Annotated in this window: 48 protein-coding genes and 1 other RNA gene (1 of these 49 running past the window's edge); 29 read left to right on the top strand and 20 right to left on the bottom strand. The window is 32.1% G+C overall.

Annotation, left to right across the window (positions count from 1 at the left end; genetic code table 11):
• Window positions 1–370: 370 nt before the first annotated feature.
• From KLA_RS04580 to KLA_RS04590, 3 genes are all read left to right on the top strand, one after another.
• Window positions 371–2,353, top strand: a complete 1,983-nt coding sequence (locus tag KLA_RS04580) for a cytochrome c biogenesis protein CcdA (protein WP_410492505.1) — start codon at window positions 371–373, stop codon at window positions 2,351–2,353.
• Window positions 2,354–2,399: 46 nt separating this feature from the next.
• Window positions 2,400–2,849: a protein-disulfide reductase DsbD domain-containing protein gene (locus KLA_RS04585; protein WP_034644350.1), complete on the top strand. Its 450-nt coding sequence runs from the start codon at window positions 2,400–2,402 to the stop codon at window positions 2,847–2,849.
• 156 nt (window positions 2,850–3,005) lie between these two features.
• On the top strand, window positions 3,006–3,719 hold the full coding sequence (locus tag KLA_RS04590) for a YebC/PmpR family DNA-binding transcriptional regulator (protein ID WP_013622143.1): 714 nt from the start codon (window positions 3,006–3,008) through the stop codon (window positions 3,717–3,719).
• Window positions 3,720–3,795: 76 nt separating this feature from the next.
• Here KLA_RS04590 and KLA_RS04595 read toward each other — a convergent pair whose 3' ends face one another.
• The 7 genes from KLA_RS04595 to KLA_RS04625 form a co-directional block, all read right to left on the bottom strand.
• Window positions 3,796–4,332 (bottom strand): 1-acyl-sn-glycerol-3-phosphate acyltransferase, encoded by a 537-nt coding sequence (locus KLA_RS04595; RefSeq protein WP_034644485.1) that lies wholly within the window; start codon window positions 4,330–4,332, stop codon window positions 3,796–3,798.
• Window positions 4,333–4,382: 50 nt separating this feature from the next.
• Entirely contained in the window at window positions 4,383–5,516 is a 1,134-nt protein-coding gene (locus tag KLA_RS04600) for an FAD-dependent monooxygenase (RefSeq protein ID WP_034644353.1), read from the bottom strand.
• Between the two features lie 92 nt (window positions 5,517–5,608).
• Window positions 5,609–6,688, bottom strand: coding sequence for an iron-containing alcohol dehydrogenase family protein (locus KLA_RS04605; RefSeq protein WP_051456040.1), 1,080 nt, complete (start codon window positions 6,686–6,688; stop codon window positions 5,609–5,611).
• Window positions 6,689–6,768: 80 nt separating this feature from the next.
• On the bottom strand, window positions 6,769–7,473 hold the full coding sequence (locus KLA_RS04610) for an HAD family hydrolase (protein WP_034644355.1): 705 nt from the start codon (window positions 7,471–7,473) through the stop codon (window positions 6,769–6,771).
• Complete coding sequence (gene kdsB / locus KLA_RS04615; protein ID WP_034644357.1) at window positions 7,464–8,192, bottom strand: 3-deoxy-manno-octulosonate cytidylyltransferase; 729 nt, start codon at window positions 8,190–8,192, stop codon at window positions 7,464–7,466. The genes KLA_RS04610 and kdsB overlap by 10 nt, the downstream gene beginning before the upstream one ends.
• A 12-nt stretch (window positions 8,193–8,204) precedes the next feature.
• Window positions 8,205–8,774, bottom strand: a complete 570-nt coding sequence (locus KLA_RS04620; protein ID WP_013622137.1) for a DUF4126 domain-containing protein — start codon at window positions 8,772–8,774, stop codon at window positions 8,205–8,207.
• 82 nt (window positions 8,775–8,856) lie between these two features.
• Window positions 8,857–10,296: an ATP-dependent RecD-like DNA helicase gene (locus tag KLA_RS04625; protein WP_034644359.1), complete on the bottom strand. Its 1,440-nt coding sequence runs from the start codon at window positions 10,294–10,296 to the stop codon at window positions 8,857–8,859.
• 103 nt (window positions 10,297–10,399) lie between these two features.
• On the opposite strand from KLA_RS04625, the gene KLA_RS04630 reads away from it, so the two are divergent.
• The 3 genes from KLA_RS04630 to KLA_RS04640 are packed head-to-tail and all read left to right on the top strand — an operon-like array spanning window position 10,400 to window position 12,409.
• Entirely contained in the window at window positions 10,400–11,053 is a 654-nt protein-coding gene (locus KLA_RS04630; RefSeq protein WP_013622135.1) for a hypothetical protein, read from the top strand.
• On the top strand, window positions 11,031–11,858 hold the full coding sequence (locus KLA_RS04635; RefSeq protein WP_034644360.1) for a DUF3822 family protein: 828 nt from the start codon (window positions 11,031–11,033) through the stop codon (window positions 11,856–11,858). Before KLA_RS04630 ends, KLA_RS04635 begins: the two co-directional genes overlap by 23 nt.
• Window positions 11,858–12,409 carry an RsmD family RNA methyltransferase gene (locus KLA_RS04640; RefSeq protein WP_013622133.1) on the top strand — a complete coding sequence of 184 codons (552 nt, stop codon included), beginning with the start codon at window positions 11,858–11,860 and terminating at the stop codon, window positions 12,407–12,409. The genes KLA_RS04635 and KLA_RS04640 overlap by 1 nt, the downstream gene beginning before the upstream one ends.
• Here KLA_RS04640 and rnpB read toward each other — a convergent pair.
• An RNA gene (gene rnpB / locus KLA_RS17510) (RNase P RNA component class A) lies at window positions 12,409–12,721 on the bottom strand. The genes KLA_RS04640 and rnpB overlap by 1 nt on opposite strands.
• 120 nt (window positions 12,722–12,841) lie before the next feature.
• Here rnpB and KLA_RS04645 point away from each other — a divergent pair.
• Both KLA_RS04645 and KLA_RS04650 read left to right on the top strand, forming a co-directional pair.
• On the top strand, window positions 12,842–14,641 hold the full coding sequence (locus tag KLA_RS04645) for a DNA polymerase III subunit gamma/tau (RefSeq protein ID WP_034644363.1): 1,800 nt from the start codon (window positions 12,842–12,844) through the stop codon (window positions 14,639–14,641).
• 190 nt (window positions 14,642–14,831) lie between these two features.
• Window positions 14,832–16,223 (top strand): hypothetical protein, encoded by a 1,392-nt coding sequence (locus KLA_RS04650; protein WP_034644364.1) that lies wholly within the window; start codon window positions 14,832–14,834, stop codon window positions 16,221–16,223.
• A 64-nt stretch (window positions 16,224–16,287) separates the two neighbouring features.
• Here KLA_RS04650 and KLA_RS04655 read toward each other — a convergent pair whose 3' ends face one another.
• Window positions 16,288–17,013, bottom strand: a complete 726-nt coding sequence (locus KLA_RS04655; protein WP_013622130.1) for a ThuA domain-containing protein — start codon at window positions 17,011–17,013, stop codon at window positions 16,288–16,290.
• A gap of 453 nt (window positions 17,014–17,466) precedes the next feature.
• On the opposite strand from KLA_RS04655, the gene KLA_RS04660 reads away from it, so the two are divergent.
• Window positions 17,467–18,048 carry a tRNA-(ms[2]io[6]A)-hydroxylase gene (locus KLA_RS04660; protein ID WP_013622129.1) on the top strand — a complete coding sequence of 194 codons (582 nt, stop codon included), beginning with the start codon at window positions 17,467–17,469 and terminating at the stop codon, window positions 18,046–18,048.
• Between the two features lie 3 nt (window positions 18,049–18,051).
• On the opposite strand, the gene KLA_RS04665 is transcribed toward KLA_RS04660, so the two are convergent.
• From KLA_RS04665 to KLA_RS04685, 5 genes are all read right to left on the bottom strand, one after another.
• A complete protein-coding gene (locus KLA_RS04665) occupies window positions 18,052–18,948 on the bottom strand; it encodes a Ppx/GppA phosphatase family protein (RefSeq protein WP_013622128.1) in 897 nt (298 codons plus the stop codon).
• 10 nt (window positions 18,949–18,958) lie between these two features.
• Complete coding sequence (ppk1, locus tag KLA_RS04670) at window positions 18,959–21,034, bottom strand: polyphosphate kinase 1 (protein ID WP_013622127.1); 2,076 nt, start codon at window positions 21,032–21,034, stop codon at window positions 18,959–18,961.
• Window positions 21,027–21,512 carry a SixA phosphatase family protein gene (locus KLA_RS04675; protein ID WP_013622126.1) on the bottom strand — a complete coding sequence of 162 codons (486 nt, stop codon included), beginning with the start codon at window positions 21,510–21,512 and terminating at the stop codon, window positions 21,027–21,029. Before KLA_RS04675 ends, ppk1 begins: the two co-directional genes overlap by 8 nt.
• A gap of 95 nt (window positions 21,513–21,607) precedes the next feature.
• Complete coding sequence (locus KLA_RS04680) at window positions 21,608–22,783, bottom strand: GlmU family protein (RefSeq protein ID WP_034644367.1); 1,176 nt, start codon at window positions 22,781–22,783, stop codon at window positions 21,608–21,610.
• An 89-nt stretch (window positions 22,784–22,872) separates the two neighbouring features.
• Window positions 22,873–23,124: a type B 50S ribosomal protein L31 gene (locus KLA_RS04685; RefSeq protein WP_013622124.1), complete on the bottom strand. Its 252-nt coding sequence runs from the start codon at window positions 23,122–23,124 to the stop codon at window positions 22,873–22,875.
• Window positions 23,125–23,295: 171 nt separating this feature from the next.
• Between KLA_RS04685 and KLA_RS04690 the strand changes: the two genes are divergently transcribed.
• The 7 genes from KLA_RS04690 to KLA_RS04720 are packed head-to-tail and all read left to right on the top strand — an operon-like array spanning window position 23,296 to window position 29,963.
• Window positions 23,296–23,814 carry a DUF4199 domain-containing protein gene (locus tag KLA_RS04690; RefSeq protein ID WP_013622123.1) on the top strand — a complete coding sequence of 173 codons (519 nt, stop codon included), beginning with the start codon at window positions 23,296–23,298 and terminating at the stop codon, window positions 23,812–23,814.
• A 37-nt stretch (window positions 23,815–23,851) separates the two neighbouring features.
• The gene (locus KLA_RS04695; RefSeq protein ID WP_034644368.1) at window positions 23,852–24,802 is read left to right on the top strand and encodes a glycosyltransferase family 2 protein; all 951 of its coding nucleotides are present in this window, start codon (window positions 23,852–23,854) and stop codon (window positions 24,800–24,802) included.
• 30 nt (window positions 24,803–24,832) lie between these two features.
• Entirely contained in the window at window positions 24,833–26,542 is a 1,710-nt protein-coding gene (locus tag KLA_RS04700) for a phospho-sugar mutase (RefSeq protein WP_034644369.1), read from the top strand.
• On the top strand, window positions 26,542–28,371 hold the full coding sequence (locus tag KLA_RS04705; RefSeq protein ID WP_034644370.1) for an ABC transporter ATP-binding protein: 1,830 nt from the start codon (window positions 26,542–26,544) through the stop codon (window positions 28,369–28,371). The genes KLA_RS04700 and KLA_RS04705 overlap by 1 nt, the downstream gene beginning before the upstream one ends.
• A 52-nt stretch (window positions 28,372–28,423) precedes the next feature.
• Window positions 28,424–28,963, top strand: coding sequence for an RNA polymerase sigma factor (locus KLA_RS04710; RefSeq protein ID WP_034644372.1), 540 nt, complete (start codon window positions 28,424–28,426; stop codon window positions 28,961–28,963).
• A gap of 33 nt (window positions 28,964–28,996) precedes the next feature.
• Window positions 28,997–29,524: a hypothetical protein gene (locus KLA_RS04715; protein ID WP_034644374.1), complete on the top strand. Its 528-nt coding sequence runs from the start codon at window positions 28,997–28,999 to the stop codon at window positions 29,522–29,524.
• Window positions 29,514–29,963 (top strand): hypothetical protein, encoded by a 450-nt coding sequence (locus tag KLA_RS04720; RefSeq protein ID WP_051456041.1) that lies wholly within the window; start codon window positions 29,514–29,516, stop codon window positions 29,961–29,963. The genes KLA_RS04715 and KLA_RS04720 overlap by 11 nt, the downstream gene beginning before the upstream one ends.
• A 14-nt stretch (window positions 29,964–29,977) precedes the next feature.
• Here the strand turns inward: KLA_RS04720 and KLA_RS04725 are convergent, their stop codons facing one another.
• On the bottom strand, window positions 29,978–31,006 hold the full coding sequence (locus KLA_RS04725; RefSeq protein ID WP_034644376.1) for a WD40/YVTN/BNR-like repeat-containing protein: 1,029 nt from the start codon (window positions 31,004–31,006) through the stop codon (window positions 29,978–29,980).
• A 281-nt stretch (window positions 31,007–31,287) separates the two neighbouring features.
• On the opposite strand from KLA_RS04725, the gene KLA_RS04730 reads away from it, so the two are divergent.
• Window positions 31,288–32,499 (top strand): RsmB/NOP family class I SAM-dependent RNA methyltransferase, encoded by a 1,212-nt coding sequence (locus tag KLA_RS04730; protein ID WP_034644377.1) that lies wholly within the window; start codon window positions 31,288–31,290, stop codon window positions 32,497–32,499.
• 75 nt (window positions 32,500–32,574) lie between these two features.
• On the opposite strand, the gene KLA_RS04735 is transcribed toward KLA_RS04730, so the two are convergent.
• Window positions 32,575–33,009 (bottom strand): hypothetical protein, encoded by a 435-nt coding sequence (locus tag KLA_RS04735; RefSeq protein ID WP_034644379.1) that lies wholly within the window; start codon window positions 33,007–33,009, stop codon window positions 32,575–32,577.
• Window positions 33,010–33,463: 454 nt separating this feature from the next.
• Here KLA_RS04735 and purL point away from each other — a divergent pair, with 454 nt between their 5' ends.
• A complete protein-coding gene (gene purL, locus KLA_RS04740; protein ID WP_034644488.1) occupies window positions 33,464–37,123 on the top strand; it encodes a phosphoribosylformylglycinamidine synthase in 3,660 nt (1,219 codons plus the stop codon).
• Window positions 37,124–37,229: 106 nt separating this feature from the next.
• Window positions 37,230–37,712 (top strand): CIA30 family protein, encoded by a 483-nt coding sequence (locus KLA_RS04745; RefSeq protein ID WP_034644381.1) that lies wholly within the window; start codon window positions 37,230–37,232, stop codon window positions 37,710–37,712.
• Window positions 37,713–37,717: 5 nt separating this feature from the next.
• On the opposite strand, the gene KLA_RS04750 is transcribed toward KLA_RS04745, so the two are convergent.
• Complete coding sequence (locus KLA_RS04750; protein ID WP_034644382.1) at window positions 37,718–38,170, bottom strand: hypothetical protein; 453 nt, start codon at window positions 38,168–38,170, stop codon at window positions 37,718–37,720.
• On the bottom strand, window positions 38,167–38,724 hold the full coding sequence (locus KLA_RS04755; RefSeq protein WP_013622110.1) for a hypothetical protein: 558 nt from the start codon (window positions 38,722–38,724) through the stop codon (window positions 38,167–38,169). Before KLA_RS04755 ends, KLA_RS04750 begins: the two co-directional genes overlap by 4 nt.
• 130 nt (window positions 38,725–38,854) lie before the next feature.
• Between KLA_RS04755 and KLA_RS04760 the strand changes: the two genes are divergently transcribed.
• On the top strand, window positions 38,855–39,505 hold the full coding sequence (locus KLA_RS04760) for a DinB family protein (protein WP_034644383.1): 651 nt from the start codon (window positions 38,855–38,857) through the stop codon (window positions 39,503–39,505).
• Window positions 39,506–39,570: 65 nt separating this feature from the next.
• Here KLA_RS04760 and KLA_RS04765 read toward each other — a convergent pair whose 3' ends face one another.
• Window positions 39,571–42,162 (bottom strand): DUF6923 family protein, encoded by a 2,592-nt coding sequence (locus KLA_RS04765; protein WP_034644385.1) that lies wholly within the window; start codon window positions 42,160–42,162, stop codon window positions 39,571–39,573.
• Between the two features lie 428 nt (window positions 42,163–42,590).
• Between KLA_RS04765 and KLA_RS04770 the strand changes: the two genes are divergently transcribed.
• The 6 genes from KLA_RS04770 to KLA_RS04795 all read left to right on the top strand — a co-directional run bounded on the left by KLA_RS04770 (window position 42,591) and on the right by KLA_RS04795 (window position 52,193).
• Entirely contained in the window at window positions 42,591–44,360 is a 1,770-nt protein-coding gene (locus KLA_RS04770) for an AMP-dependent synthetase/ligase (RefSeq protein WP_034644386.1), read from the top strand.
• 167 nt (window positions 44,361–44,527) lie between these two features.
• A complete protein-coding gene (locus KLA_RS04775) occupies window positions 44,528–44,962 on the top strand; it encodes a MarR family winged helix-turn-helix transcriptional regulator (protein WP_013622106.1) in 435 nt (144 codons plus the stop codon).
• 28 nt (window positions 44,963–44,990) lie between these two features.
• Window positions 44,991–47,396: a 3-hydroxyacyl-CoA dehydrogenase/enoyl-CoA hydratase family protein gene (locus tag KLA_RS04780; RefSeq protein ID WP_034644387.1), complete on the top strand. Its 2,406-nt coding sequence runs from the start codon at window positions 44,991–44,993 to the stop codon at window positions 47,394–47,396.
• 79 nt (window positions 47,397–47,475) lie between these two features.
• Window positions 47,476–48,666: an acetyl-CoA C-acyltransferase gene (locus KLA_RS04785; RefSeq protein WP_034644388.1), complete on the top strand. Its 1,191-nt coding sequence runs from the start codon at window positions 47,476–47,478 to the stop codon at window positions 48,664–48,666.
• Window positions 48,667–48,791: 125 nt separating this feature from the next.
• Window positions 48,792–50,600: an acyl-CoA dehydrogenase family protein gene (locus tag KLA_RS04790; RefSeq protein ID WP_013622103.1), complete on the top strand. Its 1,809-nt coding sequence runs from the start codon at window positions 48,792–48,794 to the stop codon at window positions 50,598–50,600.
• A 177-nt stretch (window positions 50,601–50,777) separates the two neighbouring features.
• Window positions 50,778–52,193: a pyridoxal phosphate-dependent decarboxylase family protein gene (locus KLA_RS04795; RefSeq protein ID WP_084470678.1), complete on the top strand. Its 1,416-nt coding sequence runs from the start codon at window positions 50,778–50,780 to the stop codon at window positions 52,191–52,193.
• 58 nt (window positions 52,194–52,251) lie between these two features.
• On the opposite strand, the gene KLA_RS04800 is transcribed toward KLA_RS04795, so the two are convergent.
• Complete coding sequence (locus KLA_RS04800; protein ID WP_013622101.1) at window positions 52,252–54,054, bottom strand: glycoside hydrolase family 15 protein; 1,803 nt, start codon at window positions 54,052–54,054, stop codon at window positions 52,252–52,254.
• Window positions 54,055–54,156: 102 nt separating this feature from the next.
• Here KLA_RS04800 and KLA_RS04805 point away from each other — a divergent pair, with 102 nt between their 5' ends.
• The 3 genes in view from KLA_RS04805 to KLA_RS04815 are tightly spaced (at most 59 nt apart) and all read left to right on the top strand, a layout consistent with a single transcriptional unit that may run on beyond the window.
• Window positions 54,157–56,364 carry a bifunctional alpha,alpha-trehalose-phosphate synthase (UDP-forming)/trehalose-phosphatase gene (locus KLA_RS04805; protein WP_013622100.1) on the top strand — a complete coding sequence of 736 codons (2,208 nt, stop codon included), beginning with the start codon at window positions 54,157–54,159 and terminating at the stop codon, window positions 56,362–56,364.
• Window positions 56,365–56,423: 59 nt separating this feature from the next.
• Window positions 56,424–57,593: an MFS transporter gene (locus KLA_RS04810; RefSeq protein WP_034644391.1), complete on the top strand. Its 1,170-nt coding sequence runs from the start codon at window positions 56,424–56,426 to the stop codon at window positions 57,591–57,593.
• 21 nt (window positions 57,594–57,614) lie between these two features.
• Window positions 57,615–57,671, top strand: the beginning of a protein-coding gene (locus tag KLA_RS04815; RefSeq protein ID WP_034644393.1) for a M28 family peptidase. Its footprint extends 1,281 nt past the window's final position; only the first 57 of its 1,338 coding nucleotides appear in the window; it begins with the start codon at window positions 57,615–57,617; the stop codon falls past the right edge of the window.

The raw sequence follows: 57,671 nt of genomic DNA on the forward strand, positions 1-57,671 counted from the left end.
TGAATCTGATTTTATACAAGACTATGTTATAAAAGGTATTCCGCATTTTATTTTAATAAATCCCGACGGTAATATTGTAAATGCAAAGGCTCCTAAACCATCTGACCCTAAGTTAAAAGAGGTTTTAAATAGCCTGTTGTAATACAGAAAACTATACACTTTAAAGAATAAAAATCATCTTGGTAATTTATCAAGATGATTTTTTTTACTCAATATTTTTATTTTTTTGTCACCCAAACCACTTATAATCTACTCATATATTAAGAAAGCGTAAACTTAACTTTAAAATATTAACCAATTTTAACAACATTAAAGTAAGGGTTCTTTGTTATTTTTACGTCTTATATTATATATCCATAAATATTATATTTTGAATAAACGTACTTTTTATTTCCTACTAGTTATTTTTACTACTGCTTTTAGCAGTACAGTAAAAGCACAGATCTTAGACCCAGTAAGTTGGTCTACATCTGTAGAAAAAATTTCTGATACAGAATACGATTTAGTCATGAAAGCAACTATAGATGCTTCATGGCATTTATATTCTCAGCATTTAGAAGAAGGCGGACCAGTTGCTACTGAATTTACTTTTGTTGAAAGTGAGGACTATACATTAGTAGACTCACCATCTGAAGAAGAAGGACATTCTGCTCCAGAACCTGCTTTTGATAATATGATGGTTAAATATTTTGAAAACTCTGCAACATTTAAACAACGTATAAAACTTGTAAACAAAGAGTTATCTGTAGTTAAAGGAGAAGTAAACTATATGGTTTGTAATGACTCGCAATGCTTACCTCCTACTTACAAAGACATCGTATTTAATATAAAAGCAGAAAAAGCCCCTGCAACAACAGAAGCTAAAAAAGACGAAGCTAATACTAGCAAAGAATCTAAAGAAAAAGAAGGTTCTGAAAAAGGGTTATTCTCTATCTTCTTTATTGCATTTTTATCTGGTTTTGCTGCCTTACTAACGCCTTGTGTGTTTCCTATGATACCTATGACGGTTAGTTTCTTTACAAAACAAAGTAAAACCAAAGCTAAAGGTATACGTAATGCCATTATATACGGTATTTCTATTATTGTAATATACCTATTATTAGGTATTATAGTTAGTGCTGTTTTTGGTGCCGATGCATTAAATGCACTATCTACAAATGTATGGTTTAACATTATTTTCTTTGTACTACTATTAGTATTTGCCGCGTCTTTTCTTGGAGCTTTTGAAATTATGCTACCAAATTCTTGGGCTAATAAAGTAGACAAACAAGCAGACCGTGGAGGTTTAGTGGGTATATTCTTTATGGCACTAGCATTAGCTATAGTATCTTTCTCTTGTACAGGCCCAATTGTTGGTACCTTATTAGTGCAAGCAGCTTCTGGCGGTAGTCAAATAGGACCAATTGTAGGTATGTTTGGTTTCTCTTTAGCAATTGCATTGCCATTTGCTTTGTTTGCCGCTTTCCCTGGTTGGTTAAACTCTTTACCAAAATCTGGCGGATGGTTAAACTCTGTAAAAGTTGTTTTAGGATTCTTAGAACTTGCTTTAGCATTTAAATTCTTATCTAACGCAGATATGGTTTTACAAATGCACTTACTAGAACGCGAAGTATTTATAGCAATATGGATAGCAGTTTTTGGAGCCTTAACACTATACTTATTTGGTAAATTACAACTACCACATGATTCGCCTTTAAAACATATTTCTGTAGGTAGGTTAAGTTTAGGTTTGGTAACATTAGCATTTACAATATATATGATTCCTGGTTTATGGGGAGCTCCATTAAACTTAATTAGTGCTTTTCCTCCGCCACAACATTACAGTGAATCTCCTTATGGTGTTGGTAATATGCAAACTGGTGGTGGTACAGCTACACATACTCAAGAAGTACCAGAAGGTGCACATTTAATGGCACCACATAACATACTTGCTTTTAATGATTATGAAAAAGGGTTAGCTTATGCCAAAAAAGTTAATAAACCTGTAATGATAGATTTTACAGGTCATGCTTGTGTTAACTGTAGAAAAATGGAACAAAACGTTTGGGTAAAGGAAAACGTACTAAACGTATTAAAAAACGATGTTGTTTTAATTTCTTTATATGTTGATGAAAAAATTAAGTTTGAAGGAGAAGCTCCAGATTCTAAACTAAGACCGGGCAAAAAATTACGTTATACTGGGCAACAATGGAGTGAGTTACAACAAATACGTTATGGTACTAATGCACAGCCATACTATGTGCTTATGGGCCATGATGAAGAAAGCTTAAACGAACCCGTTGCTTACACACCAGATGTAACCGAGTATCACAACTGGTTAAAAGAAGGTGTATCTAACTTTAAAAATAAATAATATGGTATGCAATTTGCATACTAACTAACAACTTAAAAAATTTACAATGAAAAAATATTTTTTAGCAATTGTTGTATTAGCAATAAGTATTAGCTCATACGGACAAATATTAGAACCAGTTACTTGGAAAACATCAGTGAAAAAAATATCTGCCACAGAGTATGATTTAGTTGCTACAGCTACTATAGATGATGGTTGGCACCTATACTCACAAGTAGTACCAGAAGGCGGACCAATAGCTACGGCTTTCATTTTTGAAACAGGAGATAACTATACAATAGCTGGCAAAACTAAAGAAGGTAAAGGACATACTGTAGATGACCCAGTTTTTAATATGAAAATTACCTATTTTGAAAAAAAAGCTAGTTTTACACAACGTATTAAATTAACTAAACCAGGTAAAACTACTGTTGTAGCTGAAGTAGAGTTTATGGTTTGTGACGACTCTAGATGCTTACCTCCTACTTACGTAGATTTGGATTTTAAAATAGAATAAGAATACCGCATTATTAAAAAAAGAGAGTTACCTAAAAGTAACTCTCTTTTTTTTTACTAAAACTAAAATAGTTAGCTAAAACACTAACCATCATTTGCTACGGTCTTAATTTTTATTAAATTTGCCTTTATACTAATTTTTATAGCATTTTAATTTATGGGAAGAGCGTTTGAGTTTAGAAAGGCACGTAAAATGAAGCGTTGGTCTGCAATGTCTAAAGCATTTACTCGTATAGGTAAAGACATAGTAATGGCTGTTAAAGAAGGCGGACCAGATCCTGACTCTAATGCACGTTTAAGAGCTGTTATTCAGAACGCAAAGTCTGTAAATATGCCTAAAGATAATGTAGAACGTGCAATTAAAAGAGCGTCTGACAAAAGTTTAGGCGACTTTAAAGAAGTTCTTTTTGAAGGGTATGCTCCACACGGTATTGCAATTTTAGTAGAAACTGCTACAGATAACAATACAAGAACAGTAGCCAATGTACGTAGTTATTTTAACAAATGTAACGGTAGCTTAGGAACTTCTGGTTCTGTAGAATTTATGTTTGACCATACTTGCAATTTTAGAATTCCGGCAGAGGGTATAGACCCAGAAGAGCTAGAATTAGAATTGATAGACTTTGGAGCCGAAGAAGTATTTGTAGATGATGATGGTATTTTAATTTATGCTCCTTTTGAAAGCTTTGGTGCTTTACAAAAAGAATTAGAATCTAGAGGTATTGAAATATTATCATCTGGTTTTGAACGTATACCACAGGTTACTAAAGAACTAGAAAATGAAGAACACGTTGCCGAAGTAGAAAAATTATTAGAAAAATTAGAAGAGGATGATGACGTGCAAAACGTTTACCACTCTATGAAGGAATAATTTTTTACATAAAAATAGAAACAAACAAAGCCCTTAAAGAAAATTTAAGGGCTTTGTTATTTATACATCTATATAATTACATATTTCTTTTAACTCTTCCTTCAACTCCTTTAAAAAAAGCTTCGTAAGTTTTAAAGTCTAATTCTGTATTACTGGTAGTACTCAAAGCTTCAGAAATTTTTACTTCTTTTTTACCATAATCAAAAGCCACCATAACCACGGGTACATGTGCTTGTTTTGCAATGTAATAAAAACCAGTTTTCCATTTAGATACTTTACTACGTGTACCTTCTGGAGCTAGCGTTAAATGTATTTTAGTAGTATTTTTTATTAAATCTGTACAAGCATCTACAAAGTTATTGCTTTTTGTACGATCTATTGGCATACCACCTTGCCACCTAAAATACCAGCCAAAAGGCCACTTAAATAAGCTTTTTTTTCCAACAAAATTAAACTCTTCATTAAGAACTCTTCTAATGAGTAAGCCTAGAAAAAAATCTAAGTTACTTGTGTGCGGTACAACTATTACAACACATTTATCTATCTTAGGAAAGGCCCCATTTAAAGTCCATCCCATTATTTTAAAATATATAAATTTAGCTATCGCATGCATCATCTCTCTATTTCATTTAAAATTTATAACTTTTGTACAGCAAAAATACGTTACTCGTTATCTAATCTGTAAACAAAATGCATTTTTTTATCAATTAAAGATTTAGGAAGATTTTTAAATACCATATTCCTAATTTTAGAACCAAAACCTAAATGTGCAACTTTACCCGTAATCCAAGACTGGTTTACAATAGAGTTTACTTTTTTATACCTTACCTTCTGAAATTCTTTAAAAGGACTATCTGTAGTATTTGTTGCAATAATTTTAGATAAAAAATAAGCATCTTCTATAGCTTGGGCTCCTCCTTGTCCCATATTTGGTGTTGTAGCATGGCCTGCATCACCCAACAAACAAACTCTATTTGTATGCCATTTTTTTATTGGTTTAAGGTCTATAATATCATTTCTAAGTATAGCATCTATATTGGTATTTGCAATTAAATCTGTAACCACATTTGCATATTTTTTATACTCATTAAGCAAGTCTTCCTTTAAAGTTTCTTTATTATCTGTTAAAAAAGGTTTGCTCTTAGCTACTGCAAACCATGATGTTTTATCCGCAGATAGTTTAGATATTCCAAATCTGGTTTGCTTACCCCACATTTCTATACCACGATGATTATAATCTTCTGGCAATTTAAAATTTGTTACTCCACGCCAACACGTTTGTCCGCTATACCTAATTTTACTTTTAGGAAAAAGTTGTTTACGTACTACAGAGTTTATACCATCTGCACCAATTAGGTAATTTACAATAGTTGTTGTGGCATCTAAAAACTGAAGTTCTACACCTTCTTTAGTTTCTGTGTAACTCTTTAAACCTTTTCCCCAGCTAATATTAGAACTAGCTACATTGTTAGCCAATACTTTTTGCAATTCTGCCCTATGTATGGCAACGGTAGAATACCCGTACTCTTCCTTTGCTTCATCTTGTTTACTATCTGTAAGTGTTTGTAAATCTGCCGTTGCAATTGTTATACGGTCTATAGAATTACCTGCGTTTTTTACCTGGTCTAAGATACCCAACCACTCATACACTTTTAACGCGTTTGGAGCCAACCATATTCCTGCTCCAATAGCATTAATATCTTCAGCTTTTTCATACAAATGATATGGTATATTTAACTTTTCAAAAGCCAAAGCCGTTGTTAAACCTCCTATACCAGCACCTATTATAGCGTACATTTTATTTTATTTATAGTTATTTATAAAATTACTACAAAAAAAGCCGAAAGCGTATGTACACTTTCGGCTTTTTTAAAATTATATAAAGTCTATTATATTTTTGCGTAGATAGATCTTAATTTTTCTGGAGTTGCAGTTTTTTTCCAATCTTTACCTAATGCATTTTCCCAAAGTGGTTCTAAGCTTAAAGCAACATTTATCATTGTTGTAAACTCTTCTTCAGTTAAATCTTTACAAATACCGGTTGGCAAAGTAATATTGTGTTTATCCATCATTTTATAAAACAATTTTACACCTTCTGGGTAAAACTCTTCTAAATGGTTAAACACTAAACAGTTTCCTATACCGTGTTTTACGCCCAATAAATAAGATAAACCGTAACTTAATGCATGCGCAACACCTACTTGTGAGTAAGCAATACTCATACCTCCGTGCCAAGATGCCATCATTAATTTATCTCTAGACTCGTCTTCTGGAATATCTTTTAAATACACATCATTACAAAGTTCCATCGCTTTTTCGCCATAACTTTGACTAAATGCATTTAAAAAAGTACCTTCTAAAGACTCTACACAGTGTATGTAACAATCCATACCTGTATAAAACCACTGATCTTTTGGTACACCCTGTGTTAAATCTGGGTCTAAAACTACCTGATCAAAAGGAGTATAATCTGAGTTTATACCTAATTTACGTTCTGGACCTAATAACACTGTAGTTCTAGACACTTCTGCACCTGTACCACTAATTGTAGGTACACCTACGTGATAAATTGCTGGATTTTTAACCAAATCCCAGCCTTGGTATTCTGCAGAACTACCTGGGTTAGTTAACATTATTGCTACAGCTTTAGCCATATCTAATAATGTACCACCACCAATACCAATAATACCAGAAGGCAACTCATTATACTCGGCTTTAATTTGTTCTACTAAAGCATCTACTTGGTATGTTTTTGGTTCAAATTCTGATGAAACAAATATAGTTTTATCATTCTCTACCAAAGGTATTCTGGCAGCTAATTCTTTTCCTTTAAAAACATCATCAATTAAAAAAATAAAAGGTGCGTTTGCACTTTTACGTTTTAACTTTAAAATGTCTCCTATTTGGCTAAAACTACCGTTCCCAAAAATTACTCTAGGTACCATTGGGAAGTTTCTATATGTTGTCATAGTATTATATCTGTTATGTATGATAGGGCAAATTTAAGCAAACCTATCTTGTTTTATGAATTTCTTTTTCTAAAATAATGTTATTTTAAGTAGTCTAAAATATCTTCAATTTTATTTAAGGTTAAAAACGAATTAGATTCCTCTTCTTCTTTAGATACGGTTTCATGCACCCAAGTTGTATGAAAAGGAATATGTACAGCCTGTGCACCCAGCTTTACAATTGGTAATACATCAGATTTTAATGAGTTGCCTAGCATTACAAACTCTGATGTTTTAATTTGAAGATGATCTAACAGGTTTTTGTAATTTTCTTCCTTTTTATCACTTAAAACTTCTACGTGATGAAAGTATTTTTTTAATCCAGATTTTTCTAGTTTTTGTTCTTGATCTAGTAAATCTCCTTTAGTTAAAACTATTAATCTGTACTTAGACTGAAGCTTTTGTAAAACAGACTCTACACCTGGTAATAACTCAACAGGTTGGTCTATCATTTGTTTGCCAATGTTTAAAATTTTAGCAATAACTGTATTGCTTACTTTGTTGTTAGATAGTTCTAAGGCCGACTCTACCATAGATAATACAAATGCTTTAATACCGTACCCGTAACGGCCTAAATTTTGCATTTCCATTTTAAATAATTCCTGGTCAATTTTATTTTTTGTCTCGTACCCTTCTAACAATTTAGCAAAGGTTTCTTCTGCTTCTCTAAAATAGGTTTCATTAACCCAAAGTGTATCGTCTGCATCAAAACCAATAACTTTTATATTTTTAAAATCTACTTCCATTCTGCCTGTGCTCTTTCTAAATCTTCTGGTGTATCTATCTCTATACCAGATGTATTATCTACAATCATTTTAATTTTTTTGCCGTACTCCAAATAGCGAATACACTCTATTTTTTCTGATGCCTCTAAAGGTAACATTGGCAGATTGTAAAAATCCATAAGAGCATCTTTTCTAAAGGCATAAACACCTTTATGCTCGTAATATTTTAGTCCAACATTTTTTTCTCTAGGGTAAGGAATTGGCGAACGAGAAAAGTACAATGCAAAATTTCTGTTATCTACTATAACTTTTACATAATTTGGATCTTTAATTTCATTTTCATCTGTCATTTCAGACATAATTGTAGCAAGATCTATTTCTTTTTTATCATCGTTTTTAAATACAGATAATAATTCCTCTAACCCTTCTTTAGGTGTAAAAGGCTCATCCCCCTGAATATTAAAAACTATATCTACGTCCATATTTTCTACAGCCTCTGCTATACGGTCACTACCACACTCGTGTTCTTTAATACTCATTATAGCCTTACCACCAGCCTCTGTTATTGTCTTGTAAATAGTGTCACTATCTGTAACCACAAAAACATCATCAAATAAATTTGTTTTTAAAGCGGTTTCATATGTTCTAACAATTACGGGCTTACCTGCTAAATTTTGCATTAGTTTACCAGGAAATCTAGATGCTGCATAACGTGCAGGAATCATTGCAATAATCTTCATGTATCTCTTTTTCTATTTTTTTCGTTTAGGCATTAATTTTCTGTACATCCTAAAAATTAATGTTAATATTATAACCACCAAAACAGCACCAATTACAGGGGCTATAATGGTTGCTGTAGACACTACTACAGCAGTACCAGTTTCTACGGTTGCAACAACAGGATTTGCCAAACCACCAGTTGTAGCGGTAGAGGTTAGCCTAGTTGCTGCAGAAGTACCTTTTATGGCGCTGGCTGTACCACCACCAGCAATAATTGCTAAAGACCAGGTAATTACCGGATCTAAATTAGCTACTGTAGATACCATAACTGCGGTACCTGCAATTGCAGCCAAGGGTATGGCTGCAGAATCTAGTAAATTATCTACCCAAGGGATAAAATAAGCAAAAATTTCTACCAATGTTGCTACTCCTAAAACTATTAGTGCTGGTAAACTACCTATCCAGACCCAACTTTCATTTAACTCCCAAGCGCCAAAATATGATGCTAAACTTAATGCAAATAAAGGCAAAAAGACTCTAAAGCCAACAGATGTTGCTAAGCCTATACCTAATAAAATACTAATAATGGTTTCTGTTGTCATTTGTAATGGTTTTATGTGTTTAAATTACTTTAATAAAGTAACTATTTGGTTAGTTATACACATATATTGTACCAAAAATAGACTATTCCCAATCAAGAAAAAAATCGTTCTTAAATCCTATTAAATACAGTTGTTTTTTAGCTCTTGTAACTGCAGTGTACAACCAACGTAGGTAATCTTTATCTATACCATTAGGCAAATAGGGTTGCTCTACAAATACGGTATCCCATTGTCCACCCTGACTTTTATGGCACGTTATAGCATAAGAAAACTTTACTTGTAATGCGTTAAAGTATTTGTTGTTTTTAACCTTTAAAAACTTTTTGTATTTAGAAGTTTCATCTGCATAATCTAACATTACCTCTTGGTACAACCTGTTACTTTCCTCATAAGGTAAAGACGGCGTTTCTGCATCTATAGTATCTAAAAGTAATACAGTTTCAAAAGCAGGCATATTTGGATAATCTACCATTTTAACGTTTACTTCTGCAAACTTAAAACCGTATAATTCTTTAATAGCAAAAATTTCTAAAATCTCTAAAATGTCACCGTTTGCTATAAAACCCGCCTCTGTAGTTGGCTTAATCCAAAAATAATTATTTTTTACCACCATCATATAATCTCCTGTAGAAATTACATTTTCTAAATACAAAATACGATTTCTAATATTGGCATTATACAAATTGGCACGTTTGTTAGAGCGTACAATAAAAGCTGTTTCTTCTTTTCCGTTTTGTGCATAAGAATCTTCAATAGCTTCTAAAATATCATTACCTTCTATTAAACGCACAATGTCTTTGTACGGATTAACATCAAACTTAAAATCTTCAAAAAAACTACCATGCAACTGCTCTCTTAAATTAGTTGCATTCATTAAAATACCCGAGTCTTCTGCCTGTCTCATTACTTCATCCAACTCTACCTTAGTAACATCTTTATTATAATTTAAGGATAGTCTGTCTTCATCTAAAGCCGGGCTAATATCTAGTTTAACCGGTGGTAACTGAGCTGTATCTCCAATTAAAACCAGTTTGCAATTTTTACCAGAATATACATAAGACATTAAATCATCTAGTAAAGACCCATTTTCAAACAGCTTAGAATCAGATGGTGCATCTGGTATCATAGAAGCCTCATCTACCACAAAAACAGTATTTGTATGTTTATTAGGTGCCAAGGTAAATTGTATACCTCCACCGCTTTGTTTTTTAGGAAAATATATTTTTTTATGAATAGTTAATGCCTTTGTATTTGAGTAGTTAGACATAACCTTTGCGGCTCTACCAGTAGGAGCCAAAAGCACAGCTTTCATTTTAATATTCCACAAATTTGTAACTATAGTTCCAATAATTGTTGTTTTTCCTGTACCGGCATAACCTTTTAAAAGAAAAAGATCATCTTTATTTTTAGACACTAAAAACTGAGAAAGCTTCTCTAAAGTAATGAGTTGCTTTAAAGTAGGCTCAAAAGGAAATTTCTCTTTTAATATTTTAAAGAATGATGTAGAGGTAGGTAGATTCATAAGTCTTCAAAGATAATGATGAAATTTAAGCTGAAATACTTTTGTGATTAAAAAAAAATTGTAGATTTGTGTCAAACCACTAAATAAAAACAACAGTATACTAATGAAAACCGTAATTAAAATTGTTCTTTGGTTAGCAGCTATCTTTTTTGGATACATGATATACCAATCTGTAAATGGTCCTATAGAATTTAAAAAAGTAAAACAAGAGCGCTTCCAAGCTGTAATTAACTCTTTAAAAGATATTAGAGACATACAAGAAGCTCATAAATCTGCCACTGGTAAATTTGCTCCTAACTTTAATGCTTTAGTGAAGTTTGTAGAAAACGGAAATTACTACATTATACAGCAAAGAGACTCTTCTTATATGGAGTATGACAAAGACTTTGGTATTGATTTACAAAGAGACGTAAAAATTGTAGATACATTAAATATTATACCTGTTAAGGATTCTTTATTTAAGAATGATGACAGATACAAAACATTAAAATATGTGCCTTTTTCTAAAGATGGTAAAGCAGAATTTGATATGAAAACTGCTACTATTGAAAAAGGAGGTAAAAAAGTTTCTGTATTTAAAGCTTCTGTAAAAAAAGATGTTGTTTTATATGATCAACCTAAAGATTTAAGAGACAGAGAAAATGCTTTAAATAGTGTTGAAGAAATAAATTATGATGAAATTATAGTTGGTGACTTAAATGATGTAAGTACTAGCGGTAACTGGCCTCCAATTTATGACAGAAAAACAAAAAAATAATACTTTAGATACTACATCTAATTATAAAAAATTGTCCATTCAAATTAGTTTGAATGGACTTTCTTTTTGTGTTGTTGATACTCTAGACAATACAGTGTTACTATCTAAAAGAAAAGTTTTTGATACAGAACTAGATCCTTTAGAGCTTGAAAAAGAACTTGTTGGTATGTTTAAAGAACATAACGTTACAAGTGAATCTTATACAGAAGTGATTGCTACGCACAGAAATACTTTGTTTTGTTTTGTGCCAAAACCTTTGTTTGTAGAAGAAGAAGCACACAATTATTTAAAATACAATACCAAAGTTTTAGCAACAGATTTAATTGCTAATGATGAAATAACAAACTTTGATATTGTAAATGTTTTTGTTCCCCTAGTTAACATTAACAATTACATTTATGACCTGTTTGGAGACTTTACATACAAACACAGTTCTTCTATAATAACATCATCATTACTTAATGCAAATACCAATAACGAAATTACTTGTTATGTATATGCATCAGAAAAACAAATGGATATTGTTATAATAGACAAGAAAAAATTACTCCTTTTTAATAGTTTTGAATACCTAACAACAGAAGACTTTTTATATTATTTACTTTTTACTTGCGAACAATTAAAGTTAAATAATGAAACTGTTTTAATTAGACTATTTGGAGACATAGAAGAAGATGGTACTATTTACAAAAACTGCTATAATCATTTTAAAAATATTTGTGTATATGCACCAGATAATAGCACTTTTCAACTAGGAGATTACACAAAAAAAAATATAGACTTTACCGTTCTAAACGCCCTATAATGCGCATAATATCAGGAAAATTTAAAAGTAAAAGACTAACAGCACCTAAAAAATTACCTGTTAGACCCACTACAGATATGGCTAAAGAAGCCTTATTTAATATTTTAAATAACCATTATTATTTTGAGGATATAAGCGTTTTAGATCTTTTTGCTGGAACAGGTAATATTAGTTATGAATTTGCTTCACGCGGAACCGAGAATATTATTTGTGTTGATGCAGATTATGGTTGCGTAAAATTCATAAATCAAACCGCTAAAGATTTAGAGGTAAACATATCTACAATTAAAAGTGATGTTTTTAAGTATTTAGAGCGTACCGCTATAAAATCTACAATTGTTTTTGCAGACCCTCCTTATGATTTTTCTACAGAAGATTTTGCAAAAATACCAGAGTTAGTTTTTAAAAACGACTTGCTTACTGATAACGGCTTGTTAATTGTAGAACATTCTAAACACACTAAATTAGATGATTTACCTAACTTTTCTTACCAAAAAAGGTACGGAGGAAGTGTTTTTAGCTTTTTTGAAAAAGAAATCAAAGAAGAATAAAAAAGAGCAGGTCATAAGCCGGATTCTGTAAAGCTAACAAGTAGCTCCTCTATCATTTATCTAGGCTTTTAGTTACCTAAAAGCTCAAACCGCCTACCCTTTAGCTTGGGCGTGTACCCTTATAACGCTAATTTACATGACGTTGCACCGCATAGAGTTTACCTGGTTTCACTACAGCATTACCTGTACATACTTTCTGCTGCACTTGTCCTCGTTTTACAACGGACGGGAATTACCCGCTATGCTACACTATGGTGTCCGGACTTTCCTCTTTACAAAACAAGTTTGCAAAGCGATAGAGTAACCTGCTCGCGGCAAAGGTAATTTAATTGTTGATAAGTAAGTACTATATCTTTGCAAAAAATAAGGTAAAATGAACCCGTATTTTTATATTTGTAATATAACTTTAGTTCACTAAAAAAAGCATAGTAATTGGAACCATTTGTAGTATCAGCTAGAAAATACAGACCACAAACATTTAAAGATGTTGTAGGGCAACAAGCTATTACAAATACACTTTTAAACGCCATACAAAACAACCATTTAGCACAAGCTTTGTTGTTTACTGGCCCTAGAGGTGTTGGTAAAACTACTTGTGCACGTATTTTAGCTAAAATGATAAATTCTGACGGAGAAGAAAACCCTGAAGAAGATTTTGCTTTTAATATTTTTGAACTAGATGCTGCCTCTAATAACTCTGTAGATGGTATTAGAAGTTTAATAGATCAAGTACGTATACCACCACAAGTAGGTAAATACAAGGTTTATATTATAGATGAGGTACATATGTTATCTCAGGCTGCCTTTAATGCATTTTTAAAAACATTAGAAGAGCCGCCAAAACACGCTATTTTTATTTTAGCTACTACAGAAAAACACAAAATTATACCTACTATTTTGTCTCGTTGCCAGATATTTGATTTTAAACGAATTACGGTAAAAGACGCTGCAGAATATTTAAAATATATAGCAGAAAACCAAGGCATAGAGGCAGATGATGATGCATTGCATATTATTGCCCAAAAGGCAGATGGCGCAATGAGAGACGCCTTGTCTATTTTTGATAGAGTTGTTAGTTTTTCTGGAAAACAATTAACTAGAAAAGCCGTAACAGAAAACTTAAATGTATTAGATTACGATACTTATTTTGAAGCAACAGACCATATTTTACAAAATGACATACCGTCTTTACTAATACTATTTAACACAACACTTAGTAAAGGTTTTGATGGCCACCATTTTATAATTGGTCTAGCGTCTCATTTTAGAGATTTAATGGTATGCAAACATCCAAACACCGTAAATTTATTAGAGGTTGGTGATGAAGCAAAAAAACGCTATCAAGAACAAGCACAACAAACAAATAATGCTTTTTTACTTAAAGCCATAGATATTGCCAATACCGCAGATTTAAACTACAAAACAAGTAAAAATCAGCGCTTGTTAATAGAACTTGCCTTAATGAAATTAGCCTCTATCACTTATGATGGAGAAAAAAAAAATCCTGAATCTCTAGCATTAAGTAACCAAATAATTACACTAGTACCTGCATCTCATTTTAGAGAAAGCAAACCTAAAACTAGTAATACTGCTGTAAACACCAAACCCAGCGCTAGTAAAACTAATAACGAAGAAGCAAAAGAAACTGTTCCTGTCTACACAGACAACCCTACTATTGCTACCCCTACTAAACCTATAGTTGCTGCAAAAACAGTTACTAAAGAAGTAACTGCTACACCTGCTATAAAAAAGTTAAACATTAATACTCCTAAAAGAGTTTCTGGTTTATCATTATCTAGCTTAAAAGCAAAAGAACAACATAAATTAAACAAAGTAGATGTAGTTGTAGACGAAAGTACATTACCTAATGATGATTTTGAAGTTGAAAGGCTACAGGAATTATGGAACAAATTTGTTGATAAAATAGAAGCTCAAGGTCAGCGTATTTTAGCGTCTAACTTAAATAGTGACACACCTGTTTTAAAAGACAGAACTACAATTAGCATACAATTAGCTAATGACACTATGAAAAAGGAGGTTGAACGTGAAAAGTACGACCTTATGGAATACTTAAAAAAAGAGCTTAACAACTACTTTATAACGCTAGAAATTACAGTTAATGAAGAAGCTGTAAAAAAGTTTGCGTTTACTCCTGAGGAAAAATACCAAAAACTAAGAGAAAAAAATCCTGTAATAGATTTACTAAGACAAGAATTTGATTTAAGTATTTAATAGTAATTGACTTATTTTTGCTATGAAACGATTATTACAATCAAACTAGGGACAACGCAATAACTCCTCTAAAATAAACAGTTACACTTAATAATTAATAGTTTTTTACTTACAAATACATCTAATAAACTAATAGAAACAAATTGCTATTAGTACTGTTTTTAATTTGCGAAAAATTAAAAATACACAAATGAAGAAAAACAATTTTAAGTCAATTATTATTATATTATTAGCAATTAATATAATAACATCATGCTCTAATAAGGATGATGACACCAATGAAAAAGAAGACCCAATATCAAATAACGATCCTCTTGTTTACGTAGGTCAAACTACAAATGATAGATTAACAGATAACGAAGAACGTTTTTATAAAGATAAAATTCCAAATAAAGAACTTGTAGCAACCTTAAATGGTAATTGCAATCCATTAGATAGTGGTATATTAAATAATGAAATAGAATCATTATCTAATGATGGTGGCGGTGTTATTAGAATTCCAAAAGGGAATTACTGCTTAAGAGATATTATACTTAGATCTAATATACACTTAAAAATAGATCCTGAAGCTATAATAGAGCCCGATTTAAGCGGAAACATTAAAAACAAAAACATAACCATTTTTGTTGTTGGTGAAGATTTCTATTTAGAAAATGTTTCAATTACAAACTTAGACGAAGATAACACTGACAGAAGCACCTGGTTTCAGTTTAATATTCCTAATGGAGAATACGGTGGTGTTAAATTAGTGGAATTTGGTAATGTGAAAAATTTCAAATTATCTGGCATAACGCTAACAGACAGCTTCTCTAAGTTTTCAAATATTGTTTTAAATCTACCTGCTAGTTCAAAAACAAATGAAGTATCTACAAAAGGTGTTATAAAAAATGTTTTTATGACTAATATGCATGTTGGTTATGGAGTTATACAAATGCAAACCGGCAGAAGTATTTTATGTAAAAATATAAGTGGTGAAGGCGGTATTACAATGAGAGTAGAAACTGGTGCTGCAAAAACAAATATGTTAAACGAAAAAACTGTAGACGATATTGTTGTTAGAGATATTACCGTAAAAAATGGCGATGCCGCTATGAACTTTTCTCCACATAGAGTAGATCAAGGACGAGTAGATGTAGAAAGAGTTATTGCTACAAACTCTACGCATGCAGTACAAATAGCTGCCGGCTTTTTAGATAACAATACTAATGGTGTAAATAATTTAGGTACGTTTGACAGTAAATCTTATATTGGAGACGTAACAGTTACTGGTGGCTACGGAGCACAAGTTAAAGGTAAAGATTATAAATATTTTAGCTGTGATAAACGAAAAGAACTAATAGAAAAATGCTATAATCCAGATGATGAAAGTGTTACAGGTACATCTATAAGTGCTGTTAGAAATAATGCTAGCTCTAACGCTGATTGCGCTAATGGTAGTGATGGAGGTTGCTATGAAATAATTATAGGAAGAATTACTAAAACCAATGAAGATTTTGAGCTAAATGACTTTTTTACTTATCCAAGTAGTGAAATAAAAGGCTGTCCTAAAGTTAAAAAACCTGAAGAAGGTAATTGCAACTAAAAAAGTTTAAAAAAAAGAAGCGTCTAGTTAACAAACTAGACGCTTTTACAATTAAATATTCTACTTACTCCTCTCCCATTGCATATTTTAGACCACCATATAAATGTTCTAAAAAAACAGGATTTTTAAATGTTACGTTAGTATGTCCTAGTCCTGTATAAAAAGCTCTACCACCATCATAATCATGATACCAAGCCATAGGATGGTAATCTCCATTTTTACCTCCGTTATAACTCTTTTCATCTAAGTTTAATAACACATTTACATCTCTATTTAAATCTTTGTAATTGTACCATTCATCAACTTTTTCCCAAGTACCTTTTAGCATTTTAGTAGCCAAATGTGTACTATCTATAACTTGTAGTGTAGCTTTCTGCACCTTAGGGTGCCCATTAAAATAACCTCCAACTAGTTTGTTATACCACGGCCAATTATACTCTGCGTCTGCAGCTGCATGTATACCCACGTAACCACCTCCAGATTTAATATATTTTTCAAAGGCTTTTTGCTCTTCATCATTTAAAATATCACCTGTAGTATTTAAAAACACAACTGCCTTGTATTGTTTTAAATTAGCCTCTGTAAACATTGCAGAATTTGCTGTAGTATCTATTAAAAAATGCTTTTCTTTAGCCATTTTTTCCAAAGCCATAACGCCACTTTCTATAGAACCATGCCTAAAACCAGCGGTCTTTGTAAAAACAAGAACTTTAGGGCTTTGTAAACCACAAGAAAAAAAAGAAATACTTAAAAATAAGAATATAAAAGCTTTAAAAAATATAGATTTCATAAAATAGTTAGTTATAAATTGGTTACTATTAATTTACCGTAAGTTAGTAAATTTATGAAAAGGGAAGTATGTTATTTTTAATCTGTTACCTCACAAGCTAATTACCACAAGTACACAAACAAAAATAAAACACACTTAAACACTTAAAAACAAGAGTTTTAACTAAAAAAAGCGCGTTAAGTGATTTAACAAATAGTACAAATATGTTACTTTTTTTTATATTTTATTTCATTATTGAATGATTTATGTTACATTTAAGCTTTAGTATAATTTTAACAAATACACCAACTCTTGTAACCTGTTACAATAACAAGTGTTTTTTAAAGTAAACATTATATTTAAAATAACTAATCAACCAAAACCTTTAAAAGGCATATTTTCTACCTTAGAAAATATGTCTTTTTTATTTACATACAAATCAATATTATTATTTTTGCAAACTAAACAAATGCTATGCTAGGCTTAAAACTTCCTACAGACCCAAGATGGGTGAATATTGTAGAAAAAAACATTGATGACATTTTAACGGACCATGCTTTTTGCGAACAAAAAGCTGCTGCAACAGCAATTTCATTAATTGTTAGTTTTCCAGAGTACACAGAGTTGGTACAAGAGATGGTTGCTTTAACTAGAGAAGAAATGGGGCATTTTAAAATGGTTCATGATAGAATTATTGCTCGTGGTAAAACATTAGGCAGAGACCGTAAAGACAAATATGTAGTAGATTTATTAAAGTTTTTTCCTAAAGGAGGTAGTAGAACCACACAATTAGTACACAGACTTTTATATGCTGCATTAATTGAAGCTCGTAGCTGTGAGCGTTTTAGGCTACTCTCTGAAGAATTAGCAGATAAAGAGCTTGCTGAGTTTTACCGAAAATTAATGGTAAGCGAAGCAGGACATTACACTATGTTTTTAAATTTTGCTAGACAATATGGAGACCGTGATGAAGTAGACCAAAAATGGCAAGATTTGCTTGAGTATGAAGCTACCCTAATGAAAAACTTAGGAGCAACTGGTAACGTACACGGATAAACATTAGATAGAGTCTTTGTTTTTCTGATACAAAGTTTTAATCATACCATCTGAAAGGCCTATTTTAGGCACATGTATTTTTTTAGCTCCAGACCACTTTGCTGATGATAAAAATACACGTGTGGCTGGTATAATTACATCTGCCCTATCTTGATTTAAACCCAATTCAGAAACCCTATCTTCATAAGACATACTCTCTAAAAAATGATACTGAGCATTAAGCCAAATATAAGATAAAGGTTCTCCTATTTTTCGGCCAGACATTTTATGTAGTTTATTTATATTACCACCAGAACCTATTATAGACACCTTAGATAAATCCTTAGTATACAATTTTATCCATTCTTCAAGTTGGCTCCATACTTTTGCTCCAACCATATCATTAAGTAACCTAACAGTACCTATTTTAAAAGATTTTGATGCTATTAATTTTCCTTCAGAAAAAACAGTAAACTCCGTACTACCACCACCAACATCTATATATAAATATGCTTGGTCATTATTAATAAGTTCTTTTAAATCTGTAGAAGCTATAATAGCAGCTTCTTTTTTGCCATCTATAACCTCTATATTAACACCAGCTTCTTCTCGTATTTTTTCAATAACCTCATACCCATTATTAGCTTCTCTAATTGCAGAAGTTGCACAAGCCATATAACTTTCTACTCCATTAACATTCATTAATAATTTAAAAGCCTTCATAGCATCTATCATACGCTCAACATTACGGTCAGATATTTCACCAACAGTAAATGAATCTTCACCTAAACGTATAGGAACCCTAACCAAAGAACTTTTCCTAAATTCGGTTTTCTTGTCTTTAGCTTCTATAATATTATGTATAAGCAGCCTTATGGCATTAGAGCCAATATCTATTGCTGCAAGCTTAAAAATCTTCAAAATAAAAAATCTATTTACTTAATTTATTCTTGTAATAATTATATAATTCAAACTGAGATCGTAACTCAGGCGCATCATTTTTACGGTATGCATTATCTTGCTTTTCTGAAAAAATACGAGCTTTTAAATTATCATTCCAAGAAATATCAAACGTATCTAGTAATTCTTTTTTTATGTCTTCATCATAAATAGGGCAACCAACCTCTACTCTAAAGTCAAGGTTACGTGTCATCCAATCTGCAGACGAAATATAAACTTTAGGATTACCATTATTACCAAATACAAATAACCTAGTATGCTCTAAAAACTTATCTACAACACTTATGGCTTCAATATTCTCACTCATTCCTTTTACTCCAGGAATTAAACAACAAACACCTCTAATAATTAGCTGTATTTTTACACCTGCATTACTAGCCTCATACAATTTGTCTACCATTTTATAAGACGTTAGGCTGTTCATCTTAAGTTTTATGTAGGCTTCTTTACCTGCTTTAGCGTTTTCAATCTCTTGATCTATTAACGCTTTAAAAGCATTTTTTGTATAATGAGGAGAAACTATTAAGTGTTTGTACTTATTAATTTTATAGGTAGTTTCAAAAAAATCAAAAACCTTGTTTAATTCTTTTAATATTGATGAATGCGCCGTAAAAAGTGTATAATCTGTATAAATTTTAGCCGTAGACTCATTAAAATTACCGGTACTTATAAAGCCATAGCGTTTTAACTTTTCATTCTCTTCTCTTTCTATTAAACATATTTTACTGTGTACTTTTAAGCCCGGTACACCAAAAATAAGTTTAACTCCTTCTGCCTGTAAAAGTTCTGCATATTGTATGTTTGCTTGCTCATCAAACCTGGCTTGCAACTCTATCTGGACCGTTACCTGCTTACCATTTTTAACAGCGTTAATTAATGAAGATACTACCTGAGAGTTACTAGCAAGCCTATAAACTGTTAATTTTATAGTTCTTACTTGCGGATCTAAAGCTGCTTCTCTTAAAAATTTAGTAATGTAAGAGAAAGTATGATAAGGAGTATACTGCAAATGATCTTTCTCTGCAATTTGCTCTAATATGCTGCCTTCAAAATTAAAATCCTTAACTAATAAAGGTGTTATTTTATCATACATAAGATCTTTACGTCCTAAACTAGGAAACTTCATATAATCCCTACGATTATGGTAAATACCACCAGGAATAATACTATCAGTTTCTTCAATCCCCATTTTCTCCATTAAAAAAGACAACGTATCTTTTGCTATCCTTTTATCGTAAACAAAACGCACAGGATCACTAATTTTACGATGCTCTACACTTGAAGATATTTTTTCAATAAAACTTTTACTTAAATCGTTATCTATATCTAGCTCTGCATCTCTAGTTATTTTAATCATATGTGCAGATATAGACTCATAAGTAAACATATTAAAAATATGACGTAAAGAATATCTAATTAAATCATCTAAAATAATGATGTAGTTTTTATCACCTTCTTTAGGTAGCACCACAAAGCGGTCTATATCTTTTGGTATTTCTATTAAAGCGTATTTATTTTCTGGCACCTCTTCTGCACCATCCAAACTGGTTAATACCATTTTAACGGCCAAATAAGCCGCAGTATCTTTTAATAAAGGAAATTCTCTTAAATCATTTAAAACAATAGTCATTAAACGCGGACTAACTTTTTCCATAAAGTAAGTCTTAATAAAAGCGGCCTGACTTTTACTAACTTCTTTTTCGTTAATGATAAATATGTTTTCTGATTCTAATTCTTTTTCAATATCACCAAGAATTTTTAAACTTTTAGTTTGCTGCTTAATTACAATTTTGGTAATTTCTTCTAATAAATCTTTTGCTTTTTCTCCTCCCAAAACACTTTTACCTGTTTTACCAGCATCTACAATACGCTTTACAGTTGCATAACGTACTTTAAAAAATTCATCTAAATTATTAGAGAATATACCTAAAAAACGTAATCTTTCTATTAAAGGCACTTTAGTATCTGCGCTTTCTTGCAGTACACGTGCATTAAAACTTAACCAACTAATTTCTCTATTTATGTATTGATTTTTTGACTTAATCATTCTTTAACTGTTTAGGAAATATTACATTCTGCGTACTACCTTTGGCAATAGCATTCCAATCTAAAATATTAAAACTTAACTCTACCAATCCAGACGTAGGCACATTATCTATTACTTTATCACCATACATATTTACAATGTGTGTTAAAGCGTGGTTGTGACCAAAAATTACAACGTTCTGCAATTTATTATCTAATGATTTTATAAACTTGATAACGTGCTCTCCAGAAAAATCATAAAGCTCGTCATAAATGCGTAGCTCGTTAGAAGGTATATTTAAAACTCTTAAAAAGATATTACATGTATGCAAAGCTCTATTAGCCGGACTAGAAAAGACAGCATCTATAACCGGCTCTTTTAGTGCGCTAGCAACCAAATAAGCATCATTAATACCACGTTCTAACAGAGGCCTATCTCTGTCTGAAACATCGTAATTCCAAGAGGATTTTCCGTGACGAATTAGGGTAAGTTTTTTCATTTAATTTTAATGCTACTATAGATTAAAAAATTAAATGGAAAAATACAAAAACTTATTAGATTTAACTTAAAGTATTAATGGTTCTTAATTATTTTTTAATCTTTTCTCCATTTTTTTGTTTCTTCAAAAACGTGAGTCAAGATAGCTTCATCTTCTGCAGTAAACTCAACATTACGCCTTGCCATCATAATTTTAGCAGTTTCAAAAGCTTTTTTAGTACCGTATGTTGTAAAACCAGATGCACCACCCCAACTAAAACTAGGAACAAAATTTCTAGGGAAACCAGGCACATAAATATTTACATTTACACCAACTACTGTACCTGTATTAAACATTGTATTTATAGCACTTTTACTGTGGTCACCCATCATTAAGCCACAAAACTGTAAGCCAGTTTGCTCAAAGCTTTCGCTATCATAATTCCAAAGTCTAACCTTAGCATAATTATTTTTTAAGTTAGAGTTGTTAGAATCTGCACCAATATTACACCATTCTCCCAAAACAGAGTTTCCTAAATACCCCTCATGACCTTTACTAGAGTAGCCAAAAATAACAGAGTTACTAACCTCACCACAAACTTTACCGTAAGGCCCAATAGTTGTTGCTCCGTATATTTTAGCTCCCATTTTTATTACTGCATTGTTGCACAATGCCAACGGACCACGTACCATAGCGCCTTCCCAAATTTCAGCATCTTTACCTACGTAAATAGGTCCTTTTGTTGCATTTAGCATACAATACTCCACTTTTGCACCTTCTTCAATAAAAATATTATCGGGGTTTATAAGTGTATTAGTTTTAGATATTGCAGCACTTTTTCTGCCAGCAGTTACCAAATCAAAATCTGCTTGTAAAGCAGCTTCATTTTTAGAAAAGATATCCCAAGTTTTTTCAACAGTTAGTACGTCTTCCTCAAAAAAGATTTCTTCATAAGAATTAAAATCTACTTCTTCCTGCGCTTCTTTTGCAAAAAAAGCAACAATATTATCTTTATGATATATGACTTGGTTTTCTTTTAAGTTTTCTATTAAAGCAACCAAACTAGGGTTAGGCAAGTATGAAGAATTAATCATTACATTTTCCTCTAACTCTACCATTGGAAACTTATCACTTAAATAGTCTTCTGTTATTGTACTTGTAGTGCTCCCTAAAAACTTTTCCCATTTTTCTCTAATAGTAAGTATTCCTATTCTAATTTCTGCAACAGGTCTAGTATAAGTAAAAGGCAACAAAGCTGTTCTTGCAGCACCATCAAATAAAATATAATTCATAAGACTAAAGTATTTTGTATTAAACTAAAAAAGTCACGTTTCAAAACTAATTGAAAAGTGACTTTTTAAATATTATTGTAAAGAAATTATTACTTTGAAAATTTCTTGTATTTGTTCTTAAATTTATCAATACGCCCAGCAGTATCTACTAATTTAGCTTTACCTGTGTAAAATGGGTGTGATGTTCTAGAGATTTCTAATTTTACTAATGGGTATTCAACACCATCAACCTCTAATGTTTCTTTTGTATTTGCTGTAGATTTAGTTAAAAATACTTCATCGTTAGACATATCTTTAAACGCTACTAATCTATAATTCTCTGGGTGTATACCTTTTCTCATTTTTTAAAACTTTAATTCTTCTAAATAAATTTAGCGGTGCAAAAATACGCTTTTTTATGAAAACCACAATATTAAAGTAAAAAAAATAATAAAAAAATAACTCGTTTTTTTCTGTAACAAAATTAATAAAATGAATACTTATAATATAACAACCAAAAAACAAAAATTAAAATGGAAGAGAATACACCAAAAACAGGGAAATATGCTTTAAAATATGGTTTAATGCTAGGCGGTATTAGTATTGCCTTTGTACTAATGTTATTTTCACTAGATATGCATTACCAAGGAGGCGCAATGGTATTTTTAATTAGTGTTCTATTGTCTTTAGCTTTTATCATAATAGGTATGGTACAATTTAAAAAAGATAACGGAGGATTCATATCTGTAGGTCAAGCTTTAAAAGTAGGTGTAGGTATTAGCTTAATAGGTGGCATAATAGGCGTAATATTTAACCAAATACTTGCAGGTGTAATAGACCCTGATTTTATGGCTAAAGCAACTGAATATCAAAAAGGAATGCTTTTAGAATCTGGTTTATCTATGGAACAAATAGAAGCTAATATAGAAATGTCTAAACCTTTTCAAACCCCTGTAATGCAGATCTTATTTGGTCTTCTTTATAGTATAGTTGCAGGGTTTCTACTTTCATTAATTCCTGCATTCTTAATAAAAAAGCAAGAAACAATTTAGGAATTTGTACTTTTGAATATATTTTCAAGAGTACCTTATGAATTTATCTATTGTTATTCCTCTTTTAAACGAGGAAGAATCTTTAAAAGAACTACATGATTGGATTGTATCCGTAATGCAATCCAATCATTTTTTATATGAAATACTTTTTATAGACGATGGTAGTACAGACAATTCTTGGAAGATTATTTCAGAACTTTCTGCTGCAAACACTAATGTAAAAGGCATACGTTTTTTAAAAAACTTTGGTAAATCACAAGCATTACATGCAGGTTTTAAAGCTGTAAAAGGTGATGTTATAATTACTATGGATGCTGATTTACAAGACAATCCAGAAGAAATTCCTGAACTTCACAACCTTATTGTTAAAGATGGTTTTGATCTTATCTCTGGTTGGAAAAAAAAGCGTTACGACTCTGTAATTGCTAAAAACTTACCCTCTAAATTATTTAACTGGGCAGCACAAAAAACATCTGGTGTTAAACTGCACGATTTTAATTGTGGATTAAAAGCCTATAAAAAAGAGGTAGTTAAAAACATAGAAGTTTCTGGAGAAATGCATCGTTATATTCCTGTACTTGCTAAAAATGCAGGTTTTACTAAAATTGATGAAAAAGTTGTGCAACACCAAGCACGTAAATACGGAAGTACTAAATTTGGTATGGAACGTTTTATAAATGGTTTTTTAGATTTAATTACTATTTGGTTTTTATCTAAATTTGGAAAAAGACCAATGCACTTGTTTGGTGCTTTAGGCGCTCTAATGTTTATTATTGGGTTTGGATTTGCACTTTATTTAGGTATAGATAAACTTTTTCTTAATAGATTTGGCAGATTAATTACAGAACGACCACAATTTTACATTGCCTTAACCGCTATGGTTATGGGTAGTCAGTTATTTTTAGCCGGCTTTATAGGAGAAATAATTGTACGATCTAAAAAAAATGAAACAAGATATTCTATTTCTGAAAAATTAAATATCAACTAAAATATATTTTACCACTTAAAACCATTAAAAATGAGTTCTATTTTAGACACAGCAAAAACTTGGCTAACGGCTACTTTTGATTCAGATACTAAAACAAAAGTAGAGCATTTAATAAATAACAACACAGAAGAATTAAACGATAGTTTTTATAAAAACCTAGAGTTTGGTACTGGTGGTATGCGAGGCGTAATGGGAGTTGGTACTAACCGTATTAACAAATACACATTAGGGAAAAACACACAAGGTATAAGCAACTATTTAAAAAAAGTATACCCTAATGAAGATTTAAAAGTTGTTATAGCTTACGATTGTAGACACAATAGTGATACACTTGCCAAAACCGTTGCAGAGGTATTTTCTGCAAATGATATAAAAGTCTATTTATTTTCTGAATTAAGAACCACTCCTGCTTTATCTTTTGCTGTTAAGCATTTAAACTGCCACGTTGGTATTGTGCTAACAGCTTCTCATAATCCGCCAGAATATAACGGTTACAAAGTATACTGGACAGATGGCGGACAAATTGTACCACCACAAGACAAAGAAATTATTGCAGAAATAAATAAGTTAGATTTTAGTGAAATTAACTTTAATGCTAATGAAACTAAAATTGAGTTAATTGACACAGAAGTAGATGAAGCTTTTTTAAGTGCATCTGTAAAAAATGGTAGTTTTAATGCAAAAGATAAGGACAACTTTAAAATTGTTTTCACTTCTTTACACGGTACGTCTATAACTGCTGTGCCAGAAGTTTTAAAGCGTGCTGGTTATACTAATGTTACAGTTATTGAAGAGCAAGCTAAACCAGATGGTGATTTTCCTACGGTTGTTTCTCCTAACCCAGAAGAACCAGAAGCATTGTCTATAGCCATAAAAAAAGCAGAAGATATTGGAGCTGATATGGTTATTGGTACAGATCCAGATTGTGACAGACTAGGTATTGCTGTTCGTAATTTAGAAGGTAAACTAGAACTGCTAAACGGAAACCAAACTATGGTTTTAATGACTAAATTTCTTTTAGAACAACGCAAACAAAAAGGGTTTACTGGAGATGAGTTTATTGGTTCTACTATTGTTTCTACACCAATGATGAACAAGTTGGCAGATTTATATAAAGTAGAATGCAAAACTGCTTTAACAGGCTTTAAATGGATAGCTAAAATGATAAAAGACGCACCTAACCAATATTTTGTTGGTGGTGGCGAAGAAAGCTTTGGTTTTATGGTGGGCGATTTTGTACGAGATAAAGACGCGGTTACCTCTACCCTATTGGCTTGTGAAATTGGCGCAAACGCAAAAGCAAATGGTAGCTCTTTTTATCAAGATTTAATAGCTACTTATGTTGACTGTGGTTTCTACAAAGAAAAGTTAGTCTCTTTAACCAAAAAAGGCGCTTCTGGTGCTGAAGAGATTAAACAAATGATGGTAGATTTTAAAGACAATCCTGTTACTACTATAGATGGTTCTAAAGTAGAATGGATAGAAGACTACAACACATCTACAGCAAAAAATGTAATTACAGGAGAAGAAAAAGAAATTAACATTCCTAAATCTAATGTACTAATATACATTGCAGAAGATGGAACAAAAATGGCTGCAAGACCAAGTGGTACAGAGCCTAAAATAAAATTCTATTTTAGTGTAAATACCAATTTAGAAAAAGCGGAAGACTTTTCTGTTGCAAACAAACAGTTAGAAGAAAAAATAAACAGAATTCTAAAAGAACTGAATTTAAATTAATGAAATATTTTCAAAAAATACTAGTATATGCAAAGCCTTATAAAACGTACGCAATACTAAACATAATTTCTAATATCTTTTACGCTTTATTTAGCACGCTAGCAATGGTATCTTTATTTCCTATGCTATCTGTATTATTTGGGCAAACAGAATCTATTACTGTTGCTCCAGAGTGGACAAGTATCACAGAAATTAAAGATTACACAATAAATTATTTAAACTATTACATTACGCAAAATGTTGGCAGCGGTAACCAAGGAGACGCTTTAATGTTAATGGTTGGTTTGGTTATAGGTATGTTTTTCTTAAAAAACTTATTTGGCTATTTAGCTATGTATTTTATCGCTTTTTTAAGAAACGGTGTTTTAAAAGATTTAAGAAATGCTTTATATAACAAAACTGTAGAACTACCAATATCTTATTATTCTGAAAAAAGAAAAGGAGATACTATTGCACGTATAACTTCTGATGTTTTAGAGATTCAACACTCTTTTTTATCTGTTTTAGAATTAGCAGTTAGAGAGCCACTTACTATTATTTTTACCATTGCAATGATGGTTGCCTTTAGCGCCCAACTAACAATTTTTGTATTTATTTTTCTCCCTATTTCTGGTTTTATTATTTCATTAATTGGTAAATCGTTAAAAAAGAAATCTGATAAAGTACAGAAAGAACAAGGTACATTTTTATCAATTTTAGAAGAAACCTTAGGGGGCTTACGCGTAATAAAAGCATTTAATGCAGAACAAACTTTTGCAGGTACGTTTCAAAAATCAACCAACAGATTTTTTAAATTCTCTAATAGCCTATTAAACAGACAAAACTTAGCTTCACCCGCTAGTGAGTTTTTAGGCATTGGTGTAATTGGCATTTTACTTTGGTATGGCGGACAAATGGTTTTGGTTGAAAAAAGTATAGAACCAGAACTTTTTATTACCTATATGGGACTTGCGTACCAAATACTTACTCCTGCAAAAGCTATAAGTAAAGCATCATACGGTGTTAAAAAAGGTAATGCTGCGGCAGAGCGTGTATTAGAGATTTTAGAGACTAAAAATCCTATTGCTGAAAAAGAAAACGCAATTGCTAAGGAAGCGTTTAATAAAAACATAACCCTAAAAAATATATCTTTTAAGTACGAGGATGATTACGTGCTTAAAAACTTTAACTTAACAGTTAACAAAGGAAAAACCGTAGCACTTGTTGGTCAGTCTGGTAGCGGTAAAAGTACCATTGCAAACCTAGTTACACGTTTTTATGATGTTAACGAAGGCGAAATTGCTATAGATGATGACAACATAAAAGACCTTACTAAAAAGTCACTTAGAGATTTAATGGGCTTAGTTACACAAGATTCTATTTTGTTTAATGACACCATTAAAAATAATATTGCATTAGGTAAAACAAATGCAACTGAAGAAGAAATTATTGAAGCTGCAAAAATTGCAAACGCACACGACTTTATAATGGAACAGCCAAATGGTTATGACACTAACATTGGTGATAGCGGAAATAAACTAAGTGGCGGACAAAAACAACGTTTATCTATTGCACGTGCAGTACTTAAAAATCCTCCAATAATGATTTTAGATGAGGCTACCTCTGCTTTAGACACAGAGAGCGAGCGTTTGGTACAAGACGCATTAGAAAAAATGATGCAAAACAGAACCTCTATTGTAATTGCTCACAGGTTGTCTACCATACAAAGTGCAGACACAATTGTGGTGTTACAAAAAGGAGAAATTGTAGAGCAAGGCACACATACACAGCTAATAAACAACAACAACGTCTACAAAAAATTAGTAGATATGCAATCATTTGACGTTTAGCATTAAACCTTTTTGTATAAATTAAGTCAAATACACAAATAGTACACTATTGATGACCGAAGAAACTTTAGTACATCAACTAAAAGAAAAAAACTCTCAAGCAAAAGCTTTTGAGATTCTTGTTGATACCTATAAAGAAAGGTTATATTGGCACATACGTAAAATTGTACTTAACCATGATGATGCAGATGATGTGCTACAAAATACATTTATAAAAGTGTATAGAAATATTGATAAGTTCAAAGGCGAAAGCAAACTGTTTTCTTGGATATACCGTATTGCTACTAATGAATCCTTATCTTTTTTAAAAACAAAATCTAAAATGCTTGGTGTTACAAGCCACGAATTACAAGATTTACTATTAGAGAACTTGCAATCTGATGTTTATTTTGAAGGTGACGAAATACAATTAAAACTACAAAAAGCAATTAGCACATTACCAGAAAAGCAAAAATTAGTATTTAATATGAAATATTTTGACGAATTAAAATACGAAGAAATATCAGAGATACTAGGCACTTCTGTTGGTGGTTTAAAGGCATCTTACCATCAAGCAGCAAAAAAAATTGAAAATTATTTAAAAAGTAATTAAACCATTTAGAGTATTGACAGTCAAAGAATAAGTATGAAAAGCCTACCAAAAAATAGCGGATTTAAAATGCCAGAGTCTTATTTAGATAATTTCTCTGCAAAACTGAACAATACTATTGCTCAGGAACAAAGCGCTATTCCTAAAAAAGAAGGCTTTACAGTACCAGATAATTATTTTGACAGTATACACCAAAATATACAAACCAAACTAAACCAAAAAACAGAACCTAAGGTTATAAAACTAAGTTCTTTTAAAAAGAGATTATACGCAACATCTAGCATTGCTGCGGTAGTAGCTATTTTAATTGCTGCAGTAGTTTTTAACAACAGTTCTACCCCTATATCTTTTCAAGACATAGCTGCCTCAGATATTGAAAGCTATTTTGATGAAAATGATATTGATTTCCCTACCTACGACCTAGCACAAATAATATCAATAGATGATATTAATGTGTCTGACGTTACAGAAAGTGAAATTAACGAAGATGAAATTATGAACTATTTGGAGTCTAACAATGGTATAGACATACAAGGTATTTATTTAGATGAAGATGAAAAATAAAATCCAAACATTAATAACTATTCTAGTTTTCTTTATAGGAACTACGTTTTTCTATGGACAAAGAAACGACTGGGAAAAAATTAAATCTTTAAAGGTTGCTTTTTTTACAGAGCAATTAGAACTATCTAGCAATGAAGCTAAAAGTTTTTGGCCTATTTATGATGAGTTTGAAAAAGAACTTCATAAACTATATGATGACAGGCGAGACTTAAAAAGAAAATATGACTACAACAATTTATCTGAAGAAGACTCTAAACATTTACTAGAAACTTACATAGAGTTTGAAAAAGAAAAAGTAGACATTACCAAAACATACTATGCTAAAATAAGCAAAGTATTAAACTATAGAAAAACATACAAACTTGCTCGTTTAGAAGAAGACTTTAAACGCAGACTAATACGTGAATACAGGGACAAACATAAAAAAGGAAAGCAATAAGCTTTCCTTTTTTATTATTTAAAAATTAATTTAGATATGCGGTCTTTACCTGCTGCATAAGCAAGGGTATCATTTACAAACCTAATGGTGTAAAAACCTTCTTTAGACAACTCTTTCCACGTCTGTCCTTTATCTCTAGAATATGCAATACCTGTAAAACCTACAGCTACTAGTTCATTACCATTTCGCTCTGGTACAAATTGCACACAACTTTTATAATCTGGTTCTTTGCCATCTGCAACTAAACTCCAGGTTACACCACCATCTGTGGTTACTGCTTTATTTTTAATGTTTTGTTCTGGCTTTGTAAAATCTCCTCCAATAGCAAAACCTAAATTTTCGTTATAAAAATCTAAAGAAAAAATTCCGTGTGTTTCTCCCAAACCTGTCATTGGTACACTAAATACATCCCAAGTAGTTCCTTTATCTGCAGAGTAAAAAACACGACCTTTAGTGGTAGCTATCCAAGTTTTATCTCCTACAATTTTAATGTTGGTATTACTTGCTGCAAAAGCACCTTCACCAGCAATACCTTCAGGTAAATTATTACACGCAATCTTATTCCAACTATTACCACCATCTCTAGTAACAATAACAGATAAGCAACCATCTACACTATCGCCAACCGCAATACCTTCTTTAGAGTTCCAAAAGTTAATTGCATCATAAAAAACGCCATCACCTTTTTCGGTATAAACCAATTCCATTTTTCCGTTTTCACCTGTTTTATATAATAAAGCTGGGTTAGTTACAGATAACATAAAAAAATCTGCTCCAGTTGTACCAACAGCTCTAAACTCAGGTAAAATAGTATCGTATTTTTGCACATTGGTTATTACCTTATTTGTTTTTAAATCTACAGAGCCAAAAACACCATTGTTACCCGCAAAACCTACACTACCATCTAAAACCTCAATAGCTCTAATACTTACATTTTTAGTATAAACGTCTTTTACTACAACAGAGGTAAAAGGTTTAACCTCATTTTTTTGTTCACAAGCAAAAAGGGCTAAAGCACAAATTGCTACTACTAATTTCTTCATTTTCTTCTAATTTTGTGTATTCTACAAATACTTTACATTATAAGTATTTACTATTTAAATACGTAGATACAGCCTAAAATAGCTATTTACACATATATATTTCATCAAAAATAAGTGTATTCCTTTCTAAAACAATACCTTTGCAGCCATATTTTTTTTAAACTAATTGTTAGTGTTTTATCTTTTTAAAAATTACACAACATAAATTTAAAACTTATATAAATTCTAGTTTAAAGTTTTACATAAAAACTCCTAGAAAATAAAAACAATAAAAAGTAAAAATGAAGTTACACAGAAACTTAGTATTTGCGGTAATAGACGCACTTAACCTTATTTTTAATGAAGATGAATATGCAGATAAGGTTGTAGAAAAAGTTTTAAAATTTGATAAACGTTGGGGATCTAGAGATCGTGGTTTTATTGCAGAAACCACGTATGAAATTGTACGCTGGAAAAGATTATATACAGAAATTGCCGAAGTAAAAGCTCCATATAGCAGACCTAACCTGTTTAGAATTTGGGCTGTTTGGGCTGTTTTAAAAGGCATAGAATTGCCAGACTGGAAACAAATTGAACCAACACCTACAAGAAGAATTAAAGGAAGATTTGATGAATTGTCTAAAATTAGAAAATTTAAAGAATCTATACCAGATTGGATTGATGAAGTTGGAGAAAAAGCTTTAGGTGATAAAAAATGGACAAAAGAAATTAACGCTTTAAATAAACAAGCCGAAGTAGTTTTAAGAGTAAATACTTTAAAAACAACAAAGGCCAACTTACAAAAAGCTTTATTAGAAGAAAATATAGTTGCCAATCCTATAAAAGGATATCCAGATACTTTAACACTTACAGAAAGAGCTAATGTTTTTAGAACAGAAGCGTTTAAAAAAGGAATGTTTGAGATGCAAGATGCGTCTTCACAATTAGTTGGTCACTTTTTAGATGTTAAACCTGGGCAGCGTGTAGTAGATACTTGTGCTGGTGCAGGAGGAAAAGCATTGCACATTGCTGCTTTAATGGAAAACAAAGGGCAATTAATTGCTTTAGATATTTATGGCAATAAATTAAAAGAATTAAAAAGACGTGCAAAAAGAGATGGCGCACACAATATTGAAACTAGAGAAATAGACTCTACCAAAGTAATAAAAAAACTGTACAACAGTGCAGACCGAGTTTTAATTGATGCTCCTTGTACTGGTCTTGGTGTACTAAAACGTAATCCGGATGCTAAATGGAAATTACAACCAGAGTTTTTAGATAAGATTACAAAAACACAACAAGAAATTTTACAAAGCTATAGTAGAATAGTAAAATCTGGAGGAAAACTGGTATATGCCACTTGTTCTATTTTACCACAAGAAAACAACGACCAAGTTATAGCATTTTTAGCCTCAGAAGCAGGTAAAGATTTTACCCTTGTTAAAGAAAATAAAGTTTATGCATCTGACTCTGGTTATGATGGTTTTTATATGGCTTTATTAGAAAAAAAATAATACGCCTAACAATACAACATAAAAAAAGTCGGCTCTAACCAGCCGACTTTTTCGTTCCCAAATACAAATTATCAATTATAATCCAATCCTAACGCTAGGTACTCTAACGCCAACATTAGTCCTTACTACAGTTGAGCGTCTTGGAGCTCTTCTGTAATTATTATAGCTATAATAAAACGTAGCATGACTGTGGTAATGGTCACTATGATGACAGTGAGAATCACAATGTGCAGCGTGTTCTGCATACGCATCTCTCTTACCCTTCATATACGCTTTATAAGCCTTTCTATCTCTTTTCTTTAAGTTTTTCTCATATGCCTTTTGGTCTTCCCAAAATTCTTCCTCATCTTCTACAGCTATTTCTGTAGACTGTTCATAAGCGGCATCTTCTTTAGCTCTTTGTTCATAGTAAGATAGTTTTTCTTTTTCTGTAACTTCTTTCTCTTGCCCTACAACAGTAAATGTTACTGTCATTAAAATTGCTGTAAATAAAAAATGTACTTTTTTCATAAAATTTGGTTTTTAAAATGTTATTACAACCATTAATAATGCTGCAATACACTCTTAAAACAATCAACACTAAAAAAACCCTACTTTATTTTTCAAAAAAAAAATTATCTACCACATAAGTTACTTAACAAACAACAACTATACAATGGTTTACAACATATAATTTATAAAACTAGATATTGGTAATACATTAGCAGTATAATTAGTCAGAATAAATTTTTCATTTTCATATAGTGTTCTCGTAAAAAGAGTCTTGTTTTTGCCGACAAGACTCTTTTTCATTTTAGATTCTTTTAAACACAAACTAGTCATTTCTTTATTAAAGAATAAAACGTAAACTAGAGATAGAAGAAATTAACAATCACCACTAAAAACTGTTAACTATTCTTGTGAAAATTTACACTTAAAAAGTGTAAATTTGTGGCTTGTTAAACAAAACAACACAAGAGCTACAATGATTCACTTTTTCGGAGACCAAACCAGCAAAGTTTTTGCTGTAGAAACCAAAAATAATCTTACACAAGAAGATATTTCTAAATTAATATGGCTTTTTGGCAACAATCCTAAAATAAATGCGGCGTCTCTTGACGCCTTTTTTGTTGGCCCAAGAGCAGCAATGATTACTCCTTGGAGTACCAACGCTACTGAAATTACCCAGAATATGGGTATAAAGGGCATTATAAGAATTGAAGAATTTTTTGCTTCTACAGCAGAGGCAAAAGATTTTGATCCAATGATATCTCAAAAATATACTGCTTTAACTCAAGATATTTTTACAATAGCTATTACACCAGAAGAAGTTTTACCTATTGATGATATTGCAGCCTATAACCAACAAGAAGGCTTAGCATTAAGCAACGAAGAAATTGAATATTTAGAAAGCGTAGCTACTAAAATTGGAAGAAAATTAACAGATTCTGAAGTTTTTGGTTTTAGTCAAGTAAACTCTGAACACTGTAGACATAAAATTTTTAACGGCACATTTGTAATAGACGGACAAGAAAAACCTTCTTCTCTATTTAAGTTAATAAAGAAAACATCTCAAGAAAACCCAGGTACAATTGTATCTGCTTATAAAGATAATGTTGCTTTTATTAAAGGCCCAACGGTAACACAATTTGCTCCTAAAACAGCAGATAAACCAGATTTTTATACTGAAGAAGAATTTAATTCTGTTATATCATTAAAAGCAGAAACTCACAATTTCCCTACTACCGTAGAGCCTTTTAATGGTGCTGCTACTGGTTCTGGAGGTGAAATTAGAGACAGGTTAGCTGGCGGAAAAGGTTCTTTACCTTTAGCTGGGACTGCGGTTTATATGACTTCTTACTCTAGGCTAGAAGAAAACAGGCCTTGGGAAAAAGCAATGGAAGAACGTCCTTGGTTGTACCAAACACCAATGGATATTTTAATAAAAGCATCTAACGGAGCATCAGATTTTGGAAACAAATTTGGGCAACCATTAATTACTGGTTCTGTTTTAACTTTTGAGCATCAAGAAGATGCTCGTAAACTTGGGTTTGATAAAGTTATTATGCAAGCTGGTGGTATTGGTTATGGTAAACATACCCAAGCTTTAAAAGATGAACCTAAAGATGGCAACAAAATAGTAATTCTTGGTGGAGACAATTACCGTATTGGTATGGGTGGCGCTGCTGTATCTAGTGCAGACACAGGAGAATTTGCTTCTGGCATTGAACTAAATGCAGTGCAACGTTCTAACCCAGAAATGCAAAAAAGAGCAGCAAATGCCATACGTGGTTTGGTAGAAAGTAATGAAAACCCAATAGTTTCTATACATGACCATGGTGCAGGCGGACACTTAAACTGCTTGTCTGAACTTGTTGAAGATACAGGCGGACATATAGATTTAGATAAATTACCTGTTGGCGACCCAACACTTTCTGCTAAAGAAATTATAGGTAATGAGTCACAAGAACGTATGGGACTTGTTATTGGTAAAGATGATATGGGCTTGCTAGAACGTATTGCAGAACGTGAACGTTCTCCTATGTACGAGGTTGGTGAGGTTACAAACAACCATAGATTTACTTTTGAGTCTAAAACCACAGGAGAAAAACCTATGGACTTGGCTTTGGAAGATATGTTTGGTAGTTCTCCTAAAACTATAATGACAGATACTACTGTAACTCGCAACTACCAAGATCCTAATTACTCATTAGAGTTTTTTCATGATTATTTAGAACAAGTTTTACAGTTAGAGGCTGTTGGTTCTAAAGATTGGTTAACAAATAAAGTAGACCGTTGTGTTGGTGGCCGTGTTGCTAAACAACAATGTGCAGGCCCACTACAATTGCCACTAAACAACTGTGGTGTAATGGCATTAGATTTTAAAGGTAAAGAAGGTATAGCAACCTCTATAGGGCACTCTCCTATTTCTGGTTTAATAAACCCTGCTGCAGGTAGTAAAAATAGTATTACAGAAGCATTAACTAATATTGTTTGGGCTCCTTTAAAAGATGGCTTAAAATCCGTTTCTTTATCTGCCAACTGGATGTGGCCTTGTAAAAACGAAGGTGAAGATGCCCGTTTGTATGAAGCTGTAGAAGCTGTATCTAATTTTAGTATTGCCCTAGGTATTAACGTACCAACAGGTAAAGATTCACTTTCTATGAAGCAAAAATATAAAGATGAAGAAGTTATATCTCCTGGTACAGTAATTATTTCTGCTGCCGCAAATTGTAATAATATAAACCAAGTAGTAGAACCTGTTTTACAGAAAAATAGTAATGCTATTTACTATATAAATTTATCTAAAGACAGCTTTAAATTAGGTGGTTCTTCTTTTGCGCAAACACAAAATAAAATAGGAAATAGCACTCCAAATATTACCGATGCTGCTTATGTAAAAACAGTATTTAACACACTACAAGACGCTATTAAAGCTGATAAAATTAACGCAGGACATGATGTTGCCTCTGGCGGTTTAATTACAACTCTTCTAGAAATGTGTTTTGCTGATGTTAATTTGGGTGCCAACTTAGACTTATCTGCTTTAGAGGAACAAGACACTATTAAATTATTATTTGCTGAAAATGCCGGTGTTGTTTTTCAGGCAGATGCAAGTGTAGAAACGTTATTTGCTAATGCTGGTGTAACTGCTATTAAAATTGGTACTGTGGTTGAAGAAGCTACGTTAACCATAAAAAATAATGGTATGGAAATGGGCTTAAACGTAACATCGTTAAGAGATACGTGGAGCAAAACGTCATACTTATTAGACAATAAACAAACGGCTAATAATTTAGCTAAAGACAGGTTTGATAATTATAAAAACCAGCCTTTACAATATACTTTCCCGGCCAATTTTACAGGTAAATTACCTGTAATAAACGGAGAAAGACCAAAAGCAGCTATTTTACGCGAAAAAGGAAGCAACTCTGAGCGTGAAATGGCAAATGCAATGTATTTAGCCGGTTTTGATGTAAAAGATGTGCATATGACCGATTTAATATCGGGACGTGAAACCTTAGAAGATATTCAGTTTTTAGGAGCCGTTGGTGGTTTCTCTAACTCAGATGTACTTGGTAGTGCAAAAGGTTGGGCTGGCGCAATCAAATATAATGAAAAAGCCAATAAAGTAATAAACGACTTCTTTAAAAGAGAAGACACTTTATCTGTTGGTATTTGTAACGGTTGCCAGTTATTTATGGAGTTAGAACTTATTAACCCTGAGCACGAGCAACACGGAAAAATGACATATAACGATTCTCATAAACACGAGAGCAACTTTACCTCTGTTAAAATTGAAGAAAACAATTCTGTAATGCTTTCTACTTTAGCGGGTACTACATTGGGCGTTTGGATTAGTCATGGCGAAGGTAAATTTAGCTTACCACAAAATAAAGAAGACTACAATATTGTTTCTACCTATGGTTATGAAGGTTACCCTGCAAATCCAAACGGTAGTGATTTTAATACTGCTATGTTGTGTGACAAAACAGGAAGACACCTAGTAACAATGCCACATATAGAGCGTTCTACGTTCCAATGGAACTGGGCAAATTACCCAACAGACCGTAAGGATGATGTTACGCCTTGGTTAGAAGCATTTACAAATGCCAGAGAGTGGATCTTAAAACAAAAAGGATAATATTTCTTTTTAAATCATAAAGTAAAATCCCGTTTCTTAGTTGAAACGGGATTTTTTATGCTTGATAAAACAACTTATCTTCACACTGCAAAACTCATTAATCCATATGAAAACTATTACCGACTTCACTTCTTCAACAGACTCAAAAGAATGGCATACCATTACAGATGCTGTCATGGGTGGTGTATCTAAAAGTAATTTTGAAATTACAACAGATAACATCGGTCTTTTTAGTGGTTACGTATCGCTAAAAAATAATGGTGGTTTTGCAATGGTTAAACATCATACTACTGCATATTGCAAAGATTTTACTACTATTTGTATTACACTAAAGGGTGATTGTAAAGCATATCAAATTAGAATAAAAGAAAACACAGCAACTAAACATTGGTTTATTGCTCCTTTTACAACAAATGGAGAGTGGCAATCCATAGAAATTAAACTAAGTAATATGTATGCAATGTTTAGAGGAAATAAGGTTGATATTCCTAATTTTAATGGTGATAACATTAACGAAATAGCCTTTTTAATTGGCAATAAAACAGCAGAAGATTTTAAATTAGAACTTAAAAGTATTGCTTTAAAATAACAATCTTACTTTTTTAAGCTTCGTTTATTTATTAGTCTTTTTAGCTGTAAAAAACCGTTTGTTACATTCCCTTTATTTACTACAATTGGTATTGCCAAGGTTACCAAAAGAGCTATACAAGCGGCAGAGCCTAATCCGCCTCCAAAGCCTGTAAACAATTTACTCGTATTTAAATAAAGTATTGTAAATATTGCTCCAGATACGCCTATTATCCAATAGCTCTTTACAAGCTTAGAAGATACCATACCTATAAAAGAAGCTCCAAAACATACCAGTGGAATATTCTGTGATAAATAACTTGTTAATACATTTGGAAACAACAAAACAAATAAAGCAGAAAAAACACCTACCAATGCAGATGCTCTAACAGCACTTTGCTTGTATTTAAATTGAAGTAAATAAGTTAGTATAGCAGATAAACTACCTGCAAATATTACTATAAAGTGTGCTATTTTCATTTTGACAATAAAAAAGTTATAAAAAAAGCCAATACTACACCACCAAAAGCCAATGTACCAAGCTTACCTCCTACTCCGTGAAAACTATCTTTAGAGCCTACTAAAAGTAAACCTGTAAATACACTTGCTAATGCTATAAAAACATAATCTGGCGCTACACTAACATTTGTCATACCCACAAACGCTCCGCAATAAACAGCGGTTGGTATGGTATTTACTACCGTATTATTTTTAATTAAATTAGGAACAAAACTAACAAGCAAACCTACTGTTGAAGCTGCCAAAACGGTAGAGAAATTAAAGGTTGTGTGCAATACATAAGTTATTATTGCTCCCAAAAAAACAAAGGCAACAGTTAAAAAATGCTCAAAAGTGTGACTTTTTGCACTTACTGGTGTCTTTTTATAAGTTACTAGCAACAAAACCAATGCTAAAATTAAAAAGCCAAAAACTAAATAATTGTTTTGCTTTTCAAAAAGAATTGCAGCCAAGAAACCTAAATGACAAAGGATAATTAAACTAAAAGTAAGCTGTTTTACACGCTTCTTAATCATACTATTAATTTTCAAGTTGCAAAAATAAATAATATAACAAGTATATAACCATTTAATACGGATAAAGAAGGATGATATTTATGTTCAAATGAATTTTGTAACTTACCTAAATAATCATCAATCTATAAATATGAAAAACGAAGAGCAAAACAGTAGCAGAAGAGCTTTTATTAAAAATGCTTCTTTATTAACAATGGGCACAAGTAGTTTATTAGCATTTCCTTTGGGTAAACCAACAACTATGGTAACGCAAGAGTCAGATATTAATATAATTGGTCCTAAAGAAGGGTATAGTCCACAAATTGGGACTTTAGTTTCTATGATGACTTGGATGCGTATGGTAATATTAGCACCTGTACGCAATATGAGTGTTTCAGATTTAGACTACTTAGTAGATGAAAATGCAAATTCTATTGGCGCAATGCTTATGCACTTAGCAGCAACAGAACGTTTTTATCAAATACATACCTTTAATGATAAAACCTGGGGAGACTGGCCTAAAGAAGATAAAAAAAGATGGAGTATTGCTTCTGGTTTAGGAGATAATGCACGAAAAAAAATTAAAGGAAACGAGCTGAGTTATTATTTAGACGCATTAGATGAAGTAAGACAAAATACATTAAAAGAGTTTGCTAACAGAGATGATAAGTGGTTGTTAAAAGTTGATGAAAATTTTCCTTGGGGCCCAACAAACAACTACTGCAAATGGTTTCACGTTTGTGAACACGAGTCTAACCATAACGGACAGTTTAAGTTTATAAAAAGCAGAATACAAGCCTAAAAAACAAAAAAGCAGGATTGTAAAAATCCTGCTTTTTTTTGCAATGGTTTGTGTAAATGGTAGTGTTATTTTTTTATCAATTTTCCGCTCCAAATAGCATTATTAGAACTAATTAACTTATATAAGTATACACCAGATGCCAAACTTGACACATTAACATCTATACTATTTTGTCCTTGTTTTGCATCACCTACAATAGTATAAGCAGGCATTAAAGTTCCGGTAATAGTATAAAATTCTAATGTATAAGTGCTTGCCATTTCTTCATAAAAATATAAAGTAGTAGCTTCCTCTACAGGGTTAGGCAGTAAAATAGATTTAGTTCTGTTTTTTTCTAAGTAAGCGTTTCTTTCTTCTGTATTGTTAAAGTCAATATCAGACAATTGCAATTCTTTTTCTTGCAAGCTACCGTCAGCAGACTTTAAGTTAAACAACAACACTTTAAGTGAACTAAAATCTGTGTTACCTCCAAATTCATTTTTAAAATCGGCATCTTCTAACACATAGCGCTGAGCTTCACTTGTTAACTCTACTGTTGTTATATATGGCTCTCCAGAACCTTTTAATAGTTTTACCTCTAATGTTCCTGTACCAGAAGCTGTAAACGATAGCTGTTTGTATTCTGACAAGTCTACGGCCAAAAACCTAGGATTAAATGCTCTGTATGTACCTATATATTCTTGTGTTGTTCCTTTTAAATGCACATTACGCTCTATTCTAAATCCGTCTCCTAAATAAGGTGCGCTATTCTGTGCTATTTCATATTTTGTAACCTCTGTAGAAGCAGTAGAACTATCTACACCCCAAGGAGCATCTGCTACAAATAAATCATCTGGTGTATCTCCTTTTTCATTTTTTAATCTAAAACCTAAATCAAATAAAGAACCAGTTTCTACAGTAACAGTATCTATATACCTATCTAATGAAGCTTGTAGTGTTACAAAGTCTGTTTCACTAGTTTCTGTACGTTTTAAACCACCTTCTAAAGTCATTTGTTTAGATACGTTTGTGTTTACAACCGTCATCTCTACAGTACCTTTGGTATATTTTGCAGATCTAACAAAAACTGGTGGTGGCGCAGATCCTTTATACCCTTCTATTGCTGCATTAGCTTCTAATAAAGATAAAATTTCTTCTGCCATAACAACCAAATCATCTACAGAATTAGACCATATTTGAAAATTGTAAAACATACTTTCTTTTTCATAGGCATCAATATTCCAATGAGACTCTATTGTAAAACTATTATTTGAGTTAACTTTTGCAGAGAAAGACAAAGCAAATTCCTTGCTGCCATCTGCCTGCTTAATTATAGATTTTATAAAGTTATTATCTCTAATATTTAAGTTTGATACAGAAAGTAACTCTGCTCCTAAAAAACGATCACAAATAAACTTACTATGCTCATAAACAGTATTGTCTGTTTTAATAACCATTAAAGCTCCAATAGTTTGGTCTCCTTTTAAATAATCTACAGAAAAAATATCACTAGCATTAGTTAGCTCTAATAAATCTGCCGGAGAAGATTCTATTGTACTAGTTTCTCCTAAAACATTTAATGGTACAAGAGCAGACAATGGTATATTATCACTAGTATATTTTCCGCTTAGTTTATAACCTTTGTCTTTGGTAATTTGTTTTGCTTTTGTTTTATCAAAAATATAATTGTTTTTAGCTCTATTGTAATTTCTGTTGGTAATAAGGTTTGCTAGTCTATCATTACTCTCTAAACCTCCATCATTACCACCAGATGTAGTTGTAATTACCGGACATAAGCTAATACCAGAACAAGAAGGGTCATCACAATCTACAAGTCCGTCTCCGTCATCATCAATTCCATTAATACAATCTTCTTGTGGCACAGGAGCTGTAGGGCAACGCGCCCCATCATTAGAAGAACTTGCTGGACCAAAAGCAAAAATATTAGACACCATTACATTGGCTACAATTGTATGAACTGCGTTAATTTTATAAACAGAACCTGTTTGGTTTGCAGAAATATATAGGTTACCATCTACATCAAAATAAACAGCACCATATGTATAATTAAAACCTGCTAATACAGGCACTTCACCTAAATCTTCTACAACACCTGTTTCTGCTGTAATTCTATACAATCTATTTGTTCCTTTACTAACTGCATATAATTTACCATCTACAGCATTAAAAGCCCAATCATGAATACTAATGCTTTTATCTAATGTATAAGACCCTATGTACTCTAAATAATTGTTAGATTCAGGATTTAAGTCTATTGCATAATAAGAAGAAGAACCGGCTCTTAAGTAATAAATACCATCTAAATTAATATCTCCTACATACTTATTACCATTATTTGGTAATTCTGCAATGGTATGTACTGTAGGCGTAAAATCTTTACCTATTTGTACTATAGATATTTGCGGTGTAGACAAATATCCCCAAATATAACCATCTGCAGAGTTGTATGCTGCTGCATTTATATTTCCTGGCACAACATCTGCCGCTACTAAATAAGAGCTTCCTGATGCTAAATCTAGGGCATAAATATCATTTGTTTGAAATAAGTATGCATTATAATCGCACTCAAAAGGTTCAGACTGTGCAGTTGTATTTAAAGTACAACAAACAACTATAAGTAGTAAAAAGTAGGTTCTTAATGGTAAAAATTTAGTCATAATTAATGATTTGGGGCGTTAATTAATTACAACAAAAATGCTGCTTTGGTTCTTATTTTATTAGTAAGATAAGATTAAAGGCTTTTATAGTGCGATAAAATGCAGTTAACTGTAGACAAACGGTAATCTGCCTTAAAAACCTTAAAAAATAGACACTTAACTAAAAATTATAACATTTAATTAAAGATTTTCGATTCTTAATTTTTGTATTTTAGATATATGATTTTGTAAAATTTGTTGTAAAGTGGCTGTTAAAGAAAACAATTGTTCATTTTATTGCAATTTTAACAAAATGTTAACTTGTTATATTTTAGCATTTTACTAATTCAGACTAAGAAAATAATAGAATTTATAGTGTTTTTTTACGAATCTAATTTTAAAATAAGCATTCCTTTTCTTAATTTGCAACTCTGATACAATCAATTCTTATGCAAGAAGTAACTAGATTATTTGATTTTCCTTACTATCAATTAAAAAAATACAACCTACAACAATCATTAGCTACAAAATATGATGACAAGTGGGAATATATGTCTACCCAAGAGTATGTAGACAAAGCAAATACAATGAGTAGAGCACTGTTAAGGTTAGGTGTTTCTAAAAATGACAAAATTGCTGTAATATCCTCTACCAACAGAATGGAATGGAATGTTATGGACATTGGAATTCTTCAACTTGGTGCACAAAACGTACCTGTTTACCCAACAATTTCTGAAGAAGATTATGCATATGTACTGAATCATTCTGAAGCTAAATATTGCTTTATTTCATGTACAGATGTTTTTGAGAAAATAAAAAAAATAAAAGACCAAGTACCTTCACTTATAGAAATTTATTCTTTTGACAGTTTAGAAGGATGTAAAAATTGGTCTGAAGTATTAGATCTTGGTATTGACGAGTCTAACCAAGCAGAAGTAGAAAAATTAAAAGATGACGTTAAGCCAACAGACTTAGCTACATTGATATATACTTCTGGTACAACAGGAAGACCAAAAGGTGTTATGCTATCGCACAACAACCTTGTTAGTAATGCTCTAGAAAGCTTTAAGAGAATACCTATAGAACTGGGTAAATCTAGAGCTCTTAGTTTTTTACCATTATGCCACGTATATGAGCGTATGTTAATTTACCTATACCAATATTGTGGTGCAGCCATACATTATGCTCCTATAGATCAAATTAGTGAGTATGCACAAGAAGTACAACCACAAGTAATGACGGCTGTACCTAGATTATTAGAAAAAGTATACGATAAAATTATTGCCAAAGGAACAGCTTTAACTGGCATAAAAAAGAAACTATTCTTTTGGGCTGTAGAGGTAGGTTTAGAGTATAAACCTTACCAACAAAATGGCTGGTGGTATGAGAAAAAATTAGGTTTAGCACGTAAATTAATTTTTAGCAAATGGAAAGCTGCCTTAGGTGGCCAAGTTGCTGTTATGGCTTCTGGTAGTGCCGCACTACAACCAAGACTTGCACGTGTATTTAACGCAGCTGGGTTTGGCGTTATGGAAGGTTATGGACTAACAGAAACATCTCCTGTAATATCTGTAAACGATATGCGTAATGGCGGATTTAGAATTGGTACCGTAGGTAAGCCATTAGAACGTACAGAAGTTAAAATAGCAGAAGACGGAGAAATTTGTATTAAAGGCCCACAAGTTATGATGGGGTATTACAAAGATGAAGCTAAAACTTCTGAAGTACTTATAGACGGCTATTTTCATACTGGCGATATAGGAGAAATAGATGCTGATGGATTCTTAAAAATTACAGATCGTAAAAAAGAAATGTTTAAAACATCTGGTGGTAAATATGTAGCCCCACAATTATTAGAAAACAGATGTAAACAATCAAGATTTATAGATCAAGTAATGGTAATTGGCGAAGGTGAAAAAATGCCTGCTGCTTTTATTCAGCCAGATTTTGATTTTGTAAAAGAATGGGCTAAACGTTACAACATTACAATAACTAGTAATGAAGACTTGGTTACAAATGAAAAAGTAATAGCACGTTTTCAAGAAGAAGTTGATGCTGCCAACGAAAACTTTGCCAAATGGGAAAAAATTAAACAATTTAGACTTACTCCAGATATTTGGAGTATTGAAGGCGGCCACGTTACTCCTACCCTAAAATTGCGTAGAAAAATAATTAAAGAGAAATACAAAGCTCTTTACAACGATATTTACGGATACTAACTTTTATTTAGCTGCTAAGCCATAAAACCTTAGCAGCTAAACATCTACAAAACACATTACCATACATATACTTAATGTTAAGTATATATTAAGCTCGTATTTTTTTATAAATTTATTATGCATGCATAATAAATTTTACTATATTTGGTAACCTATTCAAATTACAAATGAAAGAGATTACCATAGATTATGCTTTAAGAGAAACTTGGCTATCAGTAGCTAAGATGTATAATGAAGAAGCTAAAAACCATAATAATACAATGGCTATGGCTTTTACACTATTAAGCATAGACCCAAAAACAGGTACCGCATCTACTGCACTTGGTCCTAAAATGGGTATGGAAGCCACTAGTTTGTCTAGAATACTAAAAAGCTTAGAAGCAAAAGAATTTATAGTACGTAAGCCTAACCCTAATGATGGTAGAGGTGTTATTATACATTTAACAGAACTTGGTTTAGAAAAAAGAACTTTATCTAAAGAAACCGTTTTTCAATTTAACAGCGCAGTTAAAGCTAATATACCTGAAGAAAAATTAAAACATTTTTTTGAGGTAACAGAAACAATTAATGCGCTTATAGCTAAAAAAGAAATTTTTAAATAATATAACTAATTAATAGGTCTAAATAAAAATGAACAAACACATTAAAAAAATAGCCATTATTGGCTCTGGTATTATGGGTAGTGGCATTGCCTGTCACTTTGCAAATATTGGTGTAGAAGTGCTATTGTTAGACATTGTTCCTAGAGAACTAAACGACAAAGAAAAAGCAAAAGGCTTAACACTAGAAGATAAAGTGGTAAGGAACAGATTGGTAAACGATGCTTTAACTGCATCTTTAAAATCTAAACCTTCTCCTATCTACAGTCAAAAATTTGCAAGCAGAATAACAACTGGTAATTTAGAAGATGATATTGCCAAGGTTGCAGACGTAGACTGGATTATGGAAGTTGTTGTTGAAAGATTAGACATTAAACAACAAGTTTTTGAAAAACTTGAAAAATACAGAACACCAGGAACGTTAATTACATCTAACACATCTGGTATTCCTATTAAATTTATGAGTGAAGGACGCTCTGAAGATTTTCAGAAAAACTTCTGCGGTACTCACTTTTTTAACCCTGCACGTTACTTAAACTTATTTGAAATTATTCCTGGACCAAAAACTGATGCTGCGGTATTAGAATTTTTAAATGGTTATGGAGAAAAGTTTTTAGGTAAAACATCTGTAGTTGCTAAAGACACACCTGCTTTTATTGGTAACCGTATTGGAATTTTTAGCATACAAAGTTTATTTCATGCAGTTAAAGATTTAGATTTAACTATTGAAGAAGTAGATAAATTATCTGGACCAGTTATTGGTCGCCCTAAATCTGCAACTTTTAGGACCGTAGATGTTGTTGGGTTAGATACCTTAGTACACGTTGCAAATGGTATTAGAGAAAATTGTCCTAATGATGAGCGTTTAGAGCTTTTTAAATTGCCAGACTTCATTAATACAATGATGGAGAATAAATGGTTAGGAAGTAAAACCGGACAAGGATTTTATAAAAAAACTGTTTCTGCAGAGGGTAAAAAAGAAATTTTATCTCTGGATTTAAATACATTAGAATACAGATCTGCTAAAAAAGCAAAATTTGCAACTTTAGAACTTACTAAAACAGTAGATAAAGTTGTAGACAGATTTAAAATACTAGTAAAAGGAAAAGATAAAGCTGGTGAATTTTACAGAAAAAGCTTCACTGCTTTATTTGCATATGTATCTAACCGTATTCCAGAAATTACAGATGAATTGTATAAGATTGATGATGCAATGAAAGCTGGTTTTGGATGGGAACATGGTCCTTTTCAAATTTGGGATGCAATTGGTGTTGAAAAAGGAATTGAATTAATGAAAGCAGAAGGTTTAGAGCCAGCTGCTTGGGTTAATGAAATGATTGCTTCTGGTAGCACATCATTCTACTCTGTAAAAGATGGTGCATCATATTTTTATGACATTCCATCTAAAACACAAACTAAAATTCCTGGTCAAGATGCGTTTATCATTCTAGACAACATCAGAAAAACATCTGAAGTATTTAAAAACTCTGGCGTTGTAGTTGAAGATTTAGGTGATGGTATACTTAATGTTGAGTTCCAATCTAAAATGAACACTATTGGTGGTGATGTTTTAGCAGGTTTAAATAAAGCTATTGATTTAGCCGAAAAAGATTTTGCTGGATTAGTAGTAGGTAACCAAGCTGCAAACTTCTCTGTAGGTGCTAACATAGGTATGATATTTATGATGGCTGCAGAACAGGAGTATGATGAGCTTAATATGGCTATTAAATATTTCCAAGATACTATGATGCGTATGCGCTATTCTGCAATACCAACTATTTCTGCTCCTCACGGTATGGCTTTAGGTGGTGGTTGTGAGTTATCATTACACGCAGATAAAGTAGTTGCTGCTGCAGAAACTTACATGGGACTTGTAGAGTTTGGTGTTGGTGTTATACCTGGTGGTGGTGGCTCTAAAGAAATGGCTTTAAGAGCATCTGACCTTTTTAGTAAAGGAGATGTACAGTTAAATGTATTGCAAGAGCATTTCTTAACTATTGGTATGGCAAAAGTATCTACTTCTGCTTATGAAGCTTTTGATACTAACCTATTGCAGAAAGGAAAAGATATAGTTGTAGTAAACAAAGCACGCCAAATAGCAGTTGCTAAACAACACGCTAAACTAATGGCAGATATGGGTTACACACAACCTGTAAAACGTAAAGATGTAAAAGTACTTGGTAAACAAGCATTAGGTATGTTCCTTGTTGGCACAGATTCTATGGAAGATAGTAATTACATTAGTGAACATGACCATAAAATTGCAAATAAACTAGCTTATGTAATGGCCGGTGGAGATTTATCTGAGCCTACCCTAGTAAGTGAGCAGTATTTATTGGATTTAGAACGTGAAGCATTCTTAAGTTTATGTACAGAACGTAAAACGTTAGAAAGAATTCAGCATATGTTAACTAAAGGTAAACCACTTAGAAATTAGAACCAAGAACGTAGATGCAAATTTTCAGGTAAATTAACCTAATTTTTGACTCTTATTTCTATTAATTTTAAAGAAAAAAATGAAAACAGCATATATAGTAAAAGCATACAGAACCGCAGTTGGTAAAGCTCCAAAAGGCGTGTTCCGTTTTAAAAGAACAGATGAATTAGCTGCAGAAACCATTAAACATATGATGAGTGAACTGCATAGTTTAGATCCAAAGCGTATTGATGATGTAATAGTTGGTAACGCAATGCCAGAAGGGTCTCAAGGATTAAATATGGCACGTTTAATCTCTTTAATGGGGTTAGATATTGTAGATGTTCCTGGAGTTACAGTAAACCGTTTTTGCTCTTCTGGTATAGAAACAATTGGTATGGCTACTGCAAAAATACAAGCCGGTATGGCAGATTGTATTATTGCGGGTGGTGCAGAAAGTATGAGTAGTGTTCCAATGACAGGTTTTAAACCAGAATTAAATTATGACATAGTTAAGGCTGGCCATGAAGATTATTACTGGGGAATGGGAAATACTGCAGAGGCTGTTGCAAAGCAGTTTAAAGTTTCTCGTGAAGACCAAGATGAATTTGCTTACAACTCTCATATGAAAGCGTTAAAAGCACAAGCAGAAGATCGTTTTCAAGACCAAATAGTGCCAATAGACGTAGAACAAACTTATGTTGATGCTAATGGTAAAAAAGCAACAAAAAAGTATACCGTAACTAAAGATGAAGGTCCACGTAAAGGAACCAGCAAAGAGGCCCTAGCTAAATTACGTGCAGTATTTGCTGCTGGTGGTAGCGTTACTGCGGGTAACTCGTCTCAAATGAGTGATGGTGCTGCTTTTGTAATGGTAATGAGTGAGGATATGGTTAAGGAATTAAACTTAGAGCCAATTGCTCGTTTAGTAAACTATGCAGCTGCAGGTGTAGAGCCTCGTATTATGGGTATTGGTCCAGTTAAAGCCATTCCAAAAGCATTAAAGCAAGCTGGTTTAAAACAAGAAGATTTAGGTTTAATAGAGTTAAATGAGGCTTTTGCTTCTCAATCATTAGCTGTAATTAGAGAATTAGATCTTAATCCTGATATTATAAACGTAAATGGTGGAGCAATTGCATTGGGGCACCCATTAGGTTGTACAGGAGCAAAACTTTCTGTTCAACTTTTTGATGAAATGCGTAAACGTGATATGAAAGGTAAATATGGAGCTGTTACAATGTGCGTAGGTACAGGACAAGGAGCTTGCGGAATATTTGAGTTTCTTAATTAAGAAATTCAAATAAATTAAATATCAGAAGAAAATAAACAAATACAAAAATGATTTCAAGTTTCAAATCCAGACTTAAGCTGTCTTGATTCTTGGTTCTAGAAATCTTAAAATCTAATAAAAAACAAATGGCAGATACAGAAAAAGATATCCTACGTGGAGGTCAATTCTTAGTAAAAGAAACAAATTGCGAAGACGTTTTTACTCCTGAAGATTTTTCAGAAGAACAAACAATGATGAAAGAAGCGGTAGCTGAATTCAACGAACGTGAAATTATAGCACACAAAGCTAGATTTGAAGCTAAAGATTATGCATTAACAGAAGAAGTTATGCGTAAAGCTGGTGAATTAGGATTTTTAGGTGTTGCTGTACCAGAAGCTTATAATGGCTTAGGAATGGGCTTTGTTTCTACAGTATTAACGTGTGATTATATCTCTAGTGGTACAGGGTCTTTTAGTACTGCTTTTGGTGCACATACTGGTATTGGTACAATGCCAATTACTTTATATGGTACCGAAGAACAAAAACAAAAATACGTTCCTAAATTAGCTACTGGTGAGTGGTTTGGTGCTTATTGTTTAACAGAGCCAGGTGCAGGATCTGATGCTAATTCTGGTAAAACAACTGCTGTTTTATCTGAAGACGGAAAATCATACAAAATTAACGGTCAAAAAATGTGGATTTCAAATGCAGGTTTCTGTAGTTTGATGATTGTTTTTGCCCGTATAGAAGATGATAAAAATATTACTGGTTTTATTGTTGAATATGATCCAGAAAACGCTAACGGTATTACATTAGGTGAGGAAGAACACAAACTAGGTATTAGAGCTTCTTCTACAAGACAAGTTTTCTTTAATGATACTGTTGTTCCTGCAGAAAATATGCTTGCAGGACGTGGCGAAGGTTTTAAAATTGCTATGAATGCATTAAACGTTGGACGTATTAAATTAGCAGCTGCTTGTTTAGATTCTCAACGTAGAATTGTAACAACTGGCGTACAATATGCTAACGAGCGTAAACAATTTAAAACTCCTATTTCAGATTTTGGGGCTATTAAGGTTAAAATTGCTGAGATGGCTACAAATGCATATGCTGGTGAGTCTGCAACATACAGAGCTTCTAAAAACATAGAAGACCGTATTGCAATGCGTGAAGCTGCCGGTAACACACACCAAGAAGCAGAACTTAAAGGTGTAGAAGAATACGCTATAGAATGCTCTATCTTAAAAGTAGCAGTATCTGAAGACGTACAAAATTGTGCAGATGAAGGTATTCAAATATTTGGTGGTATGGGATTCTCTGAAGAAACACCTATGGAAGCTGCCTGGAGAGATGCACGTATAGCACGTATTTACGAAGGTACTAACGAAATTAACCGTATGCTTTCTGTAGGTATGTTGGTTAAAAAAGCTATGAAAGGTCATGTAGATTTATTAGGACCTGCTAGTGAAGTTCAAAAAGAACTAATGGGTATTCCTTCTTTTGAAACTCCAGATTACTCTGAGTTGTTCTCAGAAGAAAAGGAAATGATTAAGAAATTAAAGAAAACGTTCTTAATGGTTGCTGGTGGTGCAGTACAAAAATACGGGCCACAATTAGAAGATCACCAACAGTTGTTAATTGCAGCTGCAGATATTTTAATTGAAATTTATATGGCAGAATCTACTATTTTAAGAACTGAGAAAAATGCTAAACGTTTTGGTGAAGAATCTCAGAAAACTCAAATTGCAATGTCTAAGTTGTATTTATACAATGCAGTAGATATTATAGAGAAAAAGGGTAAAGAAAGTATTATTTCTTTTGCTGAAGGTGATGAACAACGTATGATGTTAATGGGACTTAAACGTTTTACGAAATATCAAAACTACCCAGACATAGTTGATTTACGTAATGAAATTGCTGAAAAAGTAAAGGCAGAAAACAAATATTGTTTTTAACATATAAAAACGTATATTTACAATAGTTATAACCTACAAAATGGAAGTTATAACAAAAGATTGACTAATTCAAATTGAAGCTTACAAGGCAGAGATTTAACAAAACCATCAGTTTAACTGATGGTTTTTTATTTTTAAAAGAACTAATTTTACATCACATATTTTAACTGCAGAATATTGAAAAAATTAGTTGAAGCATATAGTCCAGAAGACTTTAGAAAAAGAGGTCATGATCTAATTAATGAATTAGCAGACCATTTTGAAAACACCCTACAAAATAAGAACAACAAAACCATACATTGGAACCAGCCAAAGGATGAACACCTTTTCTGGAAAGACTATTTAGAAAACGGTAATGAGGAAAACTTATTTAGCACCATTATTAGCCACTCTATACATGTACATAACCCTAAATATATTGGGCATCAAGTAACGCCAACTTTACCAATTACGGCTTTAAGTGCCTTAGTAAGTGCCTCATTAAACAACGGTATGGCTGTTTATGAAATGGGTGTTGCTGCTTCTGCTATAGAACGTATAGTAACAGATTATATTTGCAAGAAAGCAGGCTATACACAAGCCGCAAATGGCATATTAACTTCTGGTGGTACGTTAGCTAATTTAACTGCACTGCTTACAGCACGCAAAGCAAAAGCACCTACAAATGTATGGACAGATGGCAGTACAAACTCACTTGGTATAATGGTGAGTGAAGAAGCCCATTATTGTGTAGACAGAGCCGCTAGAATTATGGGATTAGGTGATGCTGGAATTATAAAAATACCTTCTACCAAAAATTTTAATATGAATATTACTTTGCTTGAAGAGTATTATAATAAGGCAAAAGACAAAGGCATAGAAGTTTTTGCTATTATAGGTAGTGCGCCATCTACATCTACAGGAATTTATGATGATTTAGAGGCTATTGCAACATTTAGCAAACAAAAAAATATATGGTTTCATGTTGATGGTGCACACGGTGGCGCTGCAATATTTTCTAAAACCCACAAACATACTGTAAAAGGCATAGAAAAAGCAGATTCTATTGTTATAGATGGACACAAAATGATGATGATGCCAGCTTTAACTACTGCCCTACTCTTTAAAGATGGCAACACATCACACGCTACTTTTAGTCAAAAAGCAGATTATTTATTAGAAGAATCTAAAGAAGAAGATTGGTACAATATTGCCAAACGCACGTTTGAGTGTACCAAGACAATGGCTAGCATACATTGGTATACTATTTTAAAAACTTATGGAGAAGAAATTTTTGATGAATATGTAACTACGCTTTACAACTTAGGGCTTCAATTTGCAGAAATGATTATTGCAAATCCAAATTTTGAAATTGCAGTGCAACCAGCATCAAATATTGTTTGTTTTAGGTACATTAATCCTAATTTATCAGAAAAAGAAACAAACTCTTTAAATGAAAAAATTCGTCAGTCTATATTAGAAAAAGGAGAATTTTATATTGTACAAACAAAACTAAGAGGCATACACTACTTACGTGTTACTATTATGAATCCTTTTACAACAAAAACGCATTTGCAACAATTACTAGAACGTGTATTAGAAGAAATTAACTAAAACAAAACCCTTATCTTTTTTGTAGATAAGGGTTTTGTTTTTAATGTAAATATAAGAGTTATTCTCGCATAGATTCCAGCACTTTTTCATCGCTCTCTTTAGCAGAAAAATTAAGTGCACATTCTATTAATGCTAAATGAGAATATGCCTGAGGGAAATTACCTAATAGTCGTTTTGTTTTAAAATCTACATCTTCACTAAACAACCCTAAATGGTTGCTATAGCCTAGCAACCTATCAAAATACATACGTGCTTTTTCTTCTTCACCTATTTTAAACAAACTATTAATAAACCAAAAAGTACAAATAGTAAATGATGATGATGGCAACCCAAAATCATCTTCATTTTTATACCTATACAACAAGCCATCATTACATAAGTTGTTTTCTATAGCTTTAACCGTTGCAACAAACTTAGGATGCTTGGCGTGTATAAATCCGTAAGATTCCATTAATAAAACAGATGCATCTAAATACGTAGACCCATAAGATTGTGTAAAGGCATTAACTTCATCATTCCAAGCGTTTTCTAAAATATCTTTTTTAATTGCTTGCTCTAACCTTGTCCATTTTTCAATCTTGTGAGATTTGTTAAAAATACGAGCTACTTTAATGGCTCTATCAATTGCAACCCAACATAAAACTTTTGAAAAAGTAAAATGACGATCTTCTGCTCTAAACTCCCAAATACCCTTATCTGCCTCTTTCCAGTGTTTATCTACTATCCAAACAATACCCTTTGTTATTCCCCACAAATCTTCTCCGTTTTCCAAATCGGTAGAAAATTTTACAAGCTGCTCATAAATAACATCCATAAGAATGCCATAAATATCATTCTGCTTTTGCTTATATGCAGCATTACCAACACGTACAGGTTTAGATCCTTTATAACCATCTAGGTGCTCTAATGTTTCTTCAGTAAGTTCTTTTTCGCCATTAATACCATACATAATTTGCAATTTTTCATCCTTATCTGGTATAAGGTTTATTATAAATTGCAAGTACCTTTTGGCTACGTTTTTATGTCCTAGTTCAGACATTACTTTTATAACCATAGAAGCATCTCTAATCCAACAAAAACGATAATCCCAATTTCTTACCTCGCCAATAGTTTCTGGTAAAGAGGTAGTTGCTGCTGCTAAAACAGCTCCAGTTTTATCGTAAGTTAATAGTTTTAAAGTAATTGAACTTCTATTTATTTCAGTATTATACAAATGATACTTTGGTATTTTTCCGCTCCAATTTAACCAGTATACCTTGGTACGCTGTTGTTCTAAATATACTTTTTTAACACTTGGTGAAAATATTTTTTCGTTGTAGCCAAATAAAAAATAACCGTCTTCTGTAAGTTCAATTTCATTACCACTTACTACACGCTCTTTATTAAAAGATGTATATAAAAACACAGTATCAAATTTTTCTCCGTGTGTTAAACTGGTAATAAAATCTTTTTTTATGTATGTTTTTGTATCACTAGATGCATACTCTAACTTTGGGTTATACAACACTTTAAAAGTTGGCTTACCAGACACATACCTTAGGTAACGTATAATTTCTGGCGGAGAGTAATATGAGCCATCTTCTAGCTTATACCTTGGCATAAAATCTCTTACTTCAAAAATATCATTTCCGTTAGTATATGTAGTAACTAATATTGCTGTTTGTGATATATAATTTTGCGTAATTTTATAGTCGCTATTCGTTAGGATTTCAAAACTACCGCCTTTATTTTTATCTAAAATTTTAGCAAAAACTGAAGAAGAATCAAACGCAGGCAAACAGCTCCACTCTATTGCACCATTCTTAGATATTAAGGCTGCACTTCTACAATTTCCTATAATTCCGTAGTCTAAATTATCCATATAATAAATTAGGGTTAAACATTTCTAATTAGTAGGTTTTATTACCAATTTTATCGAAATTTATACAAAAAACAATTAAATTCTACCAAAAAAGAGCGATTTATGAGTAAAACTATCATTATCTCAAATAGACTACCAGTACAATTAGAAATTCATAATAATGAAATAAAAACAACACCTAGTGTTGGCGGATTGGCAACAGGTATGAAATCTGTACACTCTGGAAGCAATGATTTATGGATAGGATGGAGCGGTTTAACTGATGAAAATATACCTAAAAACTTAGAAGAAAAAATTGATACAACTTTAAAAGATCATGGCTGTGCTAAAGTAAAACTAAACGCTGAAGAGGTAGACGGCTTTTATTTTGGATTTAGTAACAGAACCATTTGGCCTTTATTTCATTATTTTTTAGAGTACTCTGAGTTTGAGCTTAACAATTGGGAAATATACAAAGCAGTAAACCAAAAGTTTGCTGACGCAATTATAGCTAAAGCTGATGACGATGATATTATTTGGGTACATGATTACCAATTAATGCTTGTACCACAAATGGTTAAGGATAAAAAGCCAGACATATCTATTGGTTTCTTTTTACACATTCCTTTTCCGTCTTATGAAATTTTTAGAACACTACCTTGGCGTGAAGAAATTTTACGCGGATTAATGGGATCAGATCTAATTGGTTTTCATACGTATGACTATGAGAGACATTTTTTAAGTTCTGTTAGACGTTTGCTTGGCTTAGACGTAAGTTTTAATGAAGTACATATAGAAAACCGTATTGTTAAGGTAGATTCTTTTCCTATGGGAATAGACTATAAAAAGTTTAGTGAAGCTGGTAAAGCAAACTCACTAAACATTACTGAAAATCAGTCCGATTTTCAACAACGATTAAACGCCCACAAAGAATCTACTAAAGACGCTAAGCTAATATTATCTATAGATAGGTTAGATTATACCAAAGGTATTGCAAAAAGACTAAACGCTTTTGAGTATTTTTTAAACAAACATCCTGAGTATAAAGAAAAGGTAAGACTTATAATTTTAGCTGTTCCATCTAGATCTAACGTACCACAATACCAACTTTTAAAAAAGGAGGTTGATGAATTGGTTGGTAGAATTAATGGAGAATTTTCTACAGTAAACTGGACACCAATTTGGTATTTCTACAGGTCTATGCCTTTTGAAAACTTAATAGACTTATATACTTCATGTGATATTGCTTGGTTAACTCCAATACGTGATGGAATGAACCTTGTTGCTAAAGAATATATTGCCACTAGAACAGATAAAACAGGAGTGCTAATTTTAAGCGAAATGGCTGGTTCTGCTAATGAAATGAATGAATCTTTACTAATTAACCCTAATAATTTTGAACAAACAGTTGCTGCATTACAACAAGCAATTAATATGCCTGTAGAAGAACAGCAAGAGCGTAATGATATTTTACAAAAAAGATTAGAACGTTATAATGTTGAAAAATGGGCAAATGATTTTATAAATTCATTAAAGGAACAAAAGGAAAATAGCATCTCATACGTGTCTAAAAAATTAGGCACAGAACTTTCTGTAGTTGTTGAAGAAAAATATAAAAAAGCGCAAAAAAGACTTCTTTTTATAGATTATGATGGCACCTTGGCCGCTTTTAAAAACGACCCCCAAAAGGCTAGTCCGGATGAAGAGTTATATGCATTATTAGACAATATAGCATCACAACCAAATACAGATATGTATTTAATTAGTGGTAGAGACAAAGAAACTTTTACCAAATGGTTTTTACATAAAAAATATAATATGATTGTAGAGCATGGTGTTTGGATTTCTCAAGAAGGAGAAGAATTTAGGATGCTAGAAAATGTAAAAAAAGAATGGATGCAGAAAATTCATCCTGTTTTAGAATCTTTTGTAGACCGTACACCTGGTAGTTTTATTGAAGAAAAAAACTATTCTTTAGCTTGGCACTACAGAAAAACAGATCCAGACTTTGGAAACAAAAGAGCAACAGAATTAAACACAGTGCTAACCAGTTTAATTGCAAATGATGATTTAAGTGTTTTAAACGGTAATAAAGTAATGGAAATTAAAAGTAGTAACGTAAACAAAGGTCGTGCTGCAATGCGTGTTTATAATGATGATACTTACGACTTTGTTTTTGCTATTGGTGATGATTGGACAGATGAGTTTATGTTTCAAGAACTACCAGAAAGTGCCATTACTATAAAAGTAGGACACCAAAAAACACAAGCAAAATACTATTTAGATGGTACTACAGATGTACGCAAACTATTAAAACGCTTTATAGATTAATATTTAGGGTTTAGGTTTAGTATTTTTGTACGACCAACCTAAAACTTAAAATTAATAGCTTGACAAGGAAAAAATTAATCCTGCCTTTACTTATAGCATCTCAATTTGCCTGTACATCATTATGGTTTGCTGGTAATGCTATTGTAGATGATTTAGCTTTAAAAACTGGTTTAGGAGCTAGTATAATTGGTTATGTACTGTCTTCTGTACAACTAGGGTTTATTTTAGGCACTTTAGTTTTTGCCTTGTTAATGATTGCAGACCGCTTTTCACCATCAAAAGTTTTTGCTATATGTGCACTTTTTGCTGCCCTTTGTAACTTTAGCTTGTTAGCAGAGGTTATAACAAAGTGGCATATATTAGCTGCACGTTTTGGCACTGGCTTTTTTTTAGCTGGCATATACCCTGTTGGTATGAAAATAGCTGCAGACTATTATAAAAACGGACTAGGTAAAGCTTTAGGCTTCTTAGTTGGTGCCTTAGTACTTGGTACTGCTTTTCCTTTTTTAATTAGCGGATTAAATTGGGGAGGCAATTACCAAACCATACTTTCAGCAACATCTATTTTAGCGCTATTAGGAGGGACAATAGTTGTTTTGTTGGTACCTAATGGCCCTTATAGAAAACGTAGTGCCAAACTACAAATTAAAGCAGGCTTAGGTTTATTTAAAAACACTGCTTTTTATAAATCTGCAGTTGGCTACTTTGGTCATATGTGGGAATTGTATGCCTTTTGGGCTTTTACGCCTTTAGCATTAAAAACAATTAATAATATACAAAACACCACCTATTCCGTTCCTATATTTACTTTTGTGGTTATAGCTTTAGGAGCTGTATCCTGTGCTATTGGCGGTACATTATCTAAAAAATATGGCAGTTCTAAAATTGCAATTACAGCATTATTAATCTCTGGTTTGTTTTGCTTTTTATCCCCTTTGTTATTCAACCTACCTATACTATTCTTTTTTGTTGGTTGGTGTGTTTGGGGAATGGCAGTTACAGCAGATTCTCCTCAGTTTTCTAGCCTGGTAGCACAATCTGCGCCAGCAGAACTAAAAGGTACAGCATTAACAGTTGTAAACTCTATAGGTTTTGCAATTAGTATTTTAAGTATTCAGCTTTTATCATACCTAAGCACTAAAATTAATGTATCACTAATTTTCTTATTTTTAGGAATTGGACCTGCAATTGGTTTGTATACTCTTTTATCAAAAAAAAATAAAAACTAACACTCATAATAACTAACTAAAATGGCTTTTAAAAAATTACTACTACTCCTTTGTATATTTAGCGCAATGGCAATTAGC

The sequence above is a fragment of the Cellulophaga geojensis KL-A genome (genome assembly GCF_000568425.1).
Classification (GTDB): Bacteria; Bacteroidota; Bacteroidia; order Flavobacteriales; family Flavobacteriaceae; genus Cellulophaga; species Cellulophaga lytica.

Bases quoted from the DNA above. Each gene is read 5' to 3' on its own strand.
- KLA_RS04700 (WP_034644369.1), top strand. From the start codon at position 24,833: ATGAGTTCTATTTTAGACACAGCAAAAACTTGGCTAACGGCTACTTTT.
- KLA_RS04660 (WP_013622129.1), top strand. From the start codon at position 17,467: ATGCTAGGCTTAAAACTTCCTACAGACCCAAGATGGGTGAATATTGTA.
- purL (WP_034644488.1), top strand. From the start codon at position 33,464: ATGATTCACTTTTTCGGAGACCAAACCAGCAAAGTTTTTGCTGTAGAA.
- KLA_RS04620 (WP_013622137.1), bottom strand. From the start codon at position 8,774: ATGACAACAGAAACCATTATTAGTATTTTATTAGGTATAGGCTTAGCA.
- KLA_RS04710 (WP_034644372.1), top strand. From the start codon at position 28,424: ATGACCGAAGAAACTTTAGTACATCAACTAAAAGAAAAAAACTCTCAA.
- KLA_RS04770 (WP_034644386.1), top strand. From the start codon at position 42,591: ATGCAAGAAGTAACTAGATTATTTGATTTTCCTTACTATCAATTAAAA.
- KLA_RS04590 (WP_013622143.1), top strand. From the start codon at position 3,006: ATGGGAAGAGCGTTTGAGTTTAGAAAGGCACGTAAAATGAAGCGTTGG.
- KLA_RS04760 (WP_034644383.1), top strand. From the start codon at position 38,855: ATGAAAAACGAAGAGCAAAACAGTAGCAGAAGAGCTTTTATTAAAAAT.
- KLA_RS04675 (WP_013622126.1), bottom strand. From the start codon at position 21,512: ATGAAAAAACTTACCCTAATTCGTCACGGAAAATCCTCTTGGAATTAC.
- KLA_RS04790 (WP_013622103.1), top strand. From the start codon at position 48,792: ATGGCAGATACAGAAAAAGATATCCTACGTGGAGGTCAATTCTTAGTA.
- KLA_RS04800 (WP_013622101.1), bottom strand. From the start codon at position 54,054: ATGGATAATTTAGACTACGGAATTATAGGAAATTGTAGAAGTGCAGCC.
- KLA_RS04785 (WP_034644388.1), top strand. From the start codon at position 47,476: ATGAAAACAGCATATATAGTAAAAGCATACAGAACCGCAGTTGGTAAA.
- KLA_RS04730 (WP_034644377.1), top strand. From the start codon at position 31,288: ATGAAGTTACACAGAAACTTAGTATTTGCGGTAATAGACGCACTTAAC.
- KLA_RS04640 (WP_013622133.1), top strand. From the start codon at position 11,858: ATGCGCATAATATCAGGAAAATTTAAAAGTAAAAGACTAACAGCACCT.
- KLA_RS04775 (WP_013622106.1), top strand. From the start codon at position 44,528: ATGAAAGAGATTACCATAGATTATGCTTTAAGAGAAACTTGGCTATCA.
- KLA_RS04720 (WP_051456041.1), top strand. From the start codon at position 29,514: ATGAAAAATAAAATCCAAACATTAATAACTATTCTAGTTTTCTTTATA.
- KLA_RS04685 (WP_013622124.1), bottom strand. From the start codon at position 23,124: ATGAGAAAAGGTATACACCCAGAGAATTATAGATTAGTAGCGTTTAAA.
- KLA_RS04715 (WP_034644374.1), top strand. From the start codon at position 28,997: ATGAAAAGCCTACCAAAAAATAGCGGATTTAAAATGCCAGAGTCTTAT.
- KLA_RS04635 (WP_034644360.1), top strand. From the start codon at position 11,031: ATGACAGAAAAACAAAAAAATAATACTTTAGATACTACATCTAATTAT.
- KLA_RS04585 (WP_034644350.1), top strand. From the start codon at position 2,400: ATGAAAAAATATTTTTTAGCAATTGTTGTATTAGCAATAAGTATTAGC.
- KLA_RS04625 (WP_034644359.1), bottom strand. From the start codon at position 10,296: ATGAATCTACCTACCTCTACATCATTCTTTAAAATATTAAAAGAGAAA.
- ppk1 (WP_013622127.1), bottom strand. From the start codon at position 21,034: ATGATTAAGTCAAAAAATCAATACATAAATAGAGAAATTAGTTGGTTA.
- KLA_RS04655 (WP_013622130.1), bottom strand. From the start codon at position 17,013: ATGAAATCTATATTTTTTAAAGCTTTTATATTCTTATTTTTAAGTATT.
- kdsB (WP_034644357.1), bottom strand. From the start codon at position 8,192: ATGAAGATTATTGCAATGATTCCTGCACGTTATGCAGCATCTAGATTT.
- KLA_RS04680 (WP_034644367.1), bottom strand. From the start codon at position 22,783: ATGAATTATATTTTATTTGATGGTGCTGCAAGAACAGCTTTGTTGCCT.
- KLA_RS04605 (WP_051456040.1), bottom strand. From the start codon at position 6,688: ATGACAACATATAGAAACTTCCCAATGGTACCTAGAGTAATTTTTGGG.
- KLA_RS04610 (WP_034644355.1), bottom strand. From the start codon at position 7,473: ATGGAAGTAGATTTTAAAAATATAAAAGTTATTGGTTTTGATGCAGAC.
- KLA_RS04595 (WP_034644485.1), bottom strand. From the start codon at position 4,332: ATGCATGCGATAGCTAAATTTATATATTTTAAAATAATGGGATGGACT.
- KLA_RS04630 (WP_013622135.1), top strand. From the start codon at position 10,400: ATGAAAACCGTAATTAAAATTGTTCTTTGGTTAGCAGCTATCTTTTTT.
- KLA_RS04750 (WP_034644382.1), bottom strand. From the start codon at position 38,170: ATGAAAATAGCACACTTTATAGTAATATTTGCAGGTAGTTTATCTGCT.
- KLA_RS04755 (WP_013622110.1), bottom strand. From the start codon at position 38,724: ATGATTAAGAAGCGTGTAAAACAGCTTACTTTTAGTTTAATTATCCTT.
- KLA_RS04600 (WP_034644353.1), bottom strand. From the start codon at position 5,516: ATGTACGCTATAATAGGTGCTGGTATAGGAGGTTTAACAACGGCTTTG.
- KLA_RS04695 (WP_034644368.1), top strand. From the start codon at position 23,852: ATGAATTTATCTATTGTTATTCCTCTTTTAAACGAGGAAGAATCTTTA.
- KLA_RS04780 (WP_034644387.1), top strand. From the start codon at position 44,991: ATGAACAAACACATTAAAAAAATAGCCATTATTGGCTCTGGTATTATG.
- KLA_RS04765 (WP_034644385.1), bottom strand. From the start codon at position 42,162: ATGACTAAATTTTTACCATTAAGAACCTACTTTTTACTACTTATAGTT.
- KLA_RS04725 (WP_034644376.1), bottom strand. From the start codon at position 31,006: ATGAAGAAATTAGTAGTAGCAATTTGTGCTTTAGCCCTTTTTGCTTGT.
- KLA_RS04650 (WP_034644364.1), top strand. From the start codon at position 14,832: ATGAAGAAAAACAATTTTAAGTCAATTATTATTATATTATTAGCAATT.
- KLA_RS04735 (WP_034644379.1), bottom strand. From the start codon at position 33,009: ATGAAAAAAGTACATTTTTTATTTACAGCAATTTTAATGACAGTAACA.
- KLA_RS04745 (WP_034644381.1), top strand. From the start codon at position 37,230: ATGAAAACTATTACCGACTTCACTTCTTCAACAGACTCAAAAGAATGG.
- KLA_RS04705 (WP_034644370.1), top strand. From the start codon at position 26,542: ATGAAATATTTTCAAAAAATACTAGTATATGCAAAGCCTTATAAAACG.
- KLA_RS04690 (WP_013622123.1), top strand. From the start codon at position 23,296: ATGGAAGAGAATACACCAAAAACAGGGAAATATGCTTTAAAATATGGT.
- KLA_RS04805 (WP_013622100.1), top strand. From the start codon at position 54,157: ATGAGTAAAACTATCATTATCTCAAATAGACTACCAGTACAATTAGAA.